The organism is Streptomyces decoyicus (assembly GCF_019880305.1).
Taxonomy (GTDB): domain Bacteria; phylum Actinomycetota; class Actinomycetes; order Streptomycetales; family Streptomycetaceae; genus Streptomyces; species Streptomyces decoyicus.
This window is the reverse complement of record NZ_CP082301.1, coordinates 4,923,948-4,978,474: the sequence shown is the minus strand read 5'-3', so window position 1 is coordinate 4,978,474 and position 54,527 is coordinate 4,923,948. Positions and strand designations below refer to the sequence as shown.

57 protein-coding genes, 1 tRNA gene, 5 pseudogenes and 1 riboswitch (1 of these 64 only partly in view) are annotated in these 54,527 nt (G+C 70.5%); of the genes and pseudogenes, 29 read left to right on the top strand and 34 right to left on the bottom strand.

The annotated features are described in order from the left end of the window. Positions 1 to 297: 297 nt before the first annotated feature. The 3 genes from K7C20_RS22010 to thrC all read right to left on the bottom strand — a co-directional run bounded on the left by K7C20_RS22010 (position 298) and on the right by thrC (position 2,564). A complete protein-coding gene (locus K7C20_RS22010) occupies positions 298 to 501 on the bottom strand; it encodes a cold-shock protein (protein ID WP_003986833.1) in 204 nt (67 codons plus the stop codon). Between the two features lie 424 nt (positions 502 to 925). Then, positions 926 to 1,204, bottom strand: coding sequence for a MoaD/ThiS family protein (locus tag K7C20_RS22005; RefSeq protein WP_030086966.1), 279 nt, complete (start codon positions 1,202 to 1,204; stop codon positions 926 to 928). Positions 1,205 to 1,280: 76 nt separating this feature from the next. Further along, positions 1,281 to 2,564, bottom strand: coding sequence for a threonine synthase (gene thrC / locus K7C20_RS22000; RefSeq protein ID WP_030086964.1), 1,284 nt, complete (start codon positions 2,562 to 2,564; stop codon positions 1,281 to 1,283). A gap of 17 nt (positions 2,565 to 2,581) precedes the next feature. After that, positions 2,582 to 2,742: riboswitch (SAM riboswitch) on the bottom strand. Positions 2,743 to 2,911: 169 nt separating this feature from the next. Between thrC and K7C20_RS21995 the strand changes: the two genes are divergently transcribed. The 3 genes from K7C20_RS21995 (at position 2,912) to K7C20_RS21985 (ending at position 6,336) form a co-directional block, all read left to right on the top strand. After that, positions 2,912 to 3,874 (top strand): glucosyl-3-phosphoglycerate synthase, encoded by a 963-nt coding sequence (locus tag K7C20_RS21995; RefSeq protein ID WP_053209316.1) that lies wholly within the window; start codon positions 2,912 to 2,914, stop codon positions 3,872 to 3,874. Between the two features lie 230 nt (positions 3,875 to 4,104). Then, positions 4,105 to 4,722 (top strand): hypothetical protein, encoded by a 618-nt coding sequence (locus K7C20_RS21990; RefSeq protein ID WP_150127237.1) that lies wholly within the window; start codon positions 4,105 to 4,107, stop codon positions 4,720 to 4,722. Positions 4,723 to 4,860: 138 nt separating this feature from the next. Then, the gene (locus tag K7C20_RS21985) at positions 4,861 to 6,336 is read left to right on the top strand and encodes an alpha,alpha-trehalose-phosphate synthase (UDP-forming) (protein WP_053209317.1); all 1,476 of its coding nucleotides are present in this window, start codon (positions 4,861 to 4,863) and stop codon (positions 6,334 to 6,336) included. A gap of 57 nt (positions 6,337 to 6,393) precedes the next feature. On the opposite strand, the gene K7C20_RS21980 is transcribed toward K7C20_RS21985, so the two are convergent. The 4 genes from K7C20_RS21980 to K7C20_RS21965 all read right to left on the bottom strand — a co-directional run bounded on the left by K7C20_RS21980 (position 6,394) and on the right by K7C20_RS21965 (position 9,836). Next, complete coding sequence (locus tag K7C20_RS21980) at positions 6,394 to 6,915, bottom strand: hypothetical protein (RefSeq protein ID WP_030086958.1); 522 nt, start codon at positions 6,913 to 6,915, stop codon at positions 6,394 to 6,396. Between the two features lie 285 nt (positions 6,916 to 7,200). Continuing rightward, positions 7,201 to 8,091 (bottom strand): trehalose-phosphatase, encoded by an 891-nt coding sequence (gene otsB, locus K7C20_RS21975; RefSeq protein ID WP_030086957.1) that lies wholly within the window; start codon positions 8,089 to 8,091, stop codon positions 7,201 to 7,203. 91 nt (positions 8,092 to 8,182) lie between these two features. After that, on the bottom strand, positions 8,183 to 8,461 hold the full coding sequence (locus K7C20_RS21970) for a DUF3263 domain-containing protein (RefSeq protein ID WP_030086956.1): 279 nt from the start codon (positions 8,459 to 8,461) through the stop codon (positions 8,183 to 8,185). Positions 8,462 to 8,570: 109 nt separating this feature from the next. After that, on the bottom strand, positions 8,571 to 9,836 hold the full coding sequence (locus K7C20_RS21965; protein ID WP_030086955.1) for an ABC transporter substrate-binding protein: 1,266 nt from the start codon (positions 9,834 to 9,836) through the stop codon (positions 8,571 to 8,573). Between the two features lie 264 nt (positions 9,837 to 10,100). Between K7C20_RS21965 and K7C20_RS21960 the strand changes: the two genes are divergently transcribed. The 3 genes from K7C20_RS21960 to pfkB all read left to right on the top strand — a co-directional run bounded on the left by K7C20_RS21960 (position 10,101) and on the right by pfkB (position 13,372). Continuing rightward, on the top strand, positions 10,101 to 11,027 hold the full coding sequence (locus K7C20_RS21960; protein ID WP_053209323.1) for an ROK family protein: 927 nt from the start codon (positions 10,101 to 10,103) through the stop codon (positions 11,025 to 11,027). Beyond that, positions 11,027 to 12,238: an N-acetylglucosamine-6-phosphate deacetylase gene (gene nagA / locus K7C20_RS21955; RefSeq protein WP_030086950.1), complete on the top strand. Its 1,212-nt coding sequence runs from the start codon at positions 11,027 to 11,029 to the stop codon at positions 12,236 to 12,238. Before K7C20_RS21960 ends, nagA begins: the two co-directional genes overlap by 1 nt. 195 nt (positions 12,239 to 12,433) lie before the next feature. Then, positions 12,434 to 13,372, top strand: coding sequence for a 1-phosphofructokinase (pfkB, locus tag K7C20_RS21950; RefSeq protein WP_030086949.1), 939 nt, complete (start codon positions 12,434 to 12,436; stop codon positions 13,370 to 13,372). Between the two features lie 105 nt (positions 13,373 to 13,477). Here the strand turns inward: pfkB and K7C20_RS21945 are convergent, their stop codons facing one another. Together K7C20_RS21945 and cdgB are read right to left on the bottom strand one after the other, a co-directional pair. Then, complete coding sequence (locus K7C20_RS21945; RefSeq protein WP_030086947.1) at positions 13,478 to 14,398, bottom strand: carbohydrate-binding protein; 921 nt, start codon at positions 14,396 to 14,398, stop codon at positions 13,478 to 13,480. Positions 14,399 to 14,658: 260 nt separating this feature from the next. Continuing rightward, a complete protein-coding gene (gene cdgB / locus K7C20_RS21940; RefSeq protein WP_053209318.1) occupies positions 14,659 to 16,335 on the bottom strand; it encodes a diguanylate cyclase CdgB in 1,677 nt (558 codons plus the stop codon). A gap of 427 nt (positions 16,336 to 16,762) precedes the next feature. On the opposite strand from cdgB, the gene K7C20_RS21935 reads away from it, so the two are divergent. Continuing rightward, the gene (locus K7C20_RS21935; protein ID WP_030086941.1) at positions 16,763 to 17,263 is read left to right on the top strand and encodes a flavin reductase family protein; all 501 of its coding nucleotides are present in this window, start codon (positions 16,763 to 16,765) and stop codon (positions 17,261 to 17,263) included. Between the two features lie 77 nt (positions 17,264 to 17,340). On the opposite strand, the gene arfB is transcribed toward K7C20_RS21935, so the two are convergent. Then, positions 17,341 to 17,769, bottom strand: coding sequence for an alternative ribosome rescue aminoacyl-tRNA hydrolase ArfB (gene arfB, locus K7C20_RS21930; RefSeq protein WP_030086939.1), 429 nt, complete (start codon positions 17,767 to 17,769; stop codon positions 17,341 to 17,343). Positions 17,770 to 17,972: 203 nt separating this feature from the next. On the opposite strand from arfB, the gene K7C20_RS21925 reads away from it, so the two are divergent. Further along, positions 17,973 to 18,548 carry a TerD family protein gene (locus K7C20_RS21925; protein ID WP_030086937.1) on the top strand — a complete coding sequence of 192 codons (576 nt, stop codon included), beginning with the start codon at positions 17,973 to 17,975 and terminating at the stop codon, positions 18,546 to 18,548. Between the two features lie 124 nt (positions 18,549 to 18,672). Here the strand turns inward: K7C20_RS21925 and K7C20_RS21920 are convergent, their stop codons facing one another. Further along, on the bottom strand, positions 18,673 to 18,942 hold the full coding sequence (locus tag K7C20_RS21920) for a helix-turn-helix domain-containing protein (protein ID WP_030086935.1): 270 nt from the start codon (positions 18,940 to 18,942) through the stop codon (positions 18,673 to 18,675). Positions 18,943 to 19,041: 99 nt separating this feature from the next. On the opposite strand from K7C20_RS21920, the gene map reads away from it, so the two are divergent. Both map and K7C20_RS21910 read left to right on the top strand, forming a co-directional pair. Beyond that, positions 19,042 to 19,809, top strand: coding sequence for a type I methionyl aminopeptidase (gene map / locus K7C20_RS21915; protein WP_030086932.1), 768 nt, complete (start codon positions 19,042 to 19,044; stop codon positions 19,807 to 19,809). Positions 19,810 to 19,886: 77 nt separating this feature from the next. Further along, the gene (locus K7C20_RS21910; protein ID WP_030086930.1) at positions 19,887 to 20,384 is read left to right on the top strand and encodes a hypothetical protein; all 498 of its coding nucleotides are present in this window, start codon (positions 19,887 to 19,889) and stop codon (positions 20,382 to 20,384) included. Positions 20,385 to 20,545: 161 nt separating this feature from the next. Here K7C20_RS21910 and K7C20_RS21905 read toward each other — a convergent pair whose 3' ends face one another. From K7C20_RS21905 to K7C20_RS21880, 6 genes are all read right to left on the bottom strand, one after another. Beyond that, entirely contained in the window at positions 20,546 to 21,190 is a 645-nt protein-coding gene (locus tag K7C20_RS21905; protein ID WP_030086927.1) for a pentapeptide repeat-containing protein, read from the bottom strand. Positions 21,191 to 21,375: 185 nt separating this feature from the next. Continuing rightward, complete coding sequence (locus tag K7C20_RS21900; protein WP_030086925.1) at positions 21,376 to 22,479, bottom strand: aminopeptidase P family protein; 1,104 nt, start codon at positions 22,477 to 22,479, stop codon at positions 21,376 to 21,378. Positions 22,480 to 22,628: 149 nt separating this feature from the next. Next, positions 22,629 to 23,828: an NAD(P)/FAD-dependent oxidoreductase gene (locus tag K7C20_RS21895; RefSeq protein WP_053209319.1), complete on the bottom strand. Its 1,200-nt coding sequence runs from the start codon at positions 23,826 to 23,828 to the stop codon at positions 22,629 to 22,631. Further along, complete coding sequence (locus K7C20_RS21890; RefSeq protein ID WP_030086920.1) at positions 23,828 to 24,022, bottom strand: ferredoxin; 195 nt, start codon at positions 24,020 to 24,022, stop codon at positions 23,828 to 23,830. The genes K7C20_RS21895 and K7C20_RS21890 overlap by 1 nt, the downstream gene beginning before the upstream one ends. Positions 24,023 to 24,090: 68 nt before the next feature. After that, positions 24,091 to 25,305, bottom strand: a complete 1,215-nt coding sequence (locus K7C20_RS21885; protein WP_030086918.1) for a cytochrome P450 — start codon at positions 25,303 to 25,305, stop codon at positions 24,091 to 24,093. Then, positions 25,302 to 25,997, bottom strand: a complete 696-nt coding sequence (locus K7C20_RS21880) for a DUF3159 domain-containing protein (RefSeq protein ID WP_048830107.1) — start codon at positions 25,995 to 25,997, stop codon at positions 25,302 to 25,304. The genes K7C20_RS21885 and K7C20_RS21880 overlap by 4 nt, the downstream gene beginning before the upstream one ends. A 205-nt stretch (positions 25,998 to 26,202) precedes the next feature. On the opposite strand from K7C20_RS21880, the gene K7C20_RS21875 reads away from it, so the two are divergent. Beyond that, positions 26,203 to 26,931, top strand: a complete 729-nt coding sequence (locus K7C20_RS21875; protein WP_048830106.1) for a response regulator transcription factor — start codon at positions 26,203 to 26,205, stop codon at positions 26,929 to 26,931. Beyond that, complete coding sequence (locus tag K7C20_RS21870) at positions 26,931 to 28,364, top strand: sensor histidine kinase (RefSeq protein WP_030086913.1); 1,434 nt, start codon at positions 26,931 to 26,933, stop codon at positions 28,362 to 28,364. Before K7C20_RS21875 ends, K7C20_RS21870 begins: the two co-directional genes overlap by 1 nt. A gap of 46 nt (positions 28,365 to 28,410) precedes the next feature. Here K7C20_RS21870 and K7C20_RS21865 read toward each other — a convergent pair whose 3' ends face one another. Next, complete coding sequence (locus K7C20_RS21865) at positions 28,411 to 28,812, bottom strand: hypothetical protein (RefSeq protein WP_052414367.1); 402 nt, start codon at positions 28,810 to 28,812, stop codon at positions 28,411 to 28,413. Between the two features lie 250 nt (positions 28,813 to 29,062). Between K7C20_RS21865 and K7C20_RS21860 the strand changes: the two genes are divergently transcribed. Then, positions 29,063 to 29,923, top strand: a complete 861-nt coding sequence (locus tag K7C20_RS21860) for a SigB/SigF/SigG family RNA polymerase sigma factor (protein ID WP_053209320.1) — start codon at positions 29,063 to 29,065, stop codon at positions 29,921 to 29,923. A 104-nt stretch (positions 29,924 to 30,027) separates the two neighbouring features. On the opposite strand, the gene K7C20_RS21855 is transcribed toward K7C20_RS21860, so the two are convergent. The 4 genes from K7C20_RS21855 to K7C20_RS21840 form a co-directional block, all read right to left on the bottom strand. Continuing rightward, on the bottom strand, positions 30,028 to 31,290 hold the full coding sequence (locus tag K7C20_RS21855) for an aromatic acid exporter family protein (protein WP_048830105.1): 1,263 nt from the start codon (positions 31,288 to 31,290) through the stop codon (positions 30,028 to 30,030). Between the two features lie 57 nt (positions 31,291 to 31,347). Further along, positions 31,348 to 32,070 carry a restriction endonuclease gene (locus tag K7C20_RS21850; RefSeq protein WP_030086904.1) on the bottom strand — a complete coding sequence of 241 codons (723 nt, stop codon included), beginning with the start codon at positions 32,068 to 32,070 and terminating at the stop codon, positions 31,348 to 31,350. 93 nt (positions 32,071 to 32,163) lie between these two features. Beyond that, positions 32,164 to 33,318 (bottom strand): cation diffusion facilitator family transporter, encoded by a 1,155-nt coding sequence (locus tag K7C20_RS21845; protein WP_078953216.1) that lies wholly within the window; start codon positions 33,316 to 33,318, stop codon positions 32,164 to 32,166. 158 nt (positions 33,319 to 33,476) lie between these two features. Beyond that, positions 33,477 to 34,070, bottom strand: coding sequence for a PP2C family protein-serine/threonine phosphatase (locus K7C20_RS21840; RefSeq protein ID WP_052414366.1), 594 nt, complete (start codon positions 34,068 to 34,070; stop codon positions 33,477 to 33,479). 71 nt (positions 34,071 to 34,141) lie between these two features. On the opposite strand from K7C20_RS21840, the gene K7C20_RS38335 reads away from it, so the two are divergent. Continuing rightward, positions 34,142 to 34,411, top strand: coding sequence for a hypothetical protein (locus K7C20_RS38335; RefSeq protein WP_245171203.1), 270 nt, complete (start codon positions 34,142 to 34,144; stop codon positions 34,409 to 34,411). Here the strand turns inward: K7C20_RS38335 and K7C20_RS38330 are convergent. After that, positions 34,377 to 34,829, bottom strand: coding sequence for an alpha/beta fold hydrolase (locus tag K7C20_RS38330; protein WP_245171205.1), 453 nt, complete (start codon positions 34,827 to 34,829; stop codon positions 34,377 to 34,379). The genes K7C20_RS38335 and K7C20_RS38330 overlap by 35 nt on opposite strands. A 618-nt stretch (positions 34,830 to 35,447) precedes the next feature. Here K7C20_RS38330 and K7C20_RS21830 point away from each other — a divergent pair. Further along, positions 35,448 to 35,795 (top strand): MerR family transcriptional regulator, encoded by a 348-nt coding sequence (locus tag K7C20_RS21830; RefSeq protein WP_030086896.1) that lies wholly within the window; start codon positions 35,448 to 35,450, stop codon positions 35,793 to 35,795. Positions 35,796 to 35,947: 152 nt separating this feature from the next. On the opposite strand, the gene K7C20_RS21825 is transcribed toward K7C20_RS21830, so the two are convergent. From K7C20_RS21825 to K7C20_RS21810, 4 genes are all read right to left on the bottom strand, one after another. Beyond that, complete coding sequence (locus K7C20_RS21825; protein ID WP_030086894.1) at positions 35,948 to 36,826, bottom strand: SigB/SigF/SigG family RNA polymerase sigma factor; 879 nt, start codon at positions 36,824 to 36,826, stop codon at positions 35,948 to 35,950. A gap of 375 nt (positions 36,827 to 37,201) precedes the next feature. Next, positions 37,202 to 37,375 carry a CsbD family protein gene (locus K7C20_RS21820; RefSeq protein WP_078953217.1) on the bottom strand — a complete coding sequence of 58 codons (174 nt, stop codon included), beginning with the start codon at positions 37,373 to 37,375 and terminating at the stop codon, positions 37,202 to 37,204. Positions 37,376 to 37,476: 101 nt separating this feature from the next. Beyond that, positions 37,477 to 37,836 (bottom strand): hypothetical protein, encoded by a 360-nt coding sequence (locus K7C20_RS21815; protein WP_030086893.1) that lies wholly within the window; start codon positions 37,834 to 37,836, stop codon positions 37,477 to 37,479. Between the two features lie 207 nt (positions 37,837 to 38,043). Continuing rightward, positions 38,044 to 38,247: a cold-shock protein gene (locus tag K7C20_RS21810; protein ID WP_030086890.1), complete on the bottom strand. Its 204-nt coding sequence runs from the start codon at positions 38,245 to 38,247 to the stop codon at positions 38,044 to 38,046. Positions 38,248 to 38,920: 673 nt separating this feature from the next. On the opposite strand from K7C20_RS21810, the gene K7C20_RS21805 reads away from it, so the two are divergent. Then, complete coding sequence (locus tag K7C20_RS21805; protein WP_030991131.1) at positions 38,921 to 39,124, top strand: cold-shock protein; 204 nt, start codon at positions 38,921 to 38,923, stop codon at positions 39,122 to 39,124. A 318-nt stretch (positions 39,125 to 39,442) separates the two neighbouring features. Further along, positions 39,443 to 39,991, top strand: a complete 549-nt coding sequence (locus tag K7C20_RS38325; RefSeq protein WP_063753931.1) for a hypothetical protein — start codon at positions 39,443 to 39,445, stop codon at positions 39,989 to 39,991. Between the two features lie 138 nt (positions 39,992 to 40,129). Here K7C20_RS38325 and K7C20_RS39485 read toward each other — a convergent pair. Then, positions 40,130 to 40,315 (bottom strand): annotated as a pseudogene (locus K7C20_RS39485) (CPCC family cysteine-rich protein); the annotation flags it as partial. 216 nt (positions 40,316 to 40,531) lie between these two features. Here K7C20_RS39485 and K7C20_RS38320 point away from each other — a divergent pair. Next, positions 40,532 to 40,666, top strand: a pseudogene (locus tag K7C20_RS38320) (site-specific integrase); the annotation flags it as partial. Positions 40,667 to 40,933: 267 nt separating this feature from the next. Here K7C20_RS38320 and K7C20_RS21795 read toward each other — a convergent pair. After that, positions 40,934 to 41,457, bottom strand: a pseudogene (locus tag K7C20_RS21795) (serine/threonine-protein kinase); the annotation flags it as partial. 148 nt (positions 41,458 to 41,605) lie between these two features. Further along, positions 41,606 to 41,941, bottom strand: a complete 336-nt coding sequence (locus K7C20_RS21790) for a DUF6221 family protein (protein WP_052414309.1) — start codon at positions 41,939 to 41,941, stop codon at positions 41,606 to 41,608. A gap of 1,421 nt (positions 41,942 to 43,362) precedes the next feature. Here K7C20_RS21790 and K7C20_RS21785 point away from each other — a divergent pair. The 6 genes from K7C20_RS21785 to K7C20_RS21760 all read left to right on the top strand — a co-directional run bounded on the left by K7C20_RS21785 (position 43,363) and on the right by K7C20_RS21760 (position 47,978). Next, on the top strand, positions 43,363 to 44,019 hold the full coding sequence (locus tag K7C20_RS21785; protein WP_030080861.1) for a YeeE/YedE family protein: 657 nt from the start codon (positions 43,363 to 43,365) through the stop codon (positions 44,017 to 44,019). Then, positions 44,019 to 44,435: a YeeE/YedE thiosulfate transporter family protein gene (locus K7C20_RS21780; protein ID WP_053209321.1), complete on the top strand. Its 417-nt coding sequence runs from the start codon at positions 44,019 to 44,021 to the stop codon at positions 44,433 to 44,435. Before K7C20_RS21785 ends, K7C20_RS21780 begins: the two co-directional genes overlap by 1 nt. Before the next feature lie 486 nt (positions 44,436 to 44,921). Further along, complete coding sequence (locus K7C20_RS21775; RefSeq protein ID WP_245171206.1) at positions 44,922 to 45,236, top strand: hypothetical protein; 315 nt, start codon at positions 44,922 to 44,924, stop codon at positions 45,234 to 45,236. A gap of 222 nt (positions 45,237 to 45,458) precedes the next feature. Then, complete coding sequence (locus K7C20_RS21770; RefSeq protein ID WP_030080867.1) at positions 45,459 to 46,232, top strand: hypothetical protein; 774 nt, start codon at positions 45,459 to 45,461, stop codon at positions 46,230 to 46,232. A 44-nt stretch (positions 46,233 to 46,276) separates the two neighbouring features. Next, entirely contained in the window at positions 46,277 to 46,435 is a 159-nt protein-coding gene (locus tag K7C20_RS21765; RefSeq protein WP_160328720.1) for a hypothetical protein, read from the top strand. 736 nt (positions 46,436 to 47,171) lie between these two features. Then, complete coding sequence (locus K7C20_RS21760; RefSeq protein ID WP_048829392.1) at positions 47,172 to 47,978, top strand: pyridoxamine 5'-phosphate oxidase family protein; 807 nt, start codon at positions 47,172 to 47,174, stop codon at positions 47,976 to 47,978. 57 nt (positions 47,979 to 48,035) lie between these two features. Here the strand turns inward: K7C20_RS21760 and K7C20_RS21755 are convergent, their stop codons facing one another. Both K7C20_RS21755 and K7C20_RS21750 read right to left on the bottom strand, forming a co-directional pair. After that, on the bottom strand, positions 48,036 to 48,248 hold the full coding sequence (locus tag K7C20_RS21755) for a DUF4287 domain-containing protein (protein WP_030080871.1): 213 nt from the start codon (positions 48,246 to 48,248) through the stop codon (positions 48,036 to 48,038). A 97-nt stretch (positions 48,249 to 48,345) separates the two neighbouring features. Next, positions 48,346 to 48,903 carry a dihydrofolate reductase family protein gene (locus K7C20_RS21750; RefSeq protein WP_030080873.1) on the bottom strand — a complete coding sequence of 186 codons (558 nt, stop codon included), beginning with the start codon at positions 48,901 to 48,903 and terminating at the stop codon, positions 48,346 to 48,348. On the opposite strand from K7C20_RS21750, the pseudogene K7C20_RS38315 reads away from it, so the two are divergent. Together K7C20_RS38315 and K7C20_RS21745 are read left to right on the top strand one after the other, a co-directional pair. After that, positions 48,895 to 49,017: pseudogene (locus tag K7C20_RS38315) on the top strand (transcriptional regulator); the annotation flags it as partial. The gene K7C20_RS21750 and the pseudogene K7C20_RS38315 overlap by 9 nt on opposite strands. Further along, positions 49,014 to 49,427, top strand: a pseudogene (locus tag K7C20_RS21745) (site-specific integrase); the annotation flags it as partial. The pseudogenes K7C20_RS38315 and K7C20_RS21745, both read left to right, overlap by 4 nt. 147 nt (positions 49,428 to 49,574) lie before the next feature. Here K7C20_RS21745 and K7C20_RS21740 read toward each other — a convergent pair. Beyond that, positions 49,575 to 49,648, bottom strand: a tRNA-Thr gene (locus K7C20_RS21740). Between the two features lie 174 nt (positions 49,649 to 49,822). Between K7C20_RS21740 and K7C20_RS21735 the strand changes: the two genes are divergently transcribed. From K7C20_RS21735 to K7C20_RS21725, 3 genes are all read left to right on the top strand, one after another. Further along, positions 49,823 to 50,959, top strand: coding sequence for an ABC transporter ATP-binding protein (locus K7C20_RS21735; protein WP_030080877.1), 1,137 nt, complete (start codon positions 49,823 to 49,825; stop codon positions 50,957 to 50,959). A gap of 256 nt (positions 50,960 to 51,215) precedes the next feature. Further along, positions 51,216 to 51,632: a hypothetical protein gene (locus K7C20_RS21730; RefSeq protein WP_030080879.1), complete on the top strand. Its 417-nt coding sequence runs from the start codon at positions 51,216 to 51,218 to the stop codon at positions 51,630 to 51,632. A gap of 30 nt (positions 51,633 to 51,662) precedes the next feature. Then, on the top strand, positions 51,663 to 52,391 hold the full coding sequence (locus tag K7C20_RS21725; protein ID WP_030080881.1) for a nucleotidyltransferase family protein: 729 nt from the start codon (positions 51,663 to 51,665) through the stop codon (positions 52,389 to 52,391). A gap of 768 nt (positions 52,392 to 53,159) precedes the next feature. Here the strand turns inward: K7C20_RS21725 and K7C20_RS21720 are convergent. Then, a protein-coding gene (locus K7C20_RS21720) for a DoxX family protein (RefSeq protein ID WP_167352551.1) crosses the window boundary here: on the bottom strand, positions 53,160 to 54,527 show its 3' portion. 273 nt of this gene lie beyond the right edge of the window; 1,368 of the gene's 1,641 nt are visible here — the last part of the coding sequence; the start codon falls outside the window, past its right edge; the stop codon is at positions 53,160 to 53,162.

Here is a 54,527-nt window from a genome sequence, read left to right as displayed (position 1 = left end):
TTGCCCCACGCGGCCTACGGGCCTCACCGACCCGGTCCTTCTTTGTCACTCTCACTGGGAGAGTGCTAACGCAATGATTAGCACTCGCACCCCTTGAGTGCAAGGCAGCTTCGAAGAACCCTCCGACGGAAGTGGTGGCCGAGTGACGGGTGCGCACGGGTGGACCTGCGTGGACACGGACGTCCCGCGGCGACCCGCCCGCCTCCGCCGGCCCCGCTGTCCGCCGACGGCGGACAGCAGAAGGCCCGCACCCCCGACGGGGTACGGGCCTTCCCTACGCAGCAGTCGGTCGGCGCCTCAGCCGGCCACCCGGACCATGTCCGCCTGCGGCCCCTTCTGGCCCTGCGAGATCTCGAACTCGACCCGCTGACCTTCCTCGAGGGTGCGGTAGCCGTCCATCTGGATCGCGCTGTAGTGGACGAAAACATCCGCACCACCGTCGACCGCGATGAAGCCGTACCCCTTCTCCGCGTTGAACCACTTGACGGTGCCCTGAGCCATGCCTAACTCCCCTATTACTGGCCCTTGCGCAGGACCGCACTCCGCGGACCCGGGTCAGACCTCACCCCGCGAAAGGCCCGTGGGGTGTGCGCCGGAACGCGTCGACCGCCGCTGAATGTATCTGCACAGATGCCCAGAGCAACAGGTCAATCGGACGAGAATTCTGGGGCCGGAGAATCGGCAATATGCGGTGAAATCCCGGTTCTCCAGGGCAAGTCGGGCCGGGCATAGCGCACCTAGGCGACAAATACCGCACACACTTTGGGCACAACTGATCGCGAACACATATGCGTTCGGCACGCGCCGGGTGATATCCGGAGGGGGATCACCCCAATGGTATCCCCTTTCACAACATGGAATTGCCCCGTCCGCTTTCTGGCGGACGGGGCAATTCCGGTCAAGCAGGCGAAGAGATGGCGAAAAATCAGCAGCCGCCGGCCACTGCCGGAATGATCGAGATGCCCGCGCCGTCCGGGGTCGGCGTCTCCAGGCCCTGCTCGAAGCGCACATCGTCGTCGTTGACGTACACGTTCACGAAGCGGCGCAGCTTGCCGGCGTCGTCCAGCACACGGGCCGCGATGCCCTGGTGGTTCTGCTCCAGGTCGGCGATCACCTCGGAGAGGGTCGCGCCCTCGGCGGGGACCTCGGCCTGGCCGGCGGTGTACGTGCGGAGGATGGTGGGGATGCGGACCTTGACGCTCATGGTTCAGCCTTCCAGGAAATACGGAGTACGAGTGCGGGGCGGTGGCTCGGCCGTGTCCGCGGACCGGCCGACGGCCTCAGCCTGCCAGGCCGGCAGCGCGGAATGCGTCCAGATCCGGACGGATCGTCGCCGTGGGCCCGGTGGTCGGGGCGACCGCGTCCAGCGTCTTGAGACCGTCACCGGTGTTCAGGACGACGGTGGTCAGGGCGGGGTCGAGGACACCGGCCTCGATGAGCTTCTTGGTCACGCCGACGGTCACGCCGCCCGCGGTCTCCGCGAAGATCCCTTCCGTCCTGGCCAGCAGCTTGATCGCGTCCACGACCTGCTCGTCGTTGACGTCCTCCACAGCGCCACCCGTACGGCGGGCGATGTCGAGCACGTACGGACCGTCGGCCGGGTTGCCGATCGCCAGTGACTTGGCGATGGTGTTCGGCTTCTGCGGGCGTACGACGTCCTGCCCGGCCTTGAAGGCCGTGGACACCGGCGAACAGCCCTCCGCCTGGGCGCCGAAGATCTTGTACGGCTTGTCCTCGACCAGGCCGAGGGCGATCAGCTCCTTGAGCCCCTTGTCGATCTTCGTGAGCTGCGAGCCGGACGCGATCGGGATGACGATCTGGTCCGGGAGCTGCCAGCCCAGCTGCTCACAGATCTCGTACGCGAGAGTCTTGGAACCCTCGCCGTAGTACGGACGCAGATTGACGTTGACGAAGCCCCAGCCCTCGCCCAGCGGGTCGCCGATGAGCTCCGAGCAGAAGCGGTTGACGTCGTCGTAGTTGCCCTCGATGCCCACCAGGTCGCCGCCGTAGACCGCGGCCATGACGACCTTGCCGGCCTCCAGGTCGTGCGGGATGAAGACGCAGGACTTGAAACCGGCGCGGCGGGCGGCGGCGCCGACGGCACCGGCGAGGTTGCCGGTGGAGGAGCAGGAGAGCGTGGTGAAGCCGAAGGCGCGGGCGGCCTCGACGGCGATCGCCACGACGCGGTCCTTGAAGGAGTGCGTCGGGTTGCCGGAGTCGTCCTTCACATACAGCCCGCCGGTGACGCCCAGCTCGGCGGCGAGCCGGTCGGCCTTGACGAGCTTGGTGAAACCGGGGTTCAGGTTGGGCTTGTCGGCCACGTCCGCGGGGACCGGCAGCAGCGGGGCGTAGCGCCAGATGTTGTCCGGACCGGCCTCGATCTGCTTCCGCAGGCTCTCGGGGTCGCCGCTCGGCAGGTCGTAGGCGACTTCGAGCGGCCCGAAACATTCCTGGCACGCGAAGATCGGGCCGAGCGGGAAGCGCGTGCCGCACTCGCGGCAGGACAGCGCGGCGGCGGGGCCCAGAGCGACGGTGGGGGTGTTTTCGGTGACTTGCACAGCCATGGAGGCGAGGCCCTTTCTCCTCATCTTCCTCGCGACGAATCTCGCCACGAGACGGATTTGGCACCTTCCCTAGCCGGGAGCCTCACGCGCGCGGGACGTCAGCGTCCTGGCGGCAAGACCGGCTGGAGGGTTGCCGGGGCTTCAACGGGCCGTATCCCTCTGCCCCTCTGGATGAGCGGTATGGCGCTGGGCCGAAACCCAGGCGTTTGTGGCGCGGACCCCGACATGCGACGGTCATCCGCGTTGTTCAAGACTGTAACCGAAGGCACTGACGGTTGAGATAGTCGTCCGAACCGCGAGATGGATCACAGAGGCCGCCCACCGGCGGCGACCGAGGAGTCGTAGACGTGCTGGAAGAGGTCGAGGGCTGGCTGAGCAGCCGCTCCTGGTCCGCCGCTGACCGTCCACTGGGGCAGCTGCTGGAGGCCAAGCGCCAGACGGGCCGCACGGTCAGCGTGGTGCTGCCCGCGCTCGACGAGGAGGCCACCGTCGGGGCGATCGTGTCGGTGATCCGCGCCGAGCTGATGACCGAGACGGTCCCGCTCGTCGATGAGCTGGTGGTACTGGACTCCGGCTCCACCGACCGCACCGCCGAGGTCGCCGCGGCGGCCGGTGCCCGGGTCGTCCACCGCGACAGCGTCCTGCCCCGGCTGCCCGCCCTTCCCGGCAAGGGTGAGGTGCTGTGGCGCTCCCTCCTGGCCACCACCGGCGACATAGTCTGCTTCATCGACGCCGACCTGCGCGCCTTCTCCTCCGTCTTCGTCTCCGGGATCATCGGCCCGCTGCTGACGGATCCGGACCTCCAGTTCGTGAAGGCGATGTACGACCGACCCCTGGAGACCGGCGTCGAGGGCGCCGGAGCCGGGCAGGGCGGCCGGGTGACCGAGCTGGTGGCCCGCCCCCTCCTCAATCTCCACTGGCCGCAGCTGGCCGGCTTCGTCCAGCCCCTGGGCGGCGAGTACGCGGCCCGCCGTTCCCTGCTGGAGCGGCTGCCGTTCCCGGTCGGCTACGGCGTCGAGCTCGGCCTGCTGGTCGACGCCCTGCACACCGTCGGCCTCGACGCCCTCGCCCAGGTGGACGTCGGCGTGCGCAAGCACCGCCACCAGGACGGCCAGGCGCTGGGCCGGATGGCCGCCGCGATCTACCGGACCGCACAACTGCGCCTGACCCGCGGCCACTTGGTGCGTCCGCGGCTCACCCAGTTCGACCGCGGGGAGCAGGGCTTCGTCCCGCGCACGACGGAGGTGGACACCGAGGAGCGCCCCCCGATGGCCGAAATCCCGGAGTACGCGGCGCGGCGAGCGGCCTGACCTGCGCACTGCGTCACGGGGCGGGAGGGGCGGAGGCCCCCGCGCGCGGCAGCACGCGGACGGCGAGGCCCGGCGGCGCGGCACGCGTACACCCCGGAGCGGGCCGCGTCCCCGCGGGCGGCTTTCCCCCCTACTTCCGCCAGCAGAAAGTCAGTTACCACCCGGTAGCCGCAGCGGCTAGGGTGACGGAGTTGTTGATCTTCTCTTGACTGACCACAGGGGGAAATATTTTGCGTATCTCTACGGGGCGGATCCTCGGCGCCATGGCGGCGGTGGGCGTGCTGGCCACAGCCACTCCCGCGCAGGCGCAGTCGGCCCACTCGGCGCAGCAGCCCGTGACCAAGGCTGCCGTCGCCCAGCCCGCAGCCGCCGAGAACGGTGCCGCGGCGGCGGGCCTGCGCAAGCTGTACGACGAGCGCTTCACCGTCAAGCCCAACAACGGGCACTACCCGGGGCTCAAGGTGAGCCCGGCCAAGGCCATGAAGTCCCTGCATGACTGCTTCAACTGCTCGTTCCCCGTCAAGGGCGCGCCGAAGAAGTTCCCGAAGGAGAACCAGCGGCTCAACCTCGAAGCCTGCGCCGTCTTCTTCGCCTGCAAGGACGCTCCGGTGCGCTACCACGGCATCGGCTCCATGCGGAACGCCTGGTACTTCACCGCGGAGAAGGGCCACTTCGACGGCAAGGGCTCGAAGGTCTACTTCAACTTCTACTCGGACTCCAAGGGCTACCTGAAGCTGCACGTCGAGGGCTACGTCACCCACCCGAGCGTGCCCGACTCGCTCAACAAGCGCTTCGCCGTCGAGAAGTGGCAGAACTTTGCCCACAACATGGGCACCAAGCTCGACTGATCCCCTGCCGATGCCGGACGGGGTGCCGGCGGCCCTTGCGCCGCCGGCTTCCCCGTCCCGGCGGGCTGCGCGCGGCGGGACCCGACGTAGGCGAGTTCCGTACGTTTGCGCGGATCTGTGGGTGGTTAATCTGGCGTCATGATCTCCGAGAGGGTCTCCGAAGGCAATGCGGTGCCCGCGGGTGCCGAGGTTCTTGTGGCGTCCAATCGCGGACCGGTCTCGTACGCCCTGGGGGAGAGCGGGACGCTGACCGCCAAGCGGGGCGGTGGCGGGCTGGTCTCCGGGCTGTCGGCCATCGGGCCCGAGGCCGAGGCGGTGTGGGTGTGTGCCGCGCTCGGCGACGGCGACCGGGAGGCCGTACGGCGGACGGGTGGCGCCCTGGACCCGGGCGACACCGGTGGACAACGTGTCCGGATGCTGGACATTCCGGCCGAGGTGTATACCGCCGCCTACAACGGCATCGCGAACTCCGCGCTGTGGTTCGTCCACCACATGCTGTACCAGACCCCGCTGGAACCGGTCTTCGACGCGGAGTTCCGGGCGCAGTGGGCGTCGTACGAGAGCTACAACCGCGCTTTCGCCCAGGCGCTCGCCGACGAGGCCACCGAGGGTGCGGCGGTCCTGGTGCAGGACTACCACCTGGCCCTGGTGCCGGGGATGCTGCGCACCCTGCGCCCCGACGTACGGATCGCGCACTTCTCGCACACGCCGTGGGCGCCGCCGGAGTACTTCCGGATGCTGCCGGACGACCTCGCACGGCAGTTGCTGGAGGGCATGCTGGGCGCCGACCGGCTGGGGTTCCTCACCCGTCGCTGGGCGGACGCGTTCGCCGCGTGCTGCGCCGCGGTCGTCGGCGGCACGGGCGACACCCAAATCGGCGTGTACGGGCTCGGGGCGGACGCCGGGTTCCTGCGCGAGCGGTCGCAGCAGGAGGATGTCGCCGAGCGGCTGGCCACCCTGCGGGAGCAGATCGGCACGGGGCCCGACGGGACGCCGCGCAAGACCGTCGTCCGGGTGGACCGGACCGAGCTGTCGAAGAACATCGTGCGCGGGCTGCTCGCCTACCGGCAGCTCCTGGCGGACCACCCGTCGTGGCGCGAGCGCGTGGTGCATGTCGCGTTCGCCTATCCCTCCCGCCAGGACCTGGCCGTCTACCGGGAGTACACGGCGGAGGTCGGGCGGGTCGCCGAGGAGATCAACTCCGCGTACGGGACGGCGGATTGGCAGCCCGTCGTGCTGCACGTCAAGGACGATTTCGCGCGCTCGCTGGCCGCGTACCGCCTGGCGGACGTGGCGCTGGTCAACCCGATCAGGGACGGGATGAATCTGGTCGCGAAGGAGATCCCGGTGGTCTCCGACCAGGGCTGTGTGCTGGTGCTCTCCCGGGAGGCGGGCGCCCACGAGGAACTGGGGCAGGACGCCCTCACCGTCAATCCGTACGACGTCAGCGGCACCGCACGGGCACTGCACGAGGCACTGTCGATGGACGCGGGCGAACGCAGCGAGCGAACGGCACGGCTGGCCGCGGCCGCCACGGCGCTGCCGCCCGCGCAGTGGTTCCTGAAGCAGTTGCGGGCGCTGAAGGAGGTCACTCCGAGGGCGGACGCCCGCTGAAGCGACTTCGGCGACGACCGTTCCCGCGGGCGGGGCCCGTGGTGACCTGCGCGCGGATCAGCTGTCGACCGGGGCGGTGCCGAGAAGGGCGTGCAGAACCTCGCGGTGGAGGGCGGCGATGGGGCCGAGCAGGTCCGGGTGGCGCAGCAGCGGCGCGGCGCGCTGATCGCGAGGGCTGGGAATCGTCAGCCGACGGGCGTCGCCCACGGCGTGCGCACCGTGGTGGGTGGCGGCCAGGCAGGCCGCTGCCACGACGGCGAGCTCGGCGTCGGCCAGCAGACAGGCCGCCCAGCTGACGACGGTTTCGTCGACCGAGGTGCGCCAGGCGTGGGCGGCGCCCTCCAGGGGGTGGGCATCGGCACCGGTGACCGAGTCCAGCCGGGCGGAGCCGCCGGGGCCGAGCAGGTGCAGCAGTTCGGCGTCGAGCGCGGTGGGGTAGCGCAGCGCCGCGGCGATGGTGACCGCGTGACTCGCCTGGGCTTCGGCCAGGGCATGGTCCAGCGGGCCGGCCGCCGGCGGGAAGGCCGACAGCAGCCAGCGGGTGGAGGCAGCGATGACGGGCGAGAGATCGGTGGGCATGGGGAAACCGTCCTTCACACGTGCCCGCCGTCGTTCTGTCACCTGGGTGTGACCCGGTCGCGAGCACTCGGCGCGCTCGGGGCGCGCGTGGCCGGCCAGCGTAAGGCGGCCTTCCGAGCGGCGACAGGACGTACGTCACAGGGCCGGCCGCCCGGGGCCGGTGCTCAGGGCCGCCTGGGGCCAGTAACTCAGGGCCGGTCGCCCAGGCCGGCCCCCCAGGGCCGGGCAGGCCGCAGTGGTGGGCCGGTGGGCCGGGCACCTCACGGGCGCGCCCCGGCTCCGCCCCTAGTCCAGCCGGTCGGCCAGGGCGGCGAGCAGTCCGACGACTCCGGTCGGGCCGTCGACCACCAGATCGGCGCGGTCGGCGAGTTCGGCGACCTCGTTGCTGCCGCTGCACACCAGGACGCCGTCGAAGCCGTCGGAGCGGAGCTTTTCGACGGCGGCGAAGGCCGCCAGGTCGCCGAGGTCGTCACCGGCGTAGAGGACGGTGGTGGCGCCGGTCTCGCGGACCCAGTCGGCCAGGGCGACGCCCTTGTCCATGCCCGGCGGGCGGAGTTCCAGGACGAGGCGGCCCGGTTCGACGATCAGGCCGTGGCGTTCGGCGAGCGCGGTGAGCGGGCCGCGCAGCTGGTCGAAGGCGCCCTGGGGGTCGGCGGCGCGGCGGGTGTGGACGGCGATGGCGCGGCCGCCCTTGCGCTCGATGGCGGTCTCGACCCAGGTGCCGTGCCAGACGCCGGAGGCGTCCAGGACACCGGGGAGTTCGGCCTGTATGGCGGCGACGCCGGGATGCGGGGCGGGCGCGTGGACGGTGCCGGTGGCCGCTTCCCAGCGCTCGGCGCCGTAGTGGCCGAGGACGGTGAGATGGTCCAGGCCCGGTACGTCCGCGAAGCCGCCGAGGCGGACCGCGACGGTGGCCGGACGGCCGGTGATCACCGCGGCGGCGCGCACATGGGGCACCAGGCGGCCGAGGGCGGCGACGGCGCCGTCATGGGCGCGGGCCTTCTCCGGGTCGGGGACGATATCGGCGAGGGTGCCGTCGAAGTCGAGGGCGAGGACGGCGCGTTCCGGGTGGGCCAGCAGCGCGGCGAGGCCGTCGCGGCCGGCAGGGGTGCGCGGGGTCGGCACGGATCCGGGTGTCGGCTGGGAGTGTGGCGCGGCGTTCGGGGGGCTGCCCATGGCGCCGACCCTACCGGCGCGCGGCGGGCGCCGGGGGTACCTACCGGTGGCAGCCGGAGGCGCACCGGGGCGCCGGGCCGGAGCACCCGGGTCAGCGGCGGGCGCGGCGGGCGTCCCGGACGCGGCGCAGGCGGTTGACCGTGACGGGGTCGTGGGCGAGCGCCCGGGGGTCGTCCAGCAGGGCGTTGAGGAGTTGGTAGTAGCGGGTCGGGGAGATGCCGAGCTGCTCGCGGATGGCGCGCTCCTTGGGGCCGGGGCCCGGCCAGGAGCGGCGCTCGACGGCGAGCACCGCCTCGTCCCGGGCGGAGAGCCCCGAGGAGCTCTCGCCTGCCCCGGGCCCGCCGCCCGCACCCTCCGTACCGCTTGTCATCACGCTTCCACGATAAGCGCACGGTCGGACAGGGCCCGGCCCGTCGCCCCGGCCGCCGCAGGTCCGCCCGGCTGCCCGCGCACCCGCACCCGCACCCGCACCCGCACCGTCATTCGCCGGTGTTGTCGGCCGTGTCCGCGGTGTTCTGGATGTCGGTGAGCACCCCGGCCGGGTTGCCCCGCGGGCCGACCGCGGCGCCCATCTTCGCCTTGACCGTCTTGGAGAGCAGCGGCCAGGAGGTCTTGTTCGCCGGGTAGAACTCGGCGTTGGGGAGCTGCTCGAGGAAGCCGTGCAGCTTGGCGTACTTGTCGTCGGCCTGCATCGCCTGGGAGGCGGAGGTGGTGACCGGCAGCAGGCCGTAGTCGCCGGAGAACTTCTCGACGTTCTTGTCGCTGTAGACGAAGTCGAGGAACTTGCCGGCCTGGGCGCGGTGGCCGCCCTGCTTGAACGCCATCATCCAGTCGGCGACGCCCATGGTGGCCTTGGCCTTGCCGTTGGTGCCGGGCAGCTCGACGGTGCCGTAGTCGATGCCCTTGGCCGCGGCCTGCTTCATCAGGGTGGGGTGGCCGTTGAGCATGCCGACCTCGCCGTCGGCGAAGCCCTGGAAGGCGTCCTTGCGGTTGAGCTTGGCCGGGTCGGTGCCGGTCAGGCCCTTGCCGACGAGGTTCTCCTTCAGCCAGTTGAAGGTCTTGACGTTCTCCGGCGAGTCGATCGTGTACTTGCCGATGCTGTCGGTGTAGCCGCCGCCACCACTGAGCATCCACTGCATCGTCTCGGCCTGGGTCTCCTCCGGGCCGAGCGGCAGCGCGAAGGGCATCTTGACGCCACGGGCCTTCAGCAGCTGGGCGTCGTGGGCGATGTCGTCCCACGTCCGCGGCGGGGAGGTGATGCCGGCCTGGGTGAACAGCTTCTTGTTGTAGAAGAGCCGCCGGGTGCTGGCGCCGAAGGGCATGCCGTACTGGACGCGCTTGTATTCGCCGGCCTCCGCGAGGGAGGGGGTGAAGTCGGCCTGGGTGGTCACGTTGAGCAGCTTGTCGACGCTGTAGAGCCGGCCCTTGGCGGCGTAGTCCGCGTAGGCGCCGATCTGGGCGAGGTCGGGGGCCTTGCCGGCCTCGACCAGGTCCTCGACCTTCTTGTCGACGTCCGTCCAGCTGTAGACGTCGACATCGACCTTGATGCCGGGGTTCTTCTTCTCGAAGGCGCGGGCGAGCTCGTCCCAGTAGTGCTGGGAGCCGTTGGACTTGCTGTCGCCGTAGTCCGCCGCGATCAGTTTGAGGGTGACGTCGTCGCTACCGGTGCCGCTGCCGCAGCCGGTAAGAGTCAGTGTCATGGTGGTGGCGATTGCCGCCGCCAGGCTCAAGTACCGCCGCTGCACTGCCGTTACCGCCCTTTGTCCTGAAATTCCGTCTTGCCAGGTATGACCCGCCGCCCCAGGGGTGTCCCTCCGAACGGCACGAACAGCGAGTCTCCCCTGCGACCTTTACAAGGTCTACACCACCCCCCTTTTCGCGGAGGTACCGCCCTTCGGGCAGCCCCCTCCGTACGATCCGCCCGGTGAGTGGACTAGACCTTTCAGGCCGGATCGCGCAAAACTGTTCCCGTGAGACACGTCATCGCCCTTGATGTGGGCGGCACCGGAATGAAGGCCGCCCTCGTAGGGGTGGACGCGGCGCCTTCCGGGGGGACGCCTGCCGGTCCCCCCGTTCTGCTGTACGAGGCACGGCGCCCCACCGGCCGCGAGCGGGGCCCCGACGCGGTGGTCGAGGCCATCCTCGGCTTCGCCGCCGAGCTGCGCGACCTCGGCACGGCCCGCTTCGGCGCCCCCGCCGCGGCGGCCGGCGTCGCCGTCCCCGGCATCGTCGACGAACGCTCCGGCACCGCCGTCTACGCCGCGAACCTCGGCTGGCAGGACGTACCGATGCGGGCGCTGCTGTCCGAGCGGCTCGGCGGCGTGCCGGTCGCCCTCGGCCACGACGTCCGCACCGGTGGGCTGGCCGAGGGCCGGATCGGCGCCGGCCGGGACGCCGACCGGTTCCTCTTCGTCCCGCTGGGCACGGGGATCGCGGGCGCCATCGGCATCGGCGGCCGGATCGAGGCCGGTGCGCACGGCAGCGCGGGAGAGATCGGCCACATCGTCGTACGGCCCGGCGGGCGCGCGTGCGGCTGTGGTCAGCGCGGCTGTCTGGAGACGCTGGCCTCGGCCGCCGCGGTCGGCCGTGACTGGGCGGCGGTCTGCAAGGATCCGCGGGCCAGCGCGGCGGACGCGGCCAAGGCCGTGGAATCCGGCAACGAGCGGGCCCGCGCCGTATGGCAGAACGCCGTGGACGCCCTCGCCGACGGCCTGGTCACCGGCCTCACCCTGCTCGACCCGCAGACGCTGATCATCGGCGGCGGGCTCGCCGAGGCGGGCGACACGCTGTTCACACCTCTGCGGGAAGCGGTCCGCCGCCGCGTTACGTTCCAGCGGCTCCCCTCGATCGTTCCGGCGGCCCTGGGGGACGCCGCCGGGTGCCTGGGCGCAGGACTGCTCGCCTGGGATCTTCTCTCCACGGAGGTAACCGCCTGATGGCACAGCAACAGTCCGCGCAGCGGTCCTCGGGCCCCGGGCGCACCGTCCTGGCCGGCGCCCGTCTCGCCCGGCCGTCCGGCGTCGTCGAGCGCGGCCGGATCGCCATCGAGGGCGGCCGGATCGGCGATGTCCACAGCCGTGACCTCGACCTGGACGAGGCGGCGGCCGGACGCACCGTGGACCTCTCGGGCCATCTCATCGTCCCCGGCTTCGTCGATATGCACGTCCACGGCGGAGGCGGCGGCTCGTTCTCGTCCGCCGACCCCGAAGAGTGCCTGAAGGTGGCCGAGACCCATCGCAGGCACGGCACCACCTCGATGGTCGCCTCCACCGTCACCGGCGAACTGGCCGACCTCGCCCGGCAGGCCGCGGTGCTCGCCGAGCTGGTCCAGCAGGGCGAGCTGGCCGGCATCCACTTCGAGGGCCCGTTCATCTCCGCGGACCGCTGCGGCGCCCATCAGCCGGAGCTGCTGCGCGACCCGGACCCGGCCGACGTCCGCAAGCTCATCGACGCCTCGCACGGCACCGTGTCGATGATGACCGTCGCGCCCGAACTGCCCGGTGGCATGGAGTCCGTACGGCTGCTCGCCGACGCCGGGGTGATCGCCGCCATCGGCCACACCGACTCCACCTACGACACCACCCGCCGGGCCATCGAGGCCGGCGCCACCGTCGCCACCCACCTCTTCAACGCGATGCCCGCGCTGGGCCACCGCGCGCCCGGCCCGGTCGCCGCGCTCCTGGAGGACGAGCGGATCAGCGTCGAGCTCATCAACGACGGCACCCATCTGCACCCCGCGATGCTCCAGCTGGCGGTGCGTGAGGCCGGTGCCGGACGGGTCGCGTTCATCACCGACGCCATGGGCGCGGCCGGCATGAACGACGGGATGTACCCGCTCGGCCCGATGCAGGTCGAGGTCAAGGACGGGGTCGCGCGCATCAGCGAAGGCCCCACGGCCGGTTCGATCGCCGGCTCCACCCTCACCCTGGACCGCGCCTTCCAGCGCGCCGTGACCGTCGACGGCCTGACGGTCGACCAGGCCGTACAGGCACTTTCGGCCACCCCGGCCCGCCTCCTGGGCATCGACGACCGGACCGGCTCCCTCCAGACCGGCAAGGACGCCGACCTGGTGGTGCTGGACGCGGCATACGACCTGGTGGGAGTCATGCGCCGGGGCGAGTGGCTGGTGCGCCCGCCGGGCGTCTGACGCTCCGCACCGGCAGCGGGCGGCCGCACGGCCGGCCGCCCCTCCGCCCTGCCCCCGGGCAGCGGCGGCGGGTCCGGGTCTGGGCCAACCACCACCGGCGATGGCATGATCGCTCGCGCACTTGTCCGTATGCCACCGCCGCGCGCGGTTGCCCGACGCCCGGCCGCCCGGCCATGACTGCCCGGAGGGGCGACCATGATCCTTACGGTCACGCTGAACGCCGCCCTGGACATCACCTACCGCGTTCCCCGGCTCCACCCGCACACCACGAACCGGGTCACCGAGGTCTCCGAACGCCCCGGCGGCAAGGGCCTGAACGTCGCCCGGGTGCTGGCCGCGCTCGGCCACCGCACGGTCGCCACCGGCTTCGCGGGCGGCGGCACCGGCACGGCGCTGCGCGCGCTGCTCGCGGAGACCGGGGTCACCGACGCCCTGGTCCCGGTCGGCGGCACCACCCGCCGCACCGTCGCCGTCGTCGACGCGGCCGGCGGAGACACCACCCAGCTCAACGAGCCGGGCCCGACCGTCTCCCCCGCCGAATGGGACACCTTCCTCGGCGCCTACCGCGAACTGCTGGGCGAGGCGCAGGCGGTGGCGCTGTGCGGCAGCCTGCCGCCGGGCGTTCCGGTCGATGTCTATGCCCGGCTCACCCGGGCCGCGCGCAGCGCCGGCGTCCCGGTCCTGCTCGACACCAGCGGCGAACCGCTGCGCCGCGGCCTGGCCGCCCGCCCCGACCTCGCCAAGCCCAACGCCGATGAACTCGCCGCCCTCACCGGCAGCACCGAGCCGCTGCGCGCCGCCCGCGACGCGCGCCGCCGCGGCGCCCACGCGGTGGCCGCCTCGCTCGGCCCGGCCGGCATGCTCGCGGTGACCGCCGACGGCACCTGGCAGGCCACCCCGCCGCGTCGGATCGCCGGGAACCCGACCGGCGCCGGCGATTCCGCGGTGGCCGGCCTGCTCTCGGGCCTGGTGGAGGGCCTGCCCTGGCCGGACCGGCTGACCCGCGCGGTGGCACTGTCCGCGGCGACCGTACGGGCCCCGGCGGCGGGCGAGTTCGATACGGCTACGTATGAAGAGCTGCTGGCACGCGTCGTGGTGACGAGCGATCACTCCGCGGCCGGGCCGGACCGCTGAGGGGCGGCGCGCCGCGCCGCACCCGCACAGCGAAAAGCGGTGTGCTCCGGGGATCGTCCCCGCGGCACACCGCTCCTGCTCACCGGGCCGGCGCCGGCCCTGCCGTCAGCGCTTGACCTGGCCCGCCTTGAGGGTGACCTTGTCCAGGTTGAAGTCGCACTTGTTGCCCTGCTCGCACGAGATCTTGATGGTGTTCGTGCCCTTGTTCAGCTGGATCCAGGCGAAGGTACGGGTCCAGCCCTTGTCCCACGCGCCCTCCTTCGCCCCGGCGAAGTTCTCCATGTTGAGCTTCGTCGAGCGCGGCTGACCGTTGATGGTCAGCGAGGAATCGGCGTCCTTGCCCGGCACGCCGTAGCCGACGAAGAGCGTGTAGTCGCCGGACCGGGGCACATCGACGGTCCAAGTGGCGGACGCGCCAGGGGTGTTCATCCCCGCCACATACGTCCCGCCGGCCGAGCGCGCGCCCGGCACGTCCTTGGCCGTGGTCGCCCCGCCGTCCAGCCGCAGGCTTCCCGCGTCCTCCTTGGGCAGCTTGCCGGGAGCGGGCTTCTTGGGCTTGTCACCGGGGGACACCGTGTCGCCGGCCGTCGGGCCCGGCTTGCCCGCGGTGTCGTCCTTGGCGTTCTTGCCGTTGGTGAGCATCGCGACGCCGATGCCTATGCACACCACCGCGACCACCGCGACGGCGCCGATCAGCAGGCCGTTGCGGCCGCGGCGCGGCTCCTGGCCACCGTTGCCCGGGGCCGGGGCGGAGCGCGTACGGTCGCCGCCGGGCAGCGTCTCCGGCGCGGCGTAGTGGGCGTTCTGCTGCCCGTACGTCACCTGCTGCGGAGCCTGCTGGCCGTACTGGCGCTGGCCGACCGCCCGGACCTGGTTGTAGGAGGTACGCGGGACGCCCGGCTGCCGCGCCGCCGGACCATCGCCCGACGGGCCCGGTGCGCCGCCCTCGCCGCCTTCCGAGCGGTAGAGATAGGCGAACGGGTCGTCGTTCTCCGGCGTGTCCGCGCCGTTGTTGCCGGCCGTCATTCCGTGTCACTCCCAAGCGATCTGTGCGCGTCGTGCGCGTCTTCGCGCGTCCGCATGATTCTTCTGCGCGAACTGTCTTTCGGGCCCCCGGCGGCGCCGCGCCGCATCGGCGCAGCCTACCCCCTGAAGGCCGCCGCACACCGAGCCCGAAGGGCCACAAGATCGCTACGGACCGGTGAACTGCTGGTGCGGGGCCCGGAGCGGGCCCGGTGTGAGATACGCGGCACCGGACCCGGCCGTCGCCCCGGTCCGCCCGTGGCTCAGCCCGCCGCCCGCCGGTTCGCCTTCGAGCGGGAGCGCTTCTCGACGTACATCCGCTGATCGGCCGACTCCAGCACTTCCTCGGCCGTCATCCCGCAGCTCGCCCAGCCGATGCCGAAGCTGGCGCCCACCCGGACCGCCCGCCCCTCCACGCGGATCGGCGGGATGATCGCGTTCCGCAGCCGGACCGCGAGGTCCTCGGCGTCGGCGGTGCCGAGGCCGTCGGCGAGCACCACGAATTCGTCGCCGCCGAGCCGGGCGACCGTATCGCCGTCCCGGACGCCGCTGGTCAGCCGGCGGGCGACCTCTATCAGCACCGCGTCGCCGGTGTTGTGCCCGAAGCGGTCGTTGATCGACTTGAAGCCGTCGAGGTCGCAGAAGAGGACCGCGAGCCCCTTCGAGCCGTCGTCGGCCGGCCCGTCCGCGGGGGCGACGAGATGGACATGGTGGTCGAACGGGGCCGGGAGCCCGCCCTCGAAGCCGTCGAGCCCGTCGAAGGGCTCCTTCCCGTCCGGCCGGAAGCCGTACGCGTCCCGGGGATCGGTGTGGATGACGCCCGACGAGGCGTAGGCGTCCGCCATCGAGCCGGGCGGGCGGGAGCACAGCCGGGCGCCGAGCCGGGCCCGCAGCTCGGCACTGTTGGGCAGCCCGGTCAGCGAATCGTGGCTGGCGCGGTGCGCGAGCTGGAGCTCGTGCCGCTTGCGCTCCTCGATGTCCTCGACGTGGGTGAGCAGGAAGCGGGGGCCGTCGGTGGTGTCGGCGACGACGGAGTTGCGCAGCGAGACCCACACGTAGGTGCCGTCCCGGCGGGCCAGCCGCAGCTCGGCGCGGCCGCCCTCGGCGGAGGTGCGCAGCAGCGTGCCGATGTCCTCGGGGTGGACCAGGTCGGAGAAGGAGTAGCGGCGCATCCCGGAGGCCGGGCGGCCCAGCAGCCGGCACAGCGCGTCGTTGGTGCGTAGCAGCCGCCCGTGCTGGTCACCGCCCATTTCGGCCACGGCCATACCGCTCGGTGCGTACTCGAACGCCTGCCGGAAGCTCTCCTCGCTGGCGCGCAGCGCCTGCTGCTCGCGCTCCAGCCGGACCAGGGCGCGCTGCATGTTGGCCCGCAGCCGGGCGTTGCTGATCGCGATGGCGGACTGGAAGGCGTACATCTGGAGGGCTTCCTGGCCCCAGGGGCCGGGCCGCCTGCCGTTGCGCGGCCGGTCGACGGAGATCACTCCGAGCAGCTCGCCGCCGCCGTTGGCCGCGGTGTACATGGGCGCGAAGAGGCGGTCCATGGGGTGCCACTCGTCGGGGAAGCGGGGTGCGGGTCCGGCCGTGTGCCACTGCGGTACGTCGTCGTCATCGAGCACCCAGCCCTCGGTGTGCGGGATGAAGCACAGGTCGCCCCAGCGCTCGCCCATGGACAGCCGGCGGTCCCAGGAGGCGCGGGAGCCGGCCCGTCCGGCCATCAGCGCCTCGGCACCCGCGCTGCCGGCGACGGCGGCGACCACGAGATCGCCGTCGGGGCGGACGAGATTGACCGCGGCCAGCTCATAGCCGAGCCCGGTGATCGCGCCGTCGGCGACCGTCTGAAGGGTGTCCGCGAGGCTGCGTGCGGTGTTCAGCTCGGCGACCACTTGGTGCAGCTGCCGCAGGGTCGCAAGACGGACGTATGGCTCCGACTCGGTCTCCATCGCTCGCTCTCCCTGAGACCTCGACAGCAAACTCCACGATTCTTTGTCGTCCGATTCCACGCTCACTGAATCACAGTGAGCTGTTCACCCGGTACACAGGGTCAACAATTAGCGCCTGCTGTGACTCAAGTCACAAAGCTGTAAAGACGTTTGGCGATCTCCCAGAAAGCCGCCACAGGAGCGCGCCTTCACTCTTTCTACACTTCCTGAACGCAAATTTCCGAGTGTTCCGGACTTCCGCCGTCAGACCTAGGACGCGGATGGTCCCCGGGCCCGATGCGCGCAGGGGGCCGACGAAGTTAGCGTTTATGGCGTGTTCACGAAAAGCCCTGCCGATACAGCAGCCTCCGGGCCCGCCGCCTCCTCCGCACCCACCGTCGCCCTCGCCTCCGCGCCGGGCGGTACGCCCATCCCGCATTCTGTGGGAGTGAGTGACGAAGAATTCCGCGCCGCCCTGTCCCGCCTCGCCGCCGGAGTGGTGCTGATCACCGCCCACGACCCGGACGAGGGGCCGCACGGCGAGGACGTCGGCATGACCGCCACGGCCTTCCTGTCCGTGTCCCTCGATCCGCCGCTCGTGATGGTGAGCGTTCGCAACGACTCACGGATGGACGACCTGCTGGAGCTGCAACCGCTCTGGGCGGTGTCGGTGCTCTCGGGGCATCAGCGGCAGATTGCCGGACGGTTCGCGATGAAGGGGCGCATCAGCGACCGGCTGCTCTTCGAGGACATTCCGTTCGTACGGGGCGAAGTGTCCGGTGCCCCGCTCGTCGGCGGAGCGCTCGCGACCATGGAGTGCCGCACCGAGCAACGGGTCGTGGCCGGCGATCACACGCTCGTCATCGCCCGCGTACTGGCCACGTCGATTCCGAACGAGGACGACGGGCCGCTGACGTATTTCCGGGGGAAGTACCGGCAGTTGGGGTGAGAGCCGGGAGACAGTTGGGGTGAGAACCGGGCCCCGCCCGCGGGCGGGGCGGCCGGGAGGGCGGCCGCGGGGGCCGGTCAGCCCCAGTCGCGGCCCGAGCGGCCGCGCTTGGTGTCGCCGCGCTGCTTCTTCTCGCGCAGCCGCCGCTCATTGATGCCCCGCGGGATCCGCGACTTGCGGCGCGGCTTGGGCGGGGGCGCGGTGGCCTCGGCGAGCAGCGAGGCCAGCCGGACGGCGGCGGTCTCGCGGTTGCGCCACTGGGAGCGGTGCTCGGAGGCGCGCACGGACAGCACGCCGTCGACCAGCCGGCCCGCCAGCCGCTCCAGGGCGCGCTCCTTCCACACCGGCGGCAGCGCCTGCGTCCTGCCGAGGTCGAGGCGCAGCTCGACCTGGCTGTCGCTGGTGTTGACGTGCTGGCCGCCCGGACCGGAGGAGCGCGAGAAACGCCATACGAGCTCGGCCTCTGGAAGGACGACCGAACCGCGGATGACATAGGGCCCGGACATGAGTCCTATGATCTCGCGTGCCACAGGGCCCCGTCACCCGCTTTTCGGGGCATTCGCCGGGGCGTCCGCATCAGGATTCGGCAAAGAGAGTAAAGACTGCTGGAACCTGGCGGTCCCCTCATCGCGTTGTGGTGGGTGACGGTAGCTTCGTCCGCAGTACGGAGCCCGACGATTCGACGAGTCGACAAGGAAAGGGACATCCCATGGCTGTAAGCCTGTCCAAGGGCGGCAACGTCTCGCTCACCAAGGAGGCACCGGGCCTGACCGCCGTCACGGTCGGCCTCGGCTGGGACGTCCGGACCACCACCGGCACGGACTTCGACCTCGACGCGAGCGCGATCGCGGTCAACCCGAGCGGCAAGGTCTACTCCGACCAGCACTTCGTCTTCTTCAACAACAAGGCCACGCCGGACCAGTCCATCGTGCACACCGGTGACAACGTCACCGGCCAGGGCGAGGGCGACGACGAGCAGATCAACGTCAACCTGGCGGCGCTGCCGGCGGACATCGACAAGATCGTCTTCCCGGTCTCGATCTACGACGCCGAGAACCGCAGCCAGAACTTCGGCCAGGTGCGGAACGCCTTCATCCGCATCATCAACCAGGCCGGCGGCACCGAGCTCGCCCGCTACGACCTCAGCGAGGACGCGGCCACCGAGACCGCCATGGTCTTCGGCGAGCTGTACCGCAACGGCGCGGAGTGGAAGTTCCGCGCGGTGGGCCAGGGCTACGCGTCCGGCCTCGTCGGCATCGCGCAGGACTTCGGCGTCAACGTCTGAGCCACGCCTGCATCCTGGCACGCGGCCAGGTCGGCGCAACGGAGGGCCGGTTCCCCTTGGGGGCCGGCCCTCGGCGCGCTTTGAGGGCGCCACCGCCGGGCGGACGGGCGCTCCGCGGCCTCGCTCAGGCCACCGCGCTCCCGGCCACTTCAGGGGGCGCGGCCAGCGCCGCCACCTCGTCGAGCGACAGTCCGAGCGTGCCGGCCAGCGCGGCGACCGTGAAGAACGCCGGTGTCGGCGCCCGGCCGGTCTCGATCTTCCGCAGCGTCTCGGCGGACAGTCCCGCCGCCGCCGCGACCTCGACCATGCTCCGCTCGCCGCGCGCCCTGCGCAGCAGCGCGCCGAGCCGCTCACCGCGTTCGCGTTCCCAAGGGGTCAGTGGAGTGCGCACCATGCCCGTGATACTAATACCGGTAAATAAATACCGGTAAATAAATACCGCCTGCCGCTGCCGCTGTGTGGTGCGGGCGGTGACGAGCGGGAGGCCCTCCTCATGGTGGAGATCAAGACGGATGCGGCACTGGACGCGATGCGGGTGGCCGGCCGGGTCGTCGCCGACGCACTGGCAGCGGCACAGGCGGCGGCCGCCCCGGGCGTGCGGCTGCTGGACCTGGACGAGGCCGCCCGTACGGTGCTGCGCGAGGCCGGCGCCGGCTCACCGTTCCTCAACTACCAGCCCTCCTTCGCCACCACCCCCTTCCCCGCCATCCTCTGCACCTCCGTCAATGACGCGATCGTGCACGGCATCCCGGACGCCACCCGGCTGCGCGACGGCGACCTGGTGAGCATCGACTGCGGCGCCCTCGTGGACGGCTGGGCCGGCGACGCGGCCGTCAGCTTCACGGTCGGCACCGCCCGCCCCGAGGACCAGCGGCTCATGGACACCACCCGGCAGGCGCTGGAGGCGGGCATCGCGGCGGCCGTGGTCGGCGCCCGGATCGGCGACATCTCCCATGCGATCGGCAGCGTGGGGCGCGCCGCCGGCTACGGCATCCCGCGCGACTTCGGCGGACACGGCATCGGCCGCCAGATGCACGAGGACCCCTCGGTCCCCAACGACGGCCGCCCCCACCGCGGCTTCCCCCTCCGCCACGGCCTGGTCATCGCCATCGAGCCGATGTTCCTGGCCGGCGGCAAGCACACCTACTACGAGGACAGCGACGGCTGGACCCTGCGCACCACGGACGCCTCCCGCGCCGCCCACTTCGAGCACACCGTGGCGGTGACGGACGAGGGGCCGCGGGTGCTGACCACGGTGTAGCGGGGCGCGGCGGGAGCGGGCACGGGCGGGGCGGACGCGGGCGCCCCGCCGCCGCACCGGCGTGACACCATCAGGGCGTGATCGACCTCGGCTACTCCCTCTCCCGCCGCTTCCCGGATCCGCCGCAGACGGACTACCGGACCGCGGACGTGCGCACGCTGCGCCATGACCTCTTCTGCGGCGATGTCTACCTCGCCGACACGAAGACGGACCGCGAGCTGTCCACGGCCTGGGGCTGGGTGCCGGTTCTCGACTTCGCCTGGGCGCTGTGCGACATCGTCGAGCAGCTCGACACCGACCCCCGGGGCAACCGCTCGGCCCGCCCGGTCCACGCCGAGCTGGACTTCACCGAATCCGCCGACCGGATCTTCTTCGAGCGCCGCTTCGGGTGGGTGGACGTGGACGCCGACTGGATGCCGGCCGACGAGGACCCGCTCACCTTCAACCACTCCGCGCTGCGCCGCGAGGCCCGCGACTTCCTGCACGACCTGATCGCCGACCTCACCGACATGCACGACGGCCTCGACGACAACCCGGCCATCTGGGACCTCCAGGCCCGCTTCCCCCGCCTCTGACCACGGGCCGCCAGGCCGCGTGCGCACGGCCGCGCGCCGCATACGGCGACCCCGGGGGCGACCCCGGTGGCGGGCCCCGGTGGTGGCGGGCCCTGGCGGCGGACCCCGGTGGCGGACTCGCCGCGGCACGGGAGCGCCGTCGCCGTACGCCGGCTGTTCCCTCACTCCACCCGTACGCCTATCTGCGCCGCGAACGCCGGGGCCAGGTCGAGCAGTTGGGACGCGCTGATGACCGCGCCCGACAGCCGCTCGATCCCCCGCGCGATGTCCACCGCGGCCGCGCCCCGCAGATCGACGTCCTTCATCCGCGCCTCGGAGAAATCGACCCGGGCCAGGGTGCAGTCGTCGAACGTCACCCGCTCCAGCTCCGCCCCCGCGAAGTCCGCCTCGACCAGCACACACCCCTCGAAGGCGACATCGCGCAGCTTCGCCTGCCGCAGATTGGGGAAGTCGATCTTCCCGCCGCGCACCACGACCCGCTCCAGGACCGCACCGTGCAGCTGCGTCCCGCCGAGCCGGGCCTCCGTCACCTCCACATCGCGCAGTGACGCCTGGGAGAGGTCCGTGCCGACCCCGCGCACCCCGCTCAGCACACTGTCGATGATCCGCGCCCGCCCGAGCACCGTCTCGTCGAGCGTGCACCGCCGCAGCGCGCAGTCCATGAAGCGGGCGCCGCGCGCCGACTGCCCCGCCCAGTCGGCGCCGGTGAACTCCAGGCCGTCGTAATCCCCCTCGGCCTCCAGCTCCCCGCCGTCGTACGCCGTCAGCTCCGGCAACCGCACCTGCGGCCGCCGCACCGCCCGCACCGTCTCCTTGCCGCGCCCTGCCACGCGATCACTGCCTTCCTGCCGTCCGCGGCCGTCCGCCGTGCCTGTCCACGCCTGCAACCCATCGTGGACCACACCACTGACAACGGGCCCGACCTGCCCAAACCCTGATTTCGGACGGGGTGCCGGACGCCGCGGGCCCGCGTTTGCCGGACCGGCCGGCGCTAGCGCACCACCGCCATCTCCCGCGCCGTCCGGTTCAGCCGCCGCCCGCCCGAGTCCGTACACGTCACGATGTCCTCGATCCGGACGCCGAACCGCCCCGGCAGATAGATCCCCGGCTCGATCGAGAAGCACATCCCGGGCACCAGCGGCAGATGCTCGCCCTCCACCAGATACGGCGGCTCGTGCGTGGTCACCCCGATGCCGTGCCCGGTCCGGTGGATGAAGTACTCGCCGTACCCGGCAGCCTTGATGATCTTCCTGGCCACCCGGTCGATGTCCTGGCACGCGACGCCCGGCCGGACCGCCTCGAACGCCGCCTGCTGCGCCTCCCGCACGAGGTCGTGCACCTTGCGCTCCTCGGCGCCCGGCTCCCCGACATGCACGGTCCGCGAGGTGTCCGACCCGTACCCGTCCTTGAGACCGCCGAAGTCGAGCACGACCATGTCGCCCTCCTCGATGACCCGCTCCCCGGCCTCGTGGTGCGGATTGGCGCCGTTGGGGCCCGATCCGACGACCGTGAAGTCCACCTGGCTGTGCCCGTGCCCGGTCAGCAGCCGCGCCAGGTCCGCCGCCACCTCGACTTCCCGCCGCCCGCCGAAGCGCACCCGCAGGATCTCCTCGTACGTCGCGTCCGCGGCGGCCCCGGCCGCGGCCAGCCGCTCCACCTCATGGGCGTCCTTGACGGCGCGCAGCATCGGCAGCACCTCCGTCAGCGCGGCGTACGCAGTCCCCGGCAGCGACCGCTGGAACCCCAGCAGATGCAGCGCCCAGGTCGAGTCGGACACCCCGTAACGCCCTTGCGGATCCACCCACTTGGCGACCTCCGCATAGGGTTCCGATCCGTCGGTCCACCCCGACACCTCCAGCGCCGGGGCCCCCGGGGAGAGCTCCGCGTCCGGGTACTCCAGTACGGGCACCAGCAGCCGCGAGCGCCGCCCCGGCTCGATCACCAGGGCGGTCAGCCGCTCGGTGGCCGCGGGTGGCCGGTAGCCGCACAGCCACACCAGATCAGGACCCGGCGTCACGATCAGCCCGGCCAGCCCGGCGTCGGCCGCGGCCCGGCCCGCCCGGTCCATCCGCCGCTCGTAATCCTCATGCGTCATCGAAGTCACCATGCCGGTGAACTTACGCCGGTAGGCCTCCCCCCGCCCGTCAAAACCCTTCCCCCACCGGCCCCTTCACCCCTCCAGTTCAGCCTCCCGTCACCTCGCCGGTTCAGCCTCCCGTCACCTCGCCGGTTCAGCGCTCCGGTTCAGCCCTCCGCCGTCGCGAGCGGCGCCGCCTCGCCGGCGATGTGGCTGCGGTACTCGCGCAGGGCGCGTGCGCTGTTCCAGCCGAGCGCGCCCACCACGCGGCCGCGGTCCCGGTAGAGCGCGACGAACTTGCGTGCCCCCGGGTCGCCGTCGACGCATTCGGCCCGCGCACCGGGGGGACACCAGCCGTGAAGCTGGATCTTGGCGTCGTACTGATCGGTCCAGCCGAACGGGACCGGCGCGTAGGGCGTCGCCTCCCCGGGACCGGCGAGGAGGTTCTTGGCGACGACCAGGGCCTGTGTGGTGGCGTTCGTGCGTTGTTCGAGGCGGACGCGACCGCCGATGGCCGGGTGCGGCCAGTTGGCGACGTCCCCTGCCGCGTAGATGCCGGGCGCGGCCCGGCACTGGCTGTCGCAGCGCACCCCGTCGCCCAGCGGGATGCCGGAGCCGGCCAGCCAGTCGGTGGCCGGTACCGAGCCGATCGCGACCACGACCACATCGGCGGGGAGCCGGCTCCCGTCGTCGAGCACCACCTCGGTGACCCGGCCGCGCTCGCCGGTCAGGCCGCTGACCCCGCGTCCCATGCGCAGGCGGACTCCGTGGTCCCGGTGCAGAGCGGCCACCAACCCGCCTGCCCAGGTGCCGACTTGCCCGACCAGCGGGGTGGACGCGACATCGACGAGCGTGACGTCCAGGCCGAGCCCCCGTGCGGTGGCGGCGGTCTCGCTGCCGAGGAATCCGGCGCCGATCACCACGACCCGGGGGCCGCTCAGCAACTGCGTGCGCAACGTCAGGGCGTCGTCGAGGGTGCGCAGCACATGGACACCGGCCAGGTCGTGGCCGAAGGGCAGCCGCCGCGGCCGCAGCCCCGTCGCGATGACCAGGCCGTCGTAGCGCAGCCGGTCCCCGTCCGCGAGGATGACGGTGCGCGTCGCCGGGTCCAGGCCGGTCGCCCGGCAGCCCAGGCGCAGGTCCAGCGCCAGGCGCCGGAGGTCCGCGTCCTGGCGCAGCACGGTCGTCTCCGGTTCCCGTTCACCGGCCAGGACCTGCTTGGACAGCGGCGGCCGGTCGTACGGGGGCCGCAGTTCCTCGCCGACCATGGTCAGCGTCCCGGTGAAGCCCTCGCGCCGCAGGGCCTCGGCCGTGGTGAGGCCCGCGGCCGAGGCACCCACCACGACGATCCGGTCCCTCGCGGGCACTACTTCAGCACCTCGATGGCCAGCGCCGGGCAGCGGGCCGCGGCGTCCTCCACCGAGGAGTGCAACTCCTCGGACGGGACGGCGTCCAGGAGGACGACGATGCCGTCGTCCTCCCGCTGGTCGAAGACCTCCTCGGCGGCCAGCACGCACTGACCTGCGCCGACGCACTTGTCCTCGTCGATGATGACCTTCATCAAGATTCCCTTCTGCCTGCGGATGCGTTGTCGGGTGGCAGCCGTGCCGCCGGTTGTGCGGGCGCCGGCTACCAGGTCACGGGCAGTTCGTGGACGCCGTAGATGAGCATGTCGTCGCGCATCGGCACCTGGTCCGCCGGTACGGCCAGCCGCAGGGTGGGGAACCGGTCGAGAAGGGCGGACAGCGCGGCCTTCATCTCCACCCGGGCCAGTTGCTGGCCGATGCACTGGTGGACGCCGTGCCCGAACGCGAGGTGCGGGCTGTACTTCCTGAGCACGTCCAACTGGTCGGGGTCGCCGGGGAACTGTTCCGCGTCGCGGTTCCCCGACGTCAGGGAGGCGAGCACCGTGGTGCCGGCCTCGATGTGGTGGCCGTCCAGCTCCAGGTCCTCCCGTGCCACGCGCCGCAGGCCGAACTGAATGATCGTCAAGTAGCGGAGAAGCTCCTCGACGGCGTTGTCCCACAGCGAGGCGTCCGCGCGCAGCGCCGCCAGCTGGCCGGGGTTGCCCAACAGGCACATGGTGCCCAGCGCAATCATGTTCGCTGTGGTCTCGTGCCCGGCGAGCAGCAACAGCGCCCCGACACCGGCCATTTCCTCGTCGGTGAGACTGCCTTCCTGCACCAGGCCGCTGAGGATGTCGTCGGTGGGGCGGGCACGCTTGGCGAGGACCAGTTCGTGGATGTGCCGGTTCATCGCCAAGTGGGCCTGCTGGACCTCCTCCTGGCTCGCGTCGAGCCTGAGCATGGTGCTCGAATTCCGCTGGAAGTCCGCACGGTCCTCGTACGGCACGCCGAGCAGCTCGCAGATCACCAGCGAGGGGATGGGCAGGGCGAAGGCCCGGACGAGGTCGACCGGCTGCTCGGCGGACGCCATCGCGTCCAGGTGCTCGGCGACGATCCGCTCCACCGCGGGGGCCAGCTGCCGCATCCGGCGCACCGTGAACTGGCCGGTGAGCAGCCGTCGGATCCGGGTGTGCTCCGGGGCGTCCATCATGAGGAACATCCCCGGCGGAGGCGGCGGCACCGGTGTGCCGGCGGGCAGGGCGGTGGCCCGCGCCGGCCGGCGGTTGGCGCCGAAGCGCGGGTCGGACAGCACCGCCCGTACGTCCGCATGCCGGGTGACCAGCCAGCCGTTCGTACCGTCCGGGAAGGCCACCGGCGCGATCGGGTCCTCGTCGCGCAGCGTCCGGTACTCCCGCGGCGGGTCGAACGGGCAGGTCCGCACCGTCGGCTGGGGCCTGGCGGCGGGCTGGGTCCGGGTGGTGGGCCGGGTGTCGGTCATCGAACGGTCCTTTCCAGAGGGTGTGCAGGGTCGGCGCCGGCAGTGGCGCTTTCACGCAGGGGCGGGCTGCAGCGGTGCGCACCGACGGAGCGCCGGTAGACGCGCCACCCCAACAGCGCGCCGAGCGCGAAGACGAGGGGCCCGAAGACATCGACCGAGCCGAGGGCGACGGCCTGGCCGGACAGGAACAGCGGGAGCTGGACGGCCAGCATCAGGACGTTTCCGGTGAAGAGGACCAGGCTGCCCTTGGCGAAGGCCCGGCGGCGCACCGCGCAGCGCCGCCAGCCGGTCCGCTCCCCCGTGAGCAGCCCCACCATCAGCCCCAACGGCGGCCATCCGAGGAGGATCAGCACCGGCGCCACCACGGCCATCACGCAGTGCAGCAGCAGGTGCGGGAGGAAGAAGGTGGTGGCCTGTCCGGTGCGTGCGGCCAGCGCGCCCTGGACGCAGACGAGGCCGAGGACTCCGAGTGCGCGCCATACGGGCTCCCCGCGGATCAGGCGGTAGACGAAGACGCCGGCGCCGGCGGCGAAGGCGAGCGTGAGGGCGACTCCGAGGCGATGGGTGAGGGCGAAGGTCAGGGTGAATCCGAAAACGGGCGCGATGTCGACCACGGCGCCGCGCAGCCGGTTCTGCACGGCGCTCCGGACGGCGTCCGCACCGCCGGCTTCGTGAGGTGCGGCAGGGTCCACGGGATCTCCAGGCTTCTCGACGGACGATGCTCGGGCCGATGTCGTGGTTCAAGAGAAACCGGCCCCGCTGACCCGTCCCGGTCGACAACCTGACCGTTTCCTGACCGCCTCCGCACGGCCCCGGGGAACGAACGCCGCCCGGGGGAACTGGTGCCCGGGGCGGCTCGTTGTCGTCGCAGACTCCATGACGTGATTGGTGCCTGCCATGCCCTGCGCCCCGCCGACGAGTGACGCACCGTTGCCCCGGGGGAAGGGGCAACGGCTGCTGGTCGTGGACGACGACCCGCGGATGACGGAGCTGCTGGAGACCACCCTGAGCCTCGCGGGGTACACGGTGGCGACCGCGGGGTCCGGCGCCGGGGCCCTGCGCGCGTACGAGGCACGGCTCCCGGATCTGCTGGTCCTGGACGTCATGCTGCCCGACCTGGACGGCTTCACCGTGTGCCGGCGGCTGGTGGAGAACGGGGCCCGGCTGCCGGTGCTGTTCCTGACGGCACGCGATTCCGTCGAGGACCGGGTGACGGGCTTCGCCATGGGCGCGGACGACTACCTCACCAAGCCCTTCAGCCTGCCCGAGCTGCTGGCCAGGGTGCACGCCTTGTTGCGGCGGGCCGGCCGGTCCGCGGAAGCCGGCCCGGTGCTGCGGTTCGCCGATCTGACCGTGGACGAGCGCAGCAGGCGGGTGCGGCGCGGGGACCGGCTGATCGCGCTGTCGCCGACCGAGTACAAACTGCTGCGTTATCTGCTCGTCAACGCCGACCACGTGATGTCGAAAGAACAGATCATGGACCACGTGTGGCAGCACCACTTCGGAGAGGGCGTCGTCGAGAAGCTGGTGTCCCGGCTCCGGGCGAAGGTGGACGCACAGGACCCCGCCCTGATCCACACGATGCGCGGTTTCGGCTACAGCCTGCGGCTCTCCGGAGACGGGTGATGGCCGGCGCCTGGCGCGGCTCGTTGCGGGCCCGGCTGATGGTGGGGGTCGTCCTGCTGGCGGCCGGGGGCATGGTGGCCGTCAACGCGGTGTCGCTGATCGGGCTGCGCCTCAACCTCGTCGATGTCGCCGATGCCACTCTCGCCAGGGCCCGCGACACCGTTCAGGACCGGGTACGCCACCGGACCGCCCCGGTCGACGAGGCCGGCCTCAACACCCTCATTCCCGACGGCGTCTACATCGGGCTGGTCGACGACCACGGCCGGGTGGTCGCCCAGACCCCGGGCCGGAACCTCAACGGGAAGCCCCGGTCCCGTCCCGACCTGCCGGCCCCGGTCCCGGACGGATTCGCCGCGCACACCCTCACCGTCTCGGCCCGGGGAGCGCCCGTACCGCGCTACCGCGCCCTGAGCTTCCCCATCGGCCGGCCCGCCACGGTCCGCCGCGCGCCGGGCACCGCGCCCCAGCCGTTCAGCAGGGTCGTGGTCGCCAAGAGTCTCCAGCCGGCCGAGGACGTCGTGTACTGGCTGATCGGCGCCGATGCCGCCGCCACCCTGGGCGCGCTCGGCGGCATCGTGATCCTCAGCCGCGGCGTCCTGCGCGTGGGCCTGCGGCCGTTGCGGGACATGGCCGCCACCGCGACAGCGATCGCCGACGGCGACGTCGACCAGCGCATCGAGGTCGCCCGGCCCTGCTCCGAGGTGGGAGAGGTCGGCACCGCCCTCAACCGGGCCTTCGACGAACGGCAGCGGTCCGAGGAACAGCTCCGGCAGTTCGTGGCCAACGCCTCGCACGAGCTGCGCACACCACTGACCACGATCCGGGGCTGGGCCCAACTGCATCTGCACGGTCTGGCCCAGGATCCCGAGCTGATCGAGCGGGCGATGCAACGCATCGAGGGCGAGGCCGCCCGCATGCACGCCACGGTCGAGGAGCTGCTGCTGCTCGCCCGCCTCGACCTGGGCCGCCCGCTGGCCGGCGAACCGGTCGATCTCGGCACGATCGCCGACGAGGCCGTCACCGACGCCCGCGTCCGCGCCCCCGGCAGAGGGGTCACCGTCGAGGTGCACGGCGAAGTCTTCGCCCGCGGCGACGAGGGCCGGCTCCGGCAGGTGCTGCAGAACCTCCTCAGCAACGCCCTGCGCCACACCCCGCCCGGCACACCGATATCCGTGGCGGCGCGCCCCCTGCCCGGCGGGACGGTGGAGCTGACGGTCGCCGACCGAGGCCCCGGCATGGCTCCCGACATCGCGGACCGCATCTTCGAACGCTTCTACCGCGGCGACGAGTCCCGCGATCCGGCCGCCGGCGGCGCGGGCCTCGGCCTGAGCATCGTCCAGTCGATCGCCGAAGCCCACGCCGGCACGGTGACCGTACGCACCGCGCCGGGCGAGGGCAGCACCTTCACCGTCACGCTGCCCGCGGCGCGTTGAACGGCCCAGGGGGCCTCGCGCATCGAACGGCCGGACACCGGCCCCCTCAGGGCGCGGCTGCCGCCGCGTCCCACCGGTGCGGCCGGGCCCCGTCGGTTCTCCGCCCGGCCTCCGACTCGAGTCCCACGAGGACGAGCTTGGAGAGCAGCAGCACCGCTTCCCACTCTTCCTGGACCAGCGCCGGGCAGCTCTCCCGTACTTGAGGCGGAAGGGCGCTCCCGTCGGCGTGCAGGAGGACGTCCGGCAGCCCGACGTCGTAGTCCGCCGGACGAAGGCCCAGGCTCCGGCCCGTACGGCCCTCCTCACCGCCGACCGTGACCAGCCCGGCACGACAGCGCCCGCCCAGCGTCTTCGCGGCCAGTTCACGCAAGGCCGCACGCACCTCGCCGCCGAGGTCCTCCTCGGGAGCATGGCGGTCCCCTCCGAGGCGCAGCAGAGCCTCCCGCACACGTCTCCGCGGTCCCACCTCGGCCCCCCTTGTCTCCTCTTGCACGCCGACGCCCTTGCTCCCCACCAGCCGGACCGAACCCCCACCCCCGGGACCATTCCGGATCCACCGGATCCACGTGCATGTACCGAACAGCCCGGGGCATCCGCACTTCGAACGGGGCACGGCACAAGTACGGATGGGAGCAGACGTGGTCGTCAACAGCACAACGGCAACAAGGATCGGGCACGAAAGCGGGACGAGGGCTGAGGTGCCCCTCGCTCCGGCTCCGGCCCCGGCTCCGGCTCCGGCCCCGGCCCCGGCCCCGGCGGAGGCTCTCCCCCTGATCGAGTCTCCCGAGACGCTCGCTCCGCGCGACGCCCGGGAGATGACCCGCCTGTTCTTCGAGCGGCTCGAAACTCTGGAAGAGGGCACGCACGAGTACCAGTACGCGCGCAACACCCTCATCGAGATGAACCTCTCGCTCGTGCGCTACGCCGCCCGCCGGTTCCGCAACCGCGGCGACGACATGGACGACATCATGCAGGTCGGCACGATCGGCCTGATCAAGGCCATCGACCGCTACGAGCTTTCCCGTGAGGTCGAGTTCACCACTCTCGCCATCCCCTACATCACGGGCGAGATGAAGCGGTTCTTCCGCGACACCACCTGGGACGTGCGCGTTCCGCGCCGTCTCCAGGAACTGCGCGTCGACCTCGCCCGCGCCAACGAGCATCTCGCCAACGAACTCGGCCGTGACCCCAAGGTCTGCGAACTCGCCGCGCATCTGGACATCACCGCGGAAGAGGTCGTCGAGGGCCAGGTCGCCGCCAACGGCTACAACGCCTCCTCCATCGACGCGCCCCTCAACGACGACGGCAACGACGCACCGCTCGCCGACCTGCTGGGCGAATGCGATCAGGACATGGAACTCTTCGAGGACCTCCACGCCCTGGCGCCCCTCCTGGACCAGCTCGAAGAGCGCGACCGGCAGATCCTGGAGCTGCGCTTCGGCCAGGAGATGACGCAGTCCCAGATCGGCGAAGCCCTGGGCATCTCCCAGATGCACGTCTCCCGCCTTCTCACCCGCTGCCTGGCCCAGCTGCGCGACGGTATGGCCGTCACCAGCTGATCCGCTCTTCGCCCGACGGGCGTCTGCGCCGCGGCGCAGGCGCCCGTCCGTTTTTCCTGGCCCGTCAGTACTGTTCCTCGCCCGCCGGTCCTGCTGCTGGCCCGTCAGTCCTGCTCCTCGCAGCCCCGTTCCTGTCCTTGGCCTGCTTGGCCTCCTTGGCCTCCTTGCTCTCCTTGGTCGACGTAGCGCTGGAGCACGTCGCAGGTGTGCTGGAACTCCTCCATGAGCCGGGTGGACTCGACGACCAGGACCCCGTACGGGAGGGCCGGGTCGGCGAGCGGCAGTGCGGCCTGTGCCGCCTCCTCGGTCACCTGGCGGCAGTGTTGCTGAGCGGTGTCCGCCAGCCGGCACAGCTGCTGCGCCTGGTCGTGGAGGTCGTCCTCGTCGAGCGTGCTGAGGACTTGTGTGATGTCGGAGATGGCTTCCAGGAAGTCGGCGTAGCGTTCGAGGAAGGACCGGTAGGGGCGGCTCTCCTCCTCCTGCCACTTGTCGATGCTCCGGGTCAGCGACGCCATCTGGTACAGCGCGCGTTCCAGCGCATCCAGCACCGCGCCGTACCCCTCGAAGGTGGTGCGCCCCTGGTTGCGGCGAAGGAGCCGCCGGGGGTTGTAGTAGAGGCTCTCCCTGGCGGTGCGCAGTCCGGACCTGGCCTGCGAGATCAGCTCTTCGGTCTGTCCGGCCCGGGTCCGCCAGTGGCTGCTGCGCTCCTCGTCGAGTTCGCCCTCGCGCAGCACCGGATACATGTCACTGACCAGGTCGCACAGGGCGTGGGCGAGGGTGCGGATGCTGTGCTCGGCACTGCGGTAGCGCATGGGGGGCACCACCGCGACGTTCACGATGACGCCTACGCCGCAGCCGATGAGGACCAGCAGGATGATCTGGCCGAGCTGGGTGACCTTCGCCAGGTCCGAGGTGGCGGAGATGTAGGTCGAGAAGGCGAAGAACGCCGCGGTGACGACCTGGGAGCCCTGCGCACCGAGTGCCGGCCACCGCCCGATGACCAGCGCGACCAGTGCCACCAGGACGAACGCCGGCAGGCCGGGCCCGACCAGAAACCCCAGGGCGGCCTGCACCGCGACGCCGGTCACCACGGCCCCCACATAGCGCAGCGACTGCAACAGCGACTGGTAGACGGTCACCTGCATGATCAGCACGGCGGAGAACGGCGCGAACGCCGGCGACTGCGCCTGGAGCAGGTAGTACGAGATCACCCAGGACACCGTGGCGGCCAGCGTGCTCTTGCCGATCAAGAGCAGGGTGTCGCGCTCATGGCCCGCCGAGCCCCCTGCCCGCCGCCACCACTGGCCCGCCCGGTGGGCCCGCCCCTGCTGTGCGGGCCGCTCCCGCCGCTCCTCACCCTCGGCCATACACCCGCTTCTCCCTTCCTGCCCGACCGCACCGTTCCTCGATTCGTCGCCCGTGTATCACTGTTCCCACGGTGCCGGTCCGGTACCGGCCGCCCAGTCGCAAAGGGCCGGGTGGTCGAAGCACAAGATGCCGCACCGGTCGGCGTACTCCACCGCCGGATCGGTGAAGTCACTGGTGGTGACGACGGCCGCGACCTCCGCTTCGTGCACGGCGAAGCAGGTGCCGCCGAAGCGCTGTAGTTCCTGCGAGCCGACCTTGTTGGTCTCGCCGTAGCGCTTGCACTGCAGGACGACAGTGCGGCCGTCCGGGGCCACGGCCACCACATCCGCGCCGAGGTCGTTCGCCCCGCCGACCACCCGGACGTCCTGGCAGCCGTCGCGCTCGCACAGCCGGGCCACCGCATCCTCGAACGCGTCGGCATCCATGGCGGCGAAGTCGTCGGCGTCCATGGCGGCGACGTCGTCCGCCCCCGCGTCCGGCTCGGGAAGGCATTCCACGGCACCGGCCTCGGGTGCCACCGGATCCGGACCGCCAAGAGCGGTGCGGGCGGCGCGCCTTCGCGGTCCCCAGCGCAGGAACGCCACGACCGCCGCCAGCACCACCACGCCGACGATGACGGAAGAGACCGGGTGGGCGCTCGCCCCCTCCACGGCCTTCTTCAGGGTCAGGCCGACTCCGACGACACCGATCACGACCACGCCGAACGAGGCCGAAAGCTTCCGCAGGCTGAACGTCTTCCGGGTGGTCGGGGGGCCTGACCGGCGTATGGGGGTCACCATGACTGTGCTGAGTCTCCAGAGGTCGACGAAGATCGTTTGAACCGTGTGCCCCCAACTCGCCGACTCATCGCTCCGCCCGGAGCAATGCCCGTGCTACACGGCGTCCGTCTGGCGACGCTCCTCGACCACGTCGTCCAGGTCCTTGCGGGCGCGACGGGCCCGCACCCGGTCGGCGACGGACGCATCCGTGACGTCGAGGAACAGCTGGTCCAGCTCCGGCCACCGCTCGCACAGCTCCTGCTTGGTCCGCACCAGCGCCTCTTCGACCTCTTCGCTGTCGAGACCCGCCACCAGGTCGACGCGGGCCGCGAGCATCACGGAGTCCGGCCCGAGCCGCATGGTCATGGCGGCGGTGACGGCATCGACCTCCGGCCGGCCGTCCAGGAAATCGCGGATCTCCTGCTGCATCTCCGGCGCCGCCGCCTCGCCGATCAGCTGCGCACGGGCGCTCTTGCCGAGGATGTACGCGACGTAGACCAGCAGCGCACCGATCAGCAGCGAGGCCCACGCCTCGTAGGCGCCGTCCCCGGTGGCCATATGGAGTGCCATGCCGAGGATGGCGAGCAGCACTCCCAGACATGCCGTGCTGTCCTCGGCCAGGACCGTGCGCAGCGTCGGGTCGTCGTTGACCTTGATCTCGTGGAGCGTGCCGCGGTGGTGGACCTTCGCCTGTGCGCGCACCTGGGAAAGCGCCCGCAACAGCGACGTGCCCTCGGCCAGCAACGCCACGACGAGCACGACCAGGCCGATGACATAGCCGCTGAGCGACTCCGACTCCTCGGACCGGAACGCCTCGATGCCCTGGAGGAACGAGAAGCAGCCGCCCGTCACGAAGATGCCCACGGCGGCGAGCAGGGACCAGAAGAACCGCTCCTTGCCGTAGCCGAAGGGATGGAGCGGGTCCGCCGGGCGCTCACTGCGTCTGAGGGAGGCCAGCAGGAACACTTCGTTGAGGCTGTCGGCCACCGAGTGCGCGGCTTCGGACAGCAGAGCCGGCGAACCGGCGATCGCGCCCCCGACGGCCTTGGCCACCGCAATCCCGAGGTTCGCCCCGAGCGCGACCCACACCGTCTTGCGGGTCTCCCCGTCCTGCTTGCCCGTTCCCTGCTTGCCGGGCCCCTGCTTGCCCGTTCCCTGCTGCTTGCCCGACTCCTGCTCGTCGAGTTCCCGCTTGCCGGACTCCGCGTTGCCGGGCTCCTGCGCGCCGTACGGGAGACCGGCGGCATTCCGCGCCTGATCAGCACTCATCTCAGACCTGCTCCGTTCCCGCCGGGGCGTCATGCGCATGACCGAAAGACACTGAAGGGGCCGCACTCCGCCGCCCTCAGCGCGGGTGCCCCGCACGGTGGCTCCCACTCCTCGGCCACGCGCGGGCCGAGCCGGCGGTCAGCGGCGGTGCACGACCTTCATCCCGTCTCTCCGGTCGGACCGGCGGGTACGCCGAGCGCGAGGACCGCGGTGTCGTCGTCCAGGCCGTCGCCGAAGCTGTCCAGGAGCTCCCTGACGGCGGTGACGACCGTCTCCGCACCGGCGGGGGCCAGCTCTGTGGCGAAGACATGCAGGGCGTCGTCGCCGTAACGGGCATCGGGACCGGCGGTCCGGGCCTCGGTCAGCCCGTCCGTGTAGAGCGGCAGCGTGTCGCCGGGGGCGAGCACGGCGGTGGCCGTGGTGAAGCGGGCGTTCGGCACGACACCCACGAGCAGTCCGCCCGGGGTGGGCACATAGGCGGCCGTTCCGTCGGCGCGCAGGTGCAGCGCGGAGGGGTGGCCGCCGCCGGCGAGGGTCACGGTGAAGCCGTCGCCCGCGGCGCGCGGCGTGAGGACGCCGAAGATGAGGGTGCAGTAGCGCGGGTCGTCCCGGCCGTAGGCCTCGTGCAGGGCGGTGTTGAGGGTGCGGACCACGGTGACCGGGTCGGGATCGTGGATGGCGGCGGCCAGCGGGGCGAAGCGGGTCTCGTGATAGAGCCGTCCGCCGACGGTCAGCAGATCGGCGAAGGACATCCGGCCGACCAACTGCTCGCGCGAGTAGCCCAGCCACGTCAGCAGGGTGGCAGTGCCCGGTGGCGTCGAGGATGACGCGCGTGCTGTGCGGTATGGACGCCTGGACGTACGCGCCGACCTCGGGGGGTGCGATCGCGTCGTGGGCGCTCCCCAGGACCAGCGTGGGGGCGGTGACCTTCGGGAGGTCGGCGCGGTTGTCGGACAAGAACGTGGCGCGGGCGAAAACCCGGGCGATCCGCGGGTCGGTGGCGCAGAAGCTGTTCGTCAGCTCCTCGCCGAGTTCGGGACGTTCCGGGTTCCCCATGATCACCGGCGCCATCGACGCCGACCAGCCGAGATAGTTGCTGTCCAGCGACTCCAGCAGCTCCTCGATGTCCGCACGGCTGAAGCCGCCCCGGTAGGTGTCGTCGTCGACGTAGCAGGGGGAGGGGGTGAGCAGCACCAGCCTGGCGAAGAGGTCGGCTCACGGTTCGCGGCCAGGACTCCGATCATCGCGCTCACCGAATGCCCGACGAAGACCACCTCCCGCAGGTCCAGCTCGCGGCAGATCTCCCGTACGTCGTCCGCGTAGCCCTCCAGGGACGAGTACCGCTCCTCCCGCCAGGCCGAGAGGTCCGAGCGGCCCGAACCCACATGGTCGAACAGCACGACCCGGAAGTGCTCGGCGAGGACCGGAGCCACCAGACGCCACATGTTCTGATCGCAGCCGAACCCGTGCGACAGCATGACCACCGGTCCGTCCGCGGGCCCGAGCTCCACGATGTGGTTCCTGCTGCGAACGGTGCTGACGCCCCTCGTTCCGCGCTCCTTCATCCTGGTGTGCTGTTGTTGCGCCGACTACGGCGGACGGTCGCGGGCGCTGCAGCCCGGCACCGCTCCGGCCGGTGGACGGATGGAGATTACATGGGCCCGGGGAAAAGATAAATCTGTTGCGGCTGTAGTAGACATTGAACTTCGGCATGGCTAGAATTACTGACGTAACAACGAAGTCAGGAAGCTGCGGCAGAGGCGAACTACCGCAGCAGGTTACGGCGCGAAAGCGGAGCCCAGGGGCCGGGATGAACAGAGGGTCCCTGGACTGGCTGCCGCGCCGGGCGGCCCCCCAGGCCGCCGTGCAAGATCAGTTGAAGAGAAGGGAGAGGAGCAACCGCCATCAGGATCGCCCGGACCGTGAAGTAGCCGGTTCGGGTACCGCAGACCCCGGATTGGCAGGTGGTCCCCGGTCACGCATCCGCGATCCCCGCATGTCCGCCCTCCCAGGCGATCGTGCGGAAAGAAGAAACCGGCGCAGTCAACCGGTTAGATGGTGTTGATCCGCTCGGGTCCCTGGTGCCGCACGGCACCAGGGACCCTCGACGTGCGTGAAGAAAAGGTGCAATGACTTCCAAATACCCAGCGAGCCTCGCCAACAGCCTTGATGATGACGACTACCCCGCCTACACCATGGGCCGCGCCGCCGAGATGGTCGGCACCACCCCGGCATTCCTCCGGGCGCTGGGCGAAGCGCGTCTGATCACCCCACTGCGCTCCGAGGGCGGCCACCGCCGCTACTCCCGTTACCAACTACGCCTGGCGTCCCGGGTCCGCGAACTCGTCGACGGCGGCACGCCCATCGACGCCGCCTGCCGCATCGTCATCCTGGAAGACCAGCTCGAAGAGGCCCAGCGCATCAACGAGGAGCTTCGCCAGGCCGCCGATCCGGCCACGCCCAACGAGGCCTCCTGAGACCGGACGCACGAGAGTTCCAGGCCATGGCCGGCCTCGACGGGGCGACAGCGCGGTTGCGGCGGGCCCGCACCCACCGCGCTGCCACCCACTTCAGGCACCCCGGCCACTCCGGCCTGCGTTCGCGCACATGCACGACCGGACGGGCGGCCTCAGCCCTCCGCCAGCAGCCCTTCCCGCAGCGTGCGGCAGGCACGGGACAGGAGGCGTGAGACGTGCATCTGGGACAGACCGAGCTCGGCGCCGATCTCGGACTGTGTCCTCTCCGCCCCGAAACGGAGTTCGATGATGCGACGGTCCCGGTCGTCGAGCTGCGCCAGAAGCGGCTTGAGGGCATGGAGGTTCTCGGCGAGAGCCAGCGCGGGGTCCTCGTCGCCGATCAGGTCGGCAATCAGTCCGCCGCTCTGCCTGCCGCCACCGGCGTCGACCGGGCGGTCCAGGGAATCGGCGTGGTAGCCGTTGCCGGCGACAAGCCCCTCGATGACCTCGTCCTCGCCCAGGCGCAGATGCGCGGCGAGGTCGGCCACGCTCGGCTCGTGATTGCCCGCGGCTGCCAGCTCTTCGCGGGCGCGGGCCATGTTGACCCGTAGTTCCTGGAGGCGGCGCGGCACGTGCACGGACCACGTGGTGTCGCGGAAGAAGCGCTTGATCTCGCCGACGATGTAGGGGACGGCGAAGGTGGTGAACTCGTTCTCGAGGGAGATGTCGAAGCGGTCGATGGCCTTGATCAGGCCGATCGTGCCGACCTGCACGATGTCGTCCATCTCCTGGGCGCTGCTGCGGAAGCGGCTCGCGGCGTAGCGCACCAGCGACAGGTTCATCTCGATGAGCGTGTTGCGCGCGTACTGGTGGTCGGCGGTGCCTTCCTCCAACTGTCCCAGCCGCTCGAAGAACAGCTTCGAGAGCCGGCGCGCGTCCTTGGGTGTGACGCGGTGCGCCTCCTCGATCGAGGGCAAGTCCCCTGCCGGCGGGGCGTCCTGGGCCGCCGTCCGGCTCGTAGCCCTCAGATCCTGCGCTGCTGCCGTCGTCATGTCCTGCCCCTCCCTTGCTCATGCCGCCCACGGGCGGCGCATGCGTGCCCACTCCGTCCCACGGGCCCCGCCTCGTCGACACAGGGAACCAACGGCCCCGGGATCCGAAGCAGTGATGCCGAAGAGCAGATTACCTCTCACAAGCCGGAAATTAAATCTACTCTCGACACTACAGACATGGGGCTCTGACGCACCGGGCTTCCGGCGCCGGTCGTGGAGTGAGCAGATGCCGGACTCAGCACGTCCGCAGCGCGTCCGCCGTACCCGACGCAGCGCCGCACACGACGCGGCGGTGGCCCGGAGGGTTGTCCTCCGGGCCACCGCCTCACTCTCTGAACGCAGGGCTACCTCTGTCGGCAGGGCTGCGTGCCGCCGTCACCGGTGGAAAGCGTCCTTGCCCTTCGCCGCGGCCTGGCGCATATCGCCCTTGGCTCGCTCGGGGCGGCCTTCGGCGGTCATCCGCTCGTTGCCCACGGCACGGCCCACGGTTTCCTTGGCGGCGCCCTTGACCTGCTCGGTCTTGGCAGCCTTCTTGTCGGTGGCGGTCATGGTCGCACTCCTCAAGGGATCGGCGTGTTTCCCTGACGCAAGATCGCGTGCCCTTCGGGACACCACCCACACACCCGGGAACAATCGCCCGCCGCCGCTCGTCAGCCGGTGGGTGCGCCTTCCAGGGTGACGTAATACGCCCCCACTTCGGTCAGATAGGCGGGGTCGGTGGTCTGACTGTCGACGGCGAACCGGGGCGCGCCCTTGATCTCGTCCTTGGCACGGCCCACGGTCACCCTCTTCGATTCCCGGTCGATCTGCGTCACGGCTCCGGCCGGAATCAGCACGCTCTTGCCGAAGACCCATACGCCGGTGTCGACGACCAGGTGCTGCCTGCCGGGCTGGTCCACCTGCCGGTCCACGGTTCCGATCGTTCCGTCGGAGGCTTGCACCGTGAACCCCGTCAAGGGCTCCGGGCCCTGGTAGCCACTGTCCTCCGGGTAGGCCCAGATGTAGTCCACGACGTGTCACTCCTCTATCGCATGTGCCATGGCGGGGGCTCGACGCAAGCGCGTCATGGAGCCCCGGCCGCACCGCCCGTGTACCCAGGTAACAGTCAGGTCACGCCCCGCCGCCGGCATGACCTGCTGCGTACCGACCGGGCGGCATCGGGCCGGCGCGTACGCGCTTCGGGCAGCACACCGGAAGAAGGGCCGGGCGCTCAGAGATCAGGCGAGATGAATGTTCTCCGCGTACGGGCCTTTGGGGCTCTGCGCGAGATCGAAATGCACCTGCTGACCCGCTTGCAGCGCAAGAAGTTCGGGTACGGCAATGTGCGAGTAGTGGGCGTACACATCGGCGCCCCCCTGCGCCCCTTCGATGAATCCGAAGCCCTTTGCCGCGCTGAACCACTTCACAATTCCGGTAGCCATTTCGCCCTCTCCTCACGAGGTAGTGGCCGGGGCCCACCGTGTGCGGGCCCGGCGTCGCCGCGATGATCACCTGGCCCGGAGAAACACCGAAGAATGGAAAAACATCCCGGCGAACCGGAAAGTCAGGGGAGCCCTTTTCGGCTGTGCAGGATAAGGCGGCAGCCGATCTCAGACCGTAGCACGGGGCGGACAGTCGGGCGTCAAATGCGATACCCCTCCCCGCTCCGGCCCATAAACTCTCCGCACACACTGCACTAATTCCTGTGCCGAACACGGAACATATTCTTCTTCCGGCGGCGGGCGGGACTCCCGGCAGACAGCGCCCGCCGTGACGGGCGGGAACCGCCCGACGGCTGGTCAGGGGGTCGGCCCGGACAGACCGGAGGGCACCGGCGGACAATATCTGGTTCCGCGACAGCAGAAATAGAGGGCGCGGCATGGGCATTTTTTTGCGACTCAAAGCGCCGGTGAGAATGTTCGTGCACGGTCGGCCGGGCCGTGCTACCGTCGATCTCAGTTGCAGTTGTGGTTCCCAAAGACTTCAAGTGCCCTCGCCGACATGCACGGCGGGAGCGCTTTTGCATTTCCGGGGTATTTCCGGACGGGCAATCATCGCGGCGACGCGGGGTCCGCACAGTGCGGTCCCCGGGCACTGCCCCGAAGGAGATATGACATGGCTACTGGCACCGTGAAGTGGTTCAACGCGGAAAAGGGCTTCGGCTTCATCGAGCAGGACGGCGGCGGCGCTGACGTCTTCGCCCACTACTCGAACATCAACGCCCAGGGCTTCCGCGAGCTCCAGGAAGGCCAGAAGGTGAGCTTCGACGTCACGCAGGGCCAGAAGGGCCCGCAGGCCGAGAACATCGTTCCCGCCTGACGCTGACGCGTACACCGTAGCTGGGGCCCGCACCTTTGGTGCGGGCCCCAGCTCGTTGTCTTCCGGCACCCCGGCCCGCTGCCCTCAGCACCCCGGCCCGCTGCTTCGGACACCTCAACTCGCCGTCTCCAGACACCTCAACTCGCCGTCTCCGGACCCCTCGCGCACGCCTCACGGCACATCAGCCCCCTTCAATGGAAAGGGGCGCCGACAGATCACTGCTCAGCGGCAGTCCCGAGGTCTCGCCGAACACCCCCCACGAAGGGATGCGCGCACCTACCATCCGTAGGTGACGGTCCGTTCACTGAGGGGGGACAGATGGGCTCGTTGTCGGAGCCGTCCGGCGGGCATCCGGACGATGACGCCGGTGTACTGGTTCGGGACATCGTCCGCGATGTCGTGGCCGCCACCGCACCGGACGAAATGGTGCTGCTCGAAGGGCTGTTGCGGTCCGACGACGACAACGTGGTAGCCCGCCTGTCGGGCCGCCGCCGCTCGCGCGAGCCGCTCGGGTTCGGCCTGCACGAGGTCACCGCTCTGGTCACCCCGGTGGTGTGGCTCGTGCTGGACGAGGCGGCACGGAAAGTCGTCGGCGCCGCCGTCGCCGGCGCGGCCACCCGGTCGAGGACACTGCTGCGCAGGATCTCGCGCAGGCCCGCGGCCCCCACGGTCATGCCTCCCCTGACCCCGGACCAGTTGGAGTCGGTACGCCTGCGGGTTCTGGAGCTGGGCACGGAGAGCGGACTGGAGCCGGATACGGTCACCGCACTCGCCGAACGGGTGGTGGCGAGGCTGGTGCTGCGACCACAGGACCAGCTCACGAGCGGGGGCACCGCCGGGGAGGAACCCGGGGCCCCCGAGGCCTAGAGGAACCCGGGGCCCCCGAGGCCTAGGGGGTGTCTCCCGCGACCTTCTGCTGCGGAGACTCGCAGACACCCGTGCTCGCGCACGATGGTCGATGTCACCCACGATGTCAGCCACGTCGCCCTCGTAGCTTGAACAACGCTCGTCGCACGCCCCGCGGGCACGGAAGCGAACTCGGGCTTCCGCGAGACCGACCGCGTTCGGCCCACCGATGACTACCCCGGCGTTCCGATCGTCTTGGCCGTCATCCTCCCAGCCGCACACCTCGCATATCTCCCACCCGCTGCGGTGGCCAAGGGTGCGAGGGAAGCAGCAGGCGCAGGCCACTGTGCCGGCCTCGGGTACGCCGTGAGGGTTGACGAAGGGGAAGCACGCAGCCGGCCTGGCCACTACAGAAGGCAACTACAACCTCTTGAGGAGCGAGGCAGGTGGGGTCTGGTAGTTGAGCTGGGCGATTGTGCTTTCAGTCCAGGAGAGCCCGTAGCTCTGCACGTGGCCACTGTTCCCCGTCCTCCCCCTGGGTCTGGCAGGGCCAGGCGCGGCCCTCGCGCGCTGATGGAGATCCTCGGCCACAGCCAGATCAGCATGACCACGGATGTCTGTACGCACGTGGCCCAGGACACACAGCGGGAAGCGATCAGCCACCTGGACCGGCTCCTGAAACGGCGGCACGACCGGAACTGGTCTCGCCCGACCGCCCCGTTGATGTCACCCATAGATGGCAGAAGCCCCAGGCCACTCCCGGCCCGGGGCTTCGTCCCTGTTCCCGCTCAGAGCCCCCTGTCGGATTCGAACCGACGACCTTCGCTTTACCAGTGGGGTCGAATCCATGATCGAGGGTGTTCGCTCGTGCCGGGTGGTGCTGTCCTCGCAGGTCAGCACCACCCGGCCTGATGGTGGGCCCTGCTTTCGATGCCTCATGTTCTGCCGTCCGCTCACGCATGACGCGAGGTAGAGGCTGGTTCCGACGATGTGCCCGGTGGCGGTGAGCGCGGCGCCCGGGTCGTCGAGGAAGCGGGCGATGCCGAAGTCGCCGATCTTCAGGATGCCGTCGGCGTCCAGCAGGAGGTTGGCCGGCTTGATGTCCCGATGTACAACGCCCTGCCGGTGCGCGGCGGCCAGCCCGTCGGCGGCCTGTGCTGCGATATGGGCCACCCGCTCGGCGGGCAGCGGTCCGGATTGGGTGAGCACCCGGGCGAGGCTGTCCCCCTCGACGAGCTCCATGACCAGGAACAGGCGGCCTTCGTGCTCGCCGAAGTCCAGGACGCCGACCACGTTCGGGTGGCCGAGACGGCCGGGGTCTGCGCCTCCAGTCGGAAGCGGGAGGACGCCGTGGAGTCGGAGTCGTGGGGGAGCAGGAGTTTCATGGCAACCGGTCTGCCGAGCGTCTCGTCGAAGGCCCGCCAGACCTCCCCCATCGCGCCCCGTCCGATGGCATCCCGAAGCCGGTACCGGCCCGCTATAAACACTTGTTCTTCACCCTCATACCCAAAGACGTCTTGATCGCCATCGGCCATCACTCGCCGCGGGAGGCGCGAATCAAGATGGGGGTGCCGCAGAGGCCCCGGGGCGACTGATAGGCCGCCCCCTGACAAGCCGACTGTCAGCAGCTCCCTTTCATCGTGGACGCCACTCCTGCTGGTAGTGAGGATGTCGCGCATACGGCTGCGCGAGCAGTGCCAGGGCGTGGCTCAACGCAGCGGCCTGGCCCTCCAGCCGGGCGGCATCGACGAGGTCATCCGTCTGCACCGGAATACCTTCCGCCGTCATTTCCGCGACCCGCCGTGTGGCACCGGCGGCCAGGATGGTTGCCCTCTCGCAGGCGTCCACGACGGCCTGCCTGGAATTCACTTCGGCGACGACCGACTGCCAGTTCTGCATCCGAAGCGCCATCGCGCTCTGGCGTTCTTCGGTGCAGCGGGCCCGCAGAAAGTGGATGAGGTCATCGATCAAGGCAGTCCTTCGGGGCAGGAAGGGGCGCTGTTCGGGACGGCCCCCTTAAGTCAGCGCGCGGAGGCGGGAACGTGTCACATCAGGGCATTAGGTACCACAGCACCCCATCGACACCGCACCAGCATTCGCGCATGAGTGAGGTAGTCCTCTGGTCCGGGAGTGGTCAGCCCAGGTACAGCACGCCTAAGGCGTCGCAAGGAGTCTGAAGTGCACATAGGCGACTGATTACCTCATGCCGGGTGTTTCACCCAATCGACGAGCCGACCCCACCAGCCACCCCTCGATCGGTTTGATGAACCCTCTGAGCGCCGAGGGGCCCGTGCGTGTCGCGGCGAGTCACCCTGCCGGGCCGGCGCCGATTCCGATCGAGTCGGCGCCTTCGCCGCGCGCGCACCCCTGCGTTCCGCAGACTCGCACGTGCACCGCTGAGCCGTCGGCACATCCATGAGCACTTGGTCTACATGCCTCCCGCAGCCCTCATAGGTCATCTTCCGGCACGACCGACAGACAGCACGCTGGCACACGACTCTTCTCCATTAGCTCTTCATTTGAGATCCATGATATTCACGCCACCATCACAAGAAACTCCAGCACTTTCACCCTATCCACAAGCAGCCAGCTCATATCGGCATGGCCGCGACTATGGGGTCGAATGGTGGTCCAAGCGACCTTATTGTCGGTTATGAATATCCGGACATGAGGGGCAGGCGCTGCATATCCGTCGCGTGGAGTATCTCACCAAGTAGCGCCAAGTGGTCTGATTGAAAAAATACCCTGAATTTGCTCGGGGCATCGAAACAGTGATTGCATCCCGCACGGTCGCGGAATGGAGGCGCAGAGCTTTATTTTCGCTGCCCGTCACCGCGTTGCCCTGCAGATCGCCGACCGGGCGCGGAGAGGGCAAGAATCGAGAACGGCAACCGCTCTTCCCAAACGGGTGGTGTGCGCCGATCAGGAAGGAGCAACGTGAGTTGCTCACACGCCGTAGGATGCCCCCTTTTCCCCCTGCTTAGGGCGAGCTTGCAAGGTTGGCGCGAATACTACTGCGACAGCGACGATCGGTGGCTCGACTGTGCGCGCTACCAGATGTCACTCACCGGCGAGCGCGTGCCGATCAGCTTGCTGCCCAGCGGAGCCCGCGCGCGACACCTCGAAGACGTCACCGAGGCGGACCGGTCCGGAGCCGTCAACCAGCCAGCGCCCGCCCGCCCCTATGAGCAGTCAGGACCTGGAACCGTGACACCGGGGGCCACAGCCCACTTCGGGGCGACATCTCCGCCAGCACCTGTCTGGCATCACCAACCGTCACCGCCCCACCAGATTCCCCAGCCTTCCAACAGCCTCGGTCGACGAGCGCGGCAAGCTCCCAGCTCGAAGCGCGGCTGGCTGGCTCGGTTTGCCGATTGGATGAGAGGACCCGCATGAGTACCTACTGGCCCTGGTGGGCGGGCGCTATCGGGCTCGCTCTGGTCACCATCAACCACACCGTCATCACCGATCGGTCTCTCGGGGTGTCGTCCGCATGGGATCGCGTGGTGCACTGGCGCCGCGAACGCCACCTCGAGCAGATGGACGAGGAGTTCACCGACGATCAAGCTCTCGCCGAGGCGCTCGCCGCAGCTACAGCGGAGCACTTCGGTACCGGCACCGGCGCGTCCACCATGACGCAGGCTCCGTACGAGGAATCGCAACCGCTCGAAGCAGACATCGAAGCGGCGGCGGAAGACAGCCCCGCAGTCACAAACCGGCGCCCGGCCCCGCTGGTAACCCAGGCCGCCCTGCTGATATCAGTCTTCCTCGGCGGGCTCATCGCCGCGGTCACCTCCGGGCGGTTCCACCTCCGCTACGACATGGGTCCGGGTTTTCGGGACCTGGTCACCGCCAATCCGACCGCCATGATCGCCGTGCTGTTCGTAGGAGGCGTGCTGGTCGGCTTTGGCACTCGGCTGGCCGGTGGGTGCAGCTCCGGCCACGGACTTAGCGGCTGCGGCCGTCTGCGCCCGGTCAGCCTCGTCGCGACCGCTGTGTTCTTCGGTACCGCCGTCGTGGTGTCGTTCCTCCTGTGGAAGGTGATCTGATGCGTACCCGGGGCGCGATTCTGCTGGCCAGCATCATCACAGGACTGGCCCTCGGCTATACCGTCACCAACATCGGCTTCGGCGATTACGCGGAGCTGAACCGCATGTTCACCTTCCAGGACCTGCGCATGTTGCTCTCCTTCGCCGGCGCTGTGGTGATCGTCGTGTGCGCGTTCGCTCTGCTGCGGGTCCGCCGCACCCCAGGGCGGATCCACGCCGGCGTGATCCCCGGCGCGGTGTTGTTCGGTACGGGCTGGGCGATCTCAGGTGGGTGCCCTGCAATCCCGATCATCCAGATCGCCAGCGGATACCTGCCTGCCCTGGTCAGCATCATCGGCGTCATCGTCGGTATGCGGCTGTGCCGCTGGGCCAACGGCCGATACTTCCACCTCGACCGCGGCTCGTGCGGGCTGTAACCAAGGACGCCCACCCACACGAGCCGTGGAGGCAGGGGCTCTCGCTTTGACGATCCCCTCGACGTCCTGAGGCACCCCATGCGCACCTGCACGAGGGGGGCCGGCGCGGGCGGGGATTCCAGAGGGGAGCAGCGCCGCCCGCGCCGGGCGGCGGATCCGCAGGCACGGGGGGAACCGTCGGATCCGCATGGGCCGATGACCAGTCGGCTACTTCTACTGCGTCACCGGTCAATTCCTCGTTACACCCGCACGGCCAGGTACCTGGAAAAGCGCATATGTGCTCGTGTATCGGGCGTATCGCACGGCCGAGTAACGTGACGGCACCCTGCGACGCAGAACGGCATGCGGGCGCGCATGGTCGTCCCCGTATGCGATCTCGGTCAGGGTGACCCCTGTGGGGGGTGGCCACCCTGGCCGTGATCGGTCCCGCCGCCGAGACGCTGCGTGCGTCAGATTGCGACTCCCATGAGCCACAACTTCGAACCCATGCCCGTAGATGATCGGCACCCCCGCAGCGGGGGCGGCACCCCCGCAAAGCGGACAGCCCTGATCATCCACACGATTGCCGACATAGCCGCCGCGTTCCTGGGGCTGTGGATCCTGCTCTACCTGCTGGAAGCGAACCAGGGCAACGTCTTCGTCCAGTTCGTGAAGGGCGCGGCGGACTCGCTCGCCTGGTGGGCGCGGGACATCTTCACCATGGACATCGAAGGGCTGCGCGTCGCCCTCAACTACGGTCTGCCTGCCGCGATCTATCTGCTGGTCGGACACCTGATCGCCGGGCGGGTGCGCAGCCTCTGACCAGTGACGCGTCGGGAGGTGACTCCCCGGCAAGCTGGGCGCAGCCCGGAGGATGCGCAGTGGTGGTGGGCGTTCGCGGAACCGGCCCGCCCCCGGGGCGGGCCGGTTTCCCCGGTGTGATCGACCAGCCGTTGTGAGGGTGTGGCCGTCTGCTTACAGTTGGCGCCTCATTCTTCGCCCGCCCATGCAACCGGCGGGCTCTTCTGCACACTGGGGAGATTCATGCGCAAGCGCGCAATCTTCGCTGTACTCGGCTCTGTCGTCGCTTTGGGCGGGTCCACCGCCGTCGCGTACGGGGACGAGACCGTCGGTGACGTCCAGATCACCACTGCCGCCGTCAGCGGCGGCAAGGACATCGCGATCGGCCTCACCGACAAGACGGTCACGGTGTCGGTGACCGCCACCGACCCTTCGGGCATCTGGGACGCCGACTTCCATCTCTGGCGCGGCACCGACCCGGACAACCCGGACGGCTACATCAAGCCGAACGAGGACACCACCCCGGCGGACTGCGTCGCCTCCTCGGCGGCCACCTCCACCTGCTCGAAGACCTTCACCTTCGAACCGGACTGGTGGCTGACCAACGCCGACGCCGGAACCTGGAAGGTCGGCATCGAGGTGTGGGCGAACGACGACAGCCGGGCGGTGCGGGACGCCTACACCACCGTCCGGCTCCAGCGCTCTTCCAAGCTGACCGTCAACGCGGGCCCGGAGCCGATAGCCGCCGGCAAGCCCCTCACGGTCACCGGGAGGCTGACCCGGGCCAACTGGGACACCGACACCTACGCGGGCTACACCGCCCAGCCGGTCAAGCTCCAGTTCCGCAAGGCGGGCACCAGCACCTACAGCACCGTCCAGACGGTGAACACTTCCAGCACCGGTGACCTCAAGGCCACGGCCACCGCGTCCGTGGACGGCTACTGGCGCTGGAACTTCGCCGGCACCTCGACCACTCCCGCCGTCAAGGCGACCGGCGACTACGTCGACGTGCAGTAGCGCCCGGCAGTCGTGGCGCCGGGTGCCGTGGAGGCCCCGGCGCCTTGCCTCTTGCGGCACTTCCGCGGAGCGGCGAAGCCACCGAGTCGGCGCGCCCCGGAACATCACGGCTGGCGCTGTGGTCGTTGCCCTATCGGTCCTCCACCAACGACCAGGTCGTCATCGTCTCCGATACCCAGCTGGTCGTTGCCCGCGGCTCCTGAGAGCGCAGTCAAGCCGCGTCGGTCCCCGTCCGTCAGCTACGCCATCGCCCACATTCTTCTGGAGTGAAAGCAGCCCGCTTTCAGGACTGTTGCTGAACCGCCGTCATTTCTTCACAGGTTGGGATTGACGCAACAGGGTGAAATGTGGATTAGCCTTGCGGCTATTCCGTGTCAGACGTCGGCGATGGTGTGGATGACCAGGGCTGTCCGGCTATCCCGGTTGCGATCGAGCCGGTGGTTGCCGCCCTGGCCCCGGTGGTGCAGCTGATTTCCCGGCATGGGTTCGGTGTTATCAGTGAAGTTCACAACTGATGCGGACCTCGCCTTGGCGGTATGGGTGAGAGACCACAGTCAGAGTGAAGGGTACCGTCGCGTTACCCGGCGAGGGCAATTCATCCGATACGGGCGCGCATGAGAATTCGGCCGCCCTGCGGGTGTGACAATTAATGAGCCGACGGCGCAGAATCCAGTGTGCCGATTTGATCGTCGGCACACGACGGATCCAAGGTCCCCCCGGCTGCAGGATCCGTGCCTGACGCGGGCGGGGAGGGCCCCCCGCCCAGCCCCGCCCGCGTCCGGCATCTACTTCTCGGCATCGGTGCGCCCTCCTTCGGCGGTTGGAGCCTCCCGGACAGCCGGGACCGGTACGTGGACAGGTGGCGTTCAGGCGGCGCTAAGGGAGGACCAGGTGGCGGACCAGATGTCCATGGCAGGCCGGATGCCCACGGTGGATCCCATGCCCGCTGCAGACCGCCGGGTCCGACCCGGCAGCGATGGCGAGCACGAACTCCAGGAGCGCATGGGCACCACCGCACGCGCCGACAGGTTCTACGACGAGCAGGTCCTGGACCGTCTCAACACCAGGATGCGGGACTTCGTGGCGCGCCAGGAGATGTGCTTCCTGGCCACCTCCGACCGGCACGGCGAGTGCGACAGCACCTTCCGGGCCGGTCCGCCCGGCTTCCTCCATATCCTCGACGACAGGACGCTGATCTACCCCGAGTACCGGGGCAACGGCGTGCTCGCCAGCCTCGGCAACATCGAGGAGAACCCCCACGTCGGCATCCTGATGATCGACTTCCTGAGGGACCGGATCGGCCTGCACATCAATGGGCAAGCCCGGATCGTTTCCGCCGAGGAGATGCGCCGCGCCCGGCCCGAGCTGCCGGTCGACCCCGTGCCCGGACGCCGGGCCCAGCTCTGGGTCGAGATCACGGTGGAGGAGGCGTACATCCACTGCGCCAAGCACATTCCGCATCTGCAGAAGGCGTCGGCCGAGCAGCGCCAGAGGCAGGCGTGGGGCGCGGACGGCGTCAAGCGCAAGGGCGGGGACTTCTTCGGTGCGGCGGCCGACGCCCCGGGTCGCCCTCCGTACCAGCCGCGGCGGCGCAAGCGTTGCGTTCCGTCGTGGACGCAGGCGGGAGAGCCGACGAGGGCCGCTGTATGGCAGCGCTCGGTCCAGCGGCTGCTGGCGGCGGTGGCGCGGCGAAACCCCCAGGCGGAGGAAGGGGCCGAGGAGTCCTTTCGAGGCTGGTTCTGCTAGCCAAAGCCTATTGCCGGGTGCTGATGCAGCGAGTGTGAAGGGTTCTCCGGTGGACGCTCATGTCCGGGCGTCTTCGGCGAGGGCGTAGGCGACCAAGGCGTTGGCGTGGCCGTGTCCCAGGCCGTGTTCGGACTTGAGCCAGGTGACGAGCTCCATGTGTCTGGTCAGGGGCGAGGCGCGGATGAGGTCCATCCACTCCGTGACCGGGCGGCCGTACCTCTTCTCGATGGAAGGGAAGTAGCTGGCGGGGCCTTTCGCTGCGGCGGTCATGTCGGGTTCGATCCTTCTGTGGGCTGCCGGGAGGCAGAGTTGTGCGGCCGGCGTCGGGTGCGGCGGCAGTCGGGGCGCGAGGGGCGGGGCGGTGGTCTTAGTACCGGGCGGACCGTTCGTGACGGAGAAGGACCACCTGGGAGTCGAAGGTCAGGCTCTCGGTCAGCGTGAGGTCGAACCGCTGCTGAGGCGCAGTGAAGACAGGCTTGCCGCCGCCGAGGACGACGGGGTGGACGAAGATCTGGTATTCGTCGATCAGTTGGTGCTCGGTGAGGAAGCCGGCCAGCGTTGACCCGCCGAACAGCAGCAGGTGCGCGCCGCTGTCCTTGAGTGCGGTGAGTTCCTCGACGACGTTGGTGTTGATGACGCGGGTGTTCCAGTCGGCCTCGGTCAGGGTTGAGGAGACGACGACCTTGGATGCCTTGCGCCAGACGGGCGCGAACGCGAGATCGTGTTCGTGTGTGGAGAACTCCTCGGCGCGGGGCCAGTAGCCGGACATCATGTCCCACACGACCCGGCCGTAGAGGAAGACGTCGACACTGTCGGTGAGGGCCTGTGAGTAGGCGGACAGCTCGCCGTTCATGAGGGGCCAGTCGAACTCGCCGTTCGGGCCCTCGATGTAGCCGTCCAGTGATTGGTGGACGCCCTCCGCCACCTCCGTCGGGACCTCCGCGACGACGGAGCCACCCCGCCCGACCTCCCACCCGCACTCAACGACGTCGACCCACCCGAAGCCGACGCCAACGCCGCCCCGGAGGAACGCCTTTGAAGGGCTCCACCCACCGCCGCTGCTACTGCCGCGACCCCAAGAGCGGCAAACCGCTCGGCAAGAACTGCCCCAAGCTCACCAGCCGCAAGCACGGCTCGTACTCCATACGCCAGGAACTCCCACCCCGCGAGGACGGCACCCGCCGCTCTTTCAGCCGCGCCGGCTACGAGTCCCTCAAAGCCGCACAGGCCGACCTCGACCACATACGCACCCTGCTCGGGCTCTCCGACGCCGAAGACCCCGAGGGCCTGGCCCAGATCGCCGAGCTGCTGGAGAAGGTGGCAGACGAGAAGGCGCCCCTGCCGAACGTCGAAGAGACACGGCGGCGTCTCAGCCACGGCCTGGACCTGACCAGCCGCCTCACTGTCGGCGACTGGCTGGACATGTGGCTGGCGGGCAAGAAGGGGCGACCGAGTGCCGGAGAATCCGCGGCTGAGCGCGGCTCTGGTACCCCATCCGCTCACGCACCGCGCACGCAAACGGCCCCGGACGGGGAGTCCGAGGCCGAATAAGACGCCCTACTGGGGAGAAACCCCAGGTCAGCGCGGTGTGCATAGAGCCCCCTGTCGGATTCGAACCGACGACCTTCGCTTTACAAGAGCGGTGCTCTGGCCAGCTGAGCTAAGGAGGCGTGCGTGAAGCAGTGTACCCAGGCGCGCCGGATGCCGGTTCCCAATTCGTGACTGCCGGGCTACTGACACCGGGGGCCGCCGCGGGTAGCGTCACGGAGAGTCCATATCAGTGGACTACACCACTCCTTTTACTCGGATCGTCCGGCACGTTCCTGCCGGTGAAGGGATTCACCATGGCTACGGTCACGTATGACCAGGCAACCCGTATCTACCCGGGTTCCGACAAGCCCGCCGTCGACAAGCTGGACATCGCCATCGAGGACGGCGAGTTTCTCGTCCTGGTCGGCCCCTCCGGATGCGGCAAGTCCACCTCGCTGCGGATGCTCGCGGGGCTGGAGGACGTCGACGGAGGCGCCATCCGCATCGGGGACCGCGATGTCACCCATCTTCCGCCGAAGGACCGGGACATCGCCATGGTGTTCCAGAACTACGCGCTCTACCCGCACATGACGGTCGCCGACAACATGGGCTTCGCCCTCAAGATCGCCGGTGTGCCGAAGGCCGAGATCCGGCAGAAGGTCGAGGACGCGGCCAAGATCCTGGACCTGACCGAGTACCTGGGGCGCAAGCCCAAGGCGCTGTCCGGTGGTCAGCGGCAGCGGGTCGCGATGGGCCGGGCGATCGTCCGGGAGCCGCAGGTCTTCCTCATGGACGAGCCGCTGTCCAACCTGGACGCCAAGCTCCGCGTCCAGACCCGTACGCAGATCGCGGGGCTTCAGCGCCGGCTCGGCATCACGACGGTGTACGTCACGCACGACCAGGTCGAGGCCATGACGATGGGCGACCGGGTCGCCGTGCTCAAGGACGGTCTGCTCCAGCAGATCGACTCACCGCGGAACATGTACGACCGGCCGGCGAACCTGTTCGTGGCGGGCTTCATCGGCTCGCCCGCGATGAACCTCGTCGAGGTGCCGATCACCGACGGCGGCGTGAAGTTCGGCAACAGCGTCGTCCCCGTGAACCGTGAGGCGCTGTCCACGGCCGCCGACAAGGGCGACCGGACGGTGACGGTCGGCGTCCGCCCCGAGCACTTCGACATCGTCGAGCAGAACGGCGCCGCCGCGAAGTCGCTGTCCAAGGAGTCCGCCGACGCACCGGCCGGCCTGGCCGTCACGGTCAACGTCGTCGAGGAACTCGGCGCCGACGGCTATGTGTACGGCACCGCGGAGGTCGGCGGCGAGGTCAAGGATCTCGTCGTACGGGTCAACGGCCGCCAGGTCCCGGCCAAGGGCGCCCAACTGCACGTCGTGCCGCGGGCGGGCGAGACGCATGTCTTCTCGACGTCGTCCGGGGAGCGCCTCACCGACTGATACGGGATGAGCGGCGTGTGAGAGCGGCGGCGGCAGCGGGTAGTACCCGGTGCCGCCGCCGCTGCGTTGTCGGCCGCACCAACGCCGTCATGCCGCGCCACAACGCCGTCATGCCGCGCCACAACGCCGCTATAGGGACATAACCGCACTTTTCGTACCGACGCGTCAACATCGGAACCGCACCGACGAGCCATTGCGTCCCTCGATAAGGTGACCAAATGTCGCCAAATCATCACTCCTCGCTACCATCTCGACCGTGAACTCCGCAGCCCGCCGCATCGGCAGAACTCTCGCCCTCGTCCTTCCCGTCGTCCTCGTGCTGTCCGGGACCCTCGCGGTCACCCGCGTCCCGTGGGCATCGACGGCCACCGACTCCCAGGTGCTGACCGCATCCTCCGGAAAGGTCTCCACCAAGGCCGGCCCCCTCGCCCCCGAGGAGGCCCTGCGCAAGCGCCTTCTGGTCGAACTCCAGGAGAAGGACCCCGGCGTCGCCCTGACCCACCTCCAGGAGGCGACCACCAAGCGGCCCTCGCTGGCCGAGCACTGCGTGTCCATCGCCCGTGACCTCGGCCGGGCCGCGGTCGCCAAGTACGGGGCCGCACACCGCGCCCAGGCCTTCTCCCGCCCGGTCTGCGACACCTCCTTCGCCACCGGCGTCGCCGCCGCCCAGTGACCCCCGCTCGCACCGCATAGGGTGCGAACCATGACAGGTGCCCAGCATCAGTACCCCACGCAGGCCGTGGTCCTGGCCGGCGGCCAGGGCTCACGTCTCCGCCCGTACACCGACGACCGACCCAAGCCGATGGTCGAGATTCCCGGCACCGGGACCCCGATCATCGGCCATCAGCTGAACTGGCTGGCCGAGGAGGGCGTCACGGACGTCGTCATCTCCTGCGGGCATCTCGCCGGGGTGCTCCAGGACTGGCTGGAGCGGGCCCAACTCCCGTTGCGCGTCACGACCGTTGTCGAGACCGAGCCGCTGGGCCGCGGCGGCGGACTCAAGTACGCGGCCGGCTCCCTCCCCCGCCCGCACGAACCCTGGTACGCCACCAACGGCGACATCTGGACCCGCTTCCCGCTCCGTGAGATGGCCGCCTTCCACCACGAGCGCGACGCCGAGGCCACCCTCGCGCTGGCCCGTCCCCGCATCCCGTGGGGCGCCGTGGAGACCGACGCCTTCGGACATGTCCTGGACTTCATCGAGTCGCCGCCCTCGCCGTATCTGATCAACGCCGGCGTCTACGTCTTCTCCGCCGCCTTCACGGAGCTGCTCCCCGCCCGCGGCGACCATGAGCGCACGACCTTCCCGCGCCTCGCCCGCGAACGCCGGCTGGCCGGCTTCCCGCTCCCCCAAGGCGCCTACTGGCGCGCCATCGACACCGCCAAGGACCTCACCGAGGCCGCCGAGGAGCTGAACGCGCACGGGGGTTGAGGACCGGCCGGCTCTCCCCCCGGGCGCTTGAGAGGCGCCAGGGCCCGTTGAGCCACGCGCAGGGAAGCCGTCGGCCCCCGGTGACGGGGCGGGGTTCGGGGGCGGCGCCCACGGGCGTTGAGCGGCACGCAGGGACGACCTCGGGCCGCGCGACGAGACGGATTCCGGCCCCGCCCGGTGATGTTGAGCCGACCCCGGGACCCTGGAACCGCCCCGGTGATGTTGAGCCGACCCCGGGACCCTAGAACCACCCCAGGGACGTTGAGCCACCCCAGGGACCCTAGAACCACCCCAGGGACGTTGAGCCGCCCCCGGGACCCTAGAACCACCCCAGGGACGTTGAGCCACCCCCAGGGACGCGGAAGCGGCGCCAGCGGCTGCTTGCTCAGCGGGTGGCGCCAGGGGGTCAGGGCCCCAAGGAAGCCGTCAGAAGCCCATCGCGGCCCCAGCCCCCGGCGTCCCCGCGGCGCCCACCCCGACGCCCTCAGACACTCACCCCCCACCGCGCCGCCGCCCCATCGCCGCAGACACCCCGCCGCACTCGCCCGCCCATCACCTTCGGCCCCCCACCACAGCGCCCGCCCATCACCTTCGGCCCCCCACCACAGCGCCCGCCAGCCTGGCCCTCCCCCCGTCACCGTCACACAGCCCCACACACGCCTGTCCCCGACCGCTCCCCTCCCCGTAGCGGCCGGCCAGTGATGCCAGGCCGTACGGAGAGGTCGGGGGCGATCGGGGACAGGTGCGGGGAAGCGGGGAAGCGGCGGGTCAGCCGAGGAGGCCGCCCAGGGCGTTGTCGCGGCCGGAGTCGCCTCCGGAGCCGCCGGTGCCGGTGCTGCCGGTGCCGGTGGTGCCGCCGCCGGTGCCGCCCGTCGACGTCGGTACATGGGTCGGTACCGGGGCGCGGGTCGGCACGGTCTGCTGCGGTGCGCTGGTGGTCGCTCCCGGCTGCTGTGAGAGCCCGCTGGAGCTGCCCGGCGACCGTCCGGCGCCGGAGGTCGACGCGGACGGAGTGCCGGGCTTGCGGGTCTTGTGGGAGGCGTCCGCGGAGGGCGTTCCGGGGCGCGGTGCGGCGCTGCCCTTGTGCCGCTGGCCGGGCCGGGTGGAGTGCTTGCCGGGGCGGGGCAGCGGGGAGCCGGGCAGGTTGTTGATCGCGGGCTCGCCGGGCCGCGGTACGGTCGCGACCGTCGCGGACCGTACGGCGCCGCCGAGCAGGGAGCCGACGATCAGGGTCAGTCCGGCCACCACCGTGGTCATCACGGCGCCGCGGCGCAGCACCCGGCGCCGCAGGTCGGTCACCTCGACGCGGGGGCCGAGACGCCGCCAGGCCTCGCCGGCCAGCCGTCCGTCCATGGAGTAGACGGGGGCGCCCGCGATGATCAGCGGGCTCCAGGCGGCGAGGTAGATGATGTCGGGGGCGTCGTAGGCGGGGACGGTGCGCCAGGTGACGGTCATCAGCAGCGCCGCGGACAGCAGCGCGCCGATGGAGGCTGCGACGCGCTGCCACAGTCCGCAGATCGTCAGGACGCCGACGACGACCTGGAGGAAGGCGACGGTCAGCCCGGCGCCGACGGGGTGCGAGACGGCGAAGTCACGCAGCGGCACGGCCAGCGCCCAGGGGTCGAGCGACATCAGCCACTTGACCATCGAGCCCCGCTCGCCGCCGTCGAAGTAGACGGGGTCGCAGAGCTTGCCCATGCCGGCGTAGACGGAGATCAGTCCGAGGAAGATGCGCAGCGGCAGCAGGACGACGCCGAGGTTCATCCGGCGGCCCGGGTAGTACGCGTGGCGCACGCTGTCGGTGCCGCGCCGCTTGGCGCCGGGGTCGTAGTCGTCCCGTGCCTCGAACCGGTCGTCGTCGTAGCCGTCGTCGGTGTGGCCGCGGTCGCCGTAGGGGGCCCGGTAGGGGTGGTCGCGGTAGGTGTCGCCGTATGCGCTGCCCACGGGGCGTACGCCGCGCAGCAGCGGGCTGTCGGGTTCGACGGGGCCGCGCTGGCCGATCACGGTCTGGGCGGGGGCGGCGTCGCCGAGGCGGATCCGGGGCAGGACCTGGGTCGTGCCGACGTCCTCAGGCTGGCCGCCGTCGAGGCCGATGCCGGCGTTGCGCACCGCGTGCAGGAGTTGGGTGGTGGCGCC

Coding starts and splice junctions, on each gene's coding strand:
- K7C20_RS22010 (WP_003986833.1), bottom strand. CDS start 501: ATGGCTCAGGGCACCGTCAAGTGGTTCAACGCGGAGAAGGGGTACGGC.
- K7C20_RS22005 (WP_030086966.1), bottom strand. CDS start 1,204: ATGAGCGTCAAGGTCCGCATCCCCACCATCCTCCGCACGTACACCGCC.
- thrC (WP_030086964.1), bottom strand. CDS start 2,564: ATGGCTGTGCAAGTCACCGAAAACACCCCCACCGTCGCTCTGGGCCCC.
- K7C20_RS21985 (WP_053209317.1), top strand. CDS start 4,861: ATGATCTCCGAGAGGGTCTCCGAAGGCAATGCGGTGCCCGCGGGTGCC.
- K7C20_RS21980 (WP_030086958.1), bottom strand. CDS start 6,915: ATGCCCACCGATCTCTCGCCCGTCATCGCTGCCTCCACCCGCTGGCTG.
- otsB (WP_030086957.1), bottom strand. CDS start 8,091: ATGGGCAGCCCCCCGAACGCCGCGCCACACTCCCAGCCGACACCCGGA.
- K7C20_RS21970 (WP_030086956.1), bottom strand. CDS start 8,461: ATGACAAGCGGTACGGAGGGTGCGGGCGGCGGGCCCGGGGCAGGCGAG.
- K7C20_RS21960 (WP_053209323.1), top strand. CDS start 10,101: ATGAAGGCCGCCCTCGTAGGGGTGGACGCGGCGCCTTCCGGGGGGACG.
- nagA (WP_030086950.1), top strand. CDS start 11,027: ATGGCACAGCAACAGTCCGCGCAGCGGTCCTCGGGCCCCGGGCGCACC.
- pfkB (WP_030086949.1), top strand. CDS start 12,434: ATGATCCTTACGGTCACGCTGAACGCCGCCCTGGACATCACCTACCGC.
- K7C20_RS21945 (WP_030086947.1), bottom strand. CDS start 14,398: ATGACGGCCGGCAACAACGGCGCGGACACGCCGGAGAACGACGACCCG.
- cdgB (WP_053209318.1), bottom strand. CDS start 16,335: ATGGAGACCGAGTCGGAGCCATACGTCCGTCTTGCGACCCTGCGGCAG.
- arfB (WP_030086939.1), bottom strand. CDS start 17,769: ATGTCCGGGCCCTATGTCATCCGCGGTTCGGTCGTCCTTCCAGAGGCC.
- K7C20_RS21925 (WP_030086937.1), top strand. CDS start 17,973: ATGGCTGTAAGCCTGTCCAAGGGCGGCAACGTCTCGCTCACCAAGGAG.
- K7C20_RS21920 (WP_030086935.1), bottom strand. CDS start 18,942: ATGGTGCGCACTCCACTGACCCCTTGGGAACGCGAACGCGGTGAGCGG.
- map (WP_030086932.1), top strand. CDS start 19,042: ATGGTGGAGATCAAGACGGATGCGGCACTGGACGCGATGCGGGTGGCC.
- K7C20_RS21900 (WP_030086925.1), bottom strand. CDS start 22,479: ATGACGCATGAGGATTACGAGCGGCGGATGGACCGGGCGGGCCGGGCC.
- K7C20_RS21890 (WP_030086920.1), bottom strand. CDS start 24,022: ATGAAGGTCATCATCGACGAGGACAAGTGCGTCGGCGCAGGTCAGTGC.
- K7C20_RS21885 (WP_030086918.1), bottom strand. CDS start 25,305: ATGACCGACACCCGGCCCACCACCCGGACCCAGCCCGCCGCCAGGCCC.
- K7C20_RS21875 (WP_048830106.1), top strand. CDS start 26,203: ATGCCCTGCGCCCCGCCGACGAGTGACGCACCGTTGCCCCGGGGGAAG.
- K7C20_RS21870 (WP_030086913.1), top strand. CDS start 26,931: ATGGCCGGCGCCTGGCGCGGCTCGTTGCGGGCCCGGCTGATGGTGGGG.
- K7C20_RS21855 (WP_048830105.1), bottom strand. CDS start 31,290: ATGGCCGAGGGTGAGGAGCGGCGGGAGCGGCCCGCACAGCAGGGGCGG.
- K7C20_RS21850 (WP_030086904.1), bottom strand. CDS start 32,070: ATGGTGACCCCCATACGCCGGTCAGGCCCCCCGACCACCCGGAAGACG.
- K7C20_RS21845 (WP_078953216.1), bottom strand. CDS start 33,318: ATGAGTGCTGATCAGGCGCGGAATGCCGCCGGTCTCCCGTACGGCGCG.
- K7C20_RS21840 (WP_052414366.1), bottom strand. CDS start 34,070: ATGTCCTTCGCCGATCTGCTGACCGTCGGCGGACGGCTCTATCACGAG.
- K7C20_RS38335 (WP_245171203.1), top strand. CDS start 34,142: ATGACGCGCGTGCTGTGCGGTATGGACGCCTGGACGTACGCGCCGACC.
- K7C20_RS21830 (WP_030086896.1), top strand. CDS start 35,448: ATGACTTCCAAATACCCAGCGAGCCTCGCCAACAGCCTTGATGATGAC.
- K7C20_RS21825 (WP_030086894.1), bottom strand. CDS start 36,826: ATGACGACGGCAGCAGCGCAGGATCTGAGGGCTACGAGCCGGACGGCG.
- K7C20_RS21820 (WP_078953217.1), bottom strand. CDS start 37,375: ATGACCGCCACCGACAAGAAGGCTGCCAAGACCGAGCAGGTCAAGGGC.
- K7C20_RS21810 (WP_030086890.1), bottom strand. CDS start 38,247: ATGGCTACCGGAATTGTGAAGTGGTTCAGCGCGGCAAAGGGCTTCGGA.
- K7C20_RS21805 (WP_030991131.1), top strand. CDS start 38,921: ATGGCTACTGGCACCGTGAAGTGGTTCAACGCGGAAAAGGGCTTCGGC.
- K7C20_RS38325 (WP_063753931.1), top strand. CDS start 39,443: ATGGGCTCGTTGTCGGAGCCGTCCGGCGGGCATCCGGACGATGACGCC.
- K7C20_RS21785 (WP_030080861.1), top strand. CDS start 43,363: ATGAGTACCTACTGGCCCTGGTGGGCGGGCGCTATCGGGCTCGCTCTG.
- K7C20_RS21780 (WP_053209321.1), top strand. CDS start 44,019: ATGCGTACCCGGGGCGCGATTCTGCTGGCCAGCATCATCACAGGACTG.
- K7C20_RS21775 (WP_245171206.1), top strand. CDS start 44,922: ATGCCCGTAGATGATCGGCACCCCCGCAGCGGGGGCGGCACCCCCGCA.
- K7C20_RS21770 (WP_030080867.1), top strand. CDS start 45,459: ATGCGCAAGCGCGCAATCTTCGCTGTACTCGGCTCTGTCGTCGCTTTG.
- K7C20_RS21760 (WP_048829392.1), top strand. CDS start 47,172: ATGCCCGCTGCAGACCGCCGGGTCCGACCCGGCAGCGATGGCGAGCAC.
- K7C20_RS21755 (WP_030080871.1), bottom strand. CDS start 48,248: ATGACCGCCGCAGCGAAAGGCCCCGCCAGCTACTTCCCTTCCATCGAG.
- K7C20_RS21735 (WP_030080877.1), top strand. CDS start 49,823: ATGGCTACGGTCACGTATGACCAGGCAACCCGTATCTACCCGGGTTCC.
- K7C20_RS21725 (WP_030080881.1), top strand. CDS start 51,663: ATGACAGGTGCCCAGCATCAGTACCCCACGCAGGCCGTGGTCCTGGCC.